Here is a 57,671-nt window from a genome sequence, read left to right as displayed (position 1 = left end):
TTCAAGGGATTTCGGCATCTTTGCACACAACTTTTTCAATCCAACAACCAAGTAGCCGGCAATAAATCCGGAAGCAAGACCGCCAAGGAACCCGGCAGGCGACTTGGCATTCGTTATCACATTGGCAACGTAGGCACCGCCGTACGAGCCACTATAAACGGTGGCCATAAAACCGCCGACAAAACCAGGCATCAGAGCTGGCAAATCACCGATCGATTCGGCAATGTAACCCGACAAGATCGGCACCATGAAGGCAAAAGCCATGTTGCCCGCATTATTCAGAAAAATAAAGGCAGGTGACTTGGGACCACCAGCATAGTTTTCCACAATAAAGGAAATTGCCATCAAAATTCCGCCGCCGATAACAAACGGCAGCATGTGGGAAACACCGTTCATCAAGTTCTTGTAAATAGAATTCCAAACGCCCGTCTTGTCTTCGTTTGCAGAAGTAGCCGCGGAATCTGAATGATAAACACTGGCCTTGCCCGATAAAATTGCATCAACCAACTCATCCGGCTTGTTGATCCCGTCAACGACTGGATGATTGGTCAGCGGCTTGCCATCAAATCTTGGCATATCAACTTTCTTGTCGGAAGCGATGATTACACCCTTGGCACGGCGAATCTCATCGGGTGTCAATTTATCCTTGACCCCTTCGGAACCATTGGTTTCAATTCTGACATCAACCCCGCGCTTTTCACCAGCCTTGATTAAGGCTTCCTGAGCCATGTAGGTGTGGGCAATTCCGTTAATGCAAGCAGTAACCCCGACAATCAGCGGCTTGTCGCTGACTGTGCCTTTTTCGGCTTCTTTCTTGGCGGCAGCAGCCTGATCTTTAGCATCTTTAGCGGCTTCCGCCTGCTCAAACAGATCCAGCACCTCTTGCGGTGTCTGCGCCTTCTTTAATGCAGCAACTAAGTCTGGATCAATCAACAGACCCGATAATTTTGCCAACGCCTCAAGGTGCGTGTTATCGGCACCTTCAGGAGCCGTAATCATAAAGAAGAGGTAAACGGGTTGCTTGTCCAAGGAATCATAGTCAATGCCCTTGGCACTTTTGGCAAACAAGACCCGCGCCTTATTAATCGACTTATTGCGTGCATGCGGCATTGCAATCCCATCGCCAATTCCAGTGGTTGACTCCTTTTCCCGGGCCCAAATTGACTTAATGAATTCATCTTCATTGTTTACAATGCCCGTCTTGACTTCCAGGTCAGCCATCTCCTTGATGGCATCTTCCTTATTGGTCGCCTTGAGATCCATGATCATGGATTCAGGTGCCAAAATATCTTTGATTTTCATCATATTATCCTTTCTATCCTCAAATTACGAAATTTGTTCGACCTTGATTTGCGGTAAGACCGTATCAATCTGGCTCTTAACCGCAATATCTTTGGTAAAAGCGGTCGCGCCGCCGCAAGCCATCCCGACTCTAAAACTTTCCGCCGGATCACCCGTCTTAAAATAAGTACCAACAAAACCGGCAATCATGGAATCACCGGCACCGACCGAATTAACCGCCGTGCCAATTGCACCTTTAGCATAATAAACGTGCTGCGGCGTTAGCAGATAGCCACCGGCACCGGCCATCGAAACCATGACATTCTGTGCACCCTTGCTCAGCAATTTTTGTGCATATTCCAGCATGACATTAGCAGAATCAAACGACACATTGAATAAGTCGGCAAGCTCGTGGTGGTTGGGCTTGATCACAAGCGGTCCGTAAGACAAGGTGTCCATCAAAGCCTGGCCCGTTGTATCAACCACAAATTCCGCACCGGCTGCCTTGACCGTTGGCAACAGCTGCTTATAAAAATCGATCGGCAGCCCCGGTGTCAGCGAGCCGCTCATCACAACAATGTCACCCTTCTTCAAATCATGAAGCCGGTCCTTAAAAGCAGCAACTTCCTGGTTTGTGATTTGGGGCCCAGCTGCATTAATTTCCGTTTCTTTTTCCGCGTGAATTTTCACATTAACCCGCGTACTATCGGAAATCGCAACAAAGTCATTGCTGATCTGGCGCTGGTTCAGCTGGCGCACCAATTCTTTACCGGTAAAACCTCCGACAAAGCCCCACGCGGTGTTGTCAACGTCCAACTGGTTAAGAATTTGGGAAACATTTATTCCCTTGCCGCCAGCCAAAAATGAACAATTATCCGTCCGGTTGACCTGACCACGCGTAATTTTTTTCAACTGCAAAACATAGTCAAGTGCTGGATTAACGGTAACTGTATAAATCATTTATTTTTTCTCCTCAATATTTATTACTTGGTGTAAATTTATTTCTTCAGGCAATGCCTGTTTCTGCTGCTTACTAAGCAGATTGGTAATTATAACCACCTCAGAAAAATCAGCAAAAGTTGCAAAGGTATGCCTGCCAATTTTAGATGAATCGACCAGCACATAAGCTTGATCGGAGCGGGTAAGAACCAATTTTTTGACCGCCGCTTCTTCTACATCGGGTGTTGTCAGTTTGCTGACAGAATCAACGCCGTTTGCACCAAGAAAACTAGCTGTAAAATTCAGTGTCTTAATTTGCGCTTGTGCAAATTGCCCTACCGCAGCATGGGTATCTTCCTTTATTTTGCCCCCGATTAGCAGCGTATTGATGTCTTTCTCTAAACTAGCTAAGGCCGTTTCCGGATCATTGGTCACCAATGTTACACCCGGAATGCGGGCAATAAACGGCACCATTTCAAAAGTAGTCGTACCCGCATCGAGAAAAATCGTGTCATTTTCATGAACATAATTCTCTGCTGCAGAGCGGGCAATCCGAATTTTATCCCGATGATTTAAATTGAAGCGCACACGCTGGGAAATATCACCAGAAAAATCTCTAACCGACTGGACACCGCCACGAACACGTTTAATCATTCCTTGCCGTTCCATCTGGATTAAATCCCGCCTAATCGTTGATATCGATGTTGCGGTCAGATCACACAACTTAGAAACCTGGCAAAACGAATGCTTATTCACATAATTTTCAATTAGCCTTTGACGTTCTTTTGTTATCATTTTTTGTCCTCACTTATTATTGTATTCGCTTACGATGTTAAAAGCAATCAAATTCGTTCATTTTCGTTCAAAACAGTTCAAAATAATTCAAATTCGTTCAAAACCAGTATAAAATTTCTCGTATAAGAAAAGGGACAATTGCATGAACTGTCCCAAATGTTTGGTAAAAATAATTTTAATGTGGCTTTTTCAGTGCTCGTTAATTCTTTTGAGAGCTATCCTTTGAAAATATTTCTTCATTGAAAATGGATCAAAGTGATTAAAAATCTACTCAATTATTGTCAAATCATGTTACAATACATGTGTAGACAAAAAAGAAGCCCCAATACAAAAGGGGACATCTTGAACTACAGCTTCCGCTTAAAGAGCGGTGGCCAATTATAAGATTTACTTAAAAACTACCTTATAACCTGCCAAAGTTATTGATAAGGTAGTTTTTAGTATTATCATTTTCCGTGATGATTGTCGATATAGGTCAACAACATCAACAGAAATGAACCGAAGGCAAACAAAGTTGCCAATATATCGGTAACACTCACTGATCAAATTCCTTTCATTAGATTTTTGTGCCATAGGCGCATCCTCCTTTTCTAGAAAAATGACCACTACCCTTAAAACTTTTAGCTGTGTTTATGATTAATTATAGCAAACTAACCAATATATTTATACATAAATTAAAATCTAAAAATTTAAGTAAATTTATGCCAAAAAGCTACTTTATGGACCAGTCCAATGTAGAGCAAAGCAGTTTCTTCTAACAGAAATCGTATAGCTTAAAGTTTAAATTGTGCTATAATAAACGAGTAATGACAAGGACAGCCTACAGTATTGGCTTCTCTTTAAACATCAACTTTTATCTTTAATGACAGTAGTTAAGTCATTTTTATTTAAGCATTAAGCTATCTTATAATTCGTCAAAATTATGAGAAAGTGAGACAATTTCTTATATATCATCGTTTTCGATGATGGTTATCAATACATATATTCGAACAATATTTGAACAAATGTACCAGCACTGATATTAAAACCAGTATTTTGGCTACACTCATTAATCATTGTTCTTTCCATGAGTTTGTAAGCCATTGGGTACCATTTCCTTTCCAAAAATTACAGCTGCTTTTAAGATTTTTGTTGAATGTTTATAATTACCTAAAAACACCTACTAGCTTATAAAAGTTAGTCAAGGTGTTTTTTTATGTGTAAAATGTATATAAATAATTTTAGTCCCTGCGTTTCCAAATTATTGACCTGTGTATGAGCATAGCCAATATAGATATGCTTATAAAAATAAATATATATTGATTATAAAAAACAACACTGTGTGATTGGAAATATTAAAAATCAGTTATCGCGACTATGTTTAACGCTTTTATTATAAACAAACAGAGCCGCTGCAAACATAGCCATGCCAATTAAAGCCAAAATAACCCATGCAACTCCTATATTAAAATGATCGGAAATGTAACCATTTATGGCTAAAATAACCACATAAACCGCAGCTTCCAGTGCATTGTTAACTGAAATAATTGTTGCCCTGCTTCTTTCTGTATTAATATTCATTTGCAAAAGAGTATCTTGCGCAACTAGTCTTACATCGTAAAATGCAATATGTAACAGGAAAAACAAAATTGAGACGTAGTAAAAGTTAGTCAGCGAAACGGATAATATAATGGCAATTCCTGCCAAAAAAGCAGCTAACACAATTATATTAAGCTGGCCAACTTTTCTTTTACTAAATCTCTTATAAGCGAAGGAGCCCAAAACGCCCACTAAATCTATTGCTACTAAAATAAAACCCGTCTTAATTTTATGACCATGCTGAAAATATAATTGCCATTGAGTAAACGGACTATAGGTTATAAAATCTATTGGTAAAAACAGTAAAATCAGTTTAAAAGTAGTAGATTCTTTTTTGATTACACTCTTAACGTCTTTTACCAAATTAAATTTTTTTAATTCTTCTCTGGCCCTAGCTAGATTATTACTGTCGTACTTGAGCAAAAAAATTAGGGTAATCGCTGTTATTAGTAAAAGCAAAGAGCCAGCAATTAACGGATAAGCTAAATTGATATTTCCTAGCCAGTTTGCACCTATAAAGCCAACGACCATACTTACTGGCGTTGACAATATGTTATAAGTTGCATAAATATCACTTAGCTCAACTGTTTCATTCTCTGCCCTAACCTTGTTTGCAATCCATGAGGCCATTGTCCCAGATTGTAAAGAATCACCTAAAGCTGTTAAAATACCACTTATTATAAGTACAGCAAGATTTGAAAATGGAATAGTAAGTACAAGCAAGCCAATTGCTCTAATTACCGCACTAAACTGAATTGTATGTAAATAGCCAAAATGGTCTGCAATATAGCCTGATGGTATTTCTGCTACAAAAGTTATTATCCAAAACAATGCTAAATATACATTTATTTCACCGTACGAATATCCAACCTTGTGCATAAACAGATAGATAGTTCCGCTCCAAATTGTGACGCCGGAATTGTACATGATACTTATAAGATAATAAATGCTTTTATACTTTTTCATAATCTAACTCACTTTTATTTTTAATACTAAATAATATTAGCATTTATGTTTAATTTTTCAATCATACAAAAAATAGGAGCCCTTAAGAGTTCCCATACTTATTCACAATGAAAATGTTTCCCATTGGCTCGCTTGCCAATCAAAGCCTAATGTATAAACGATAACAGCATCCCTTTTTTACTTGTTACGATTAAAATCAAGCTTAGGCATTTCAACAGCATTTAGATTGTATGCATAGTTTGCATCATCTTGATCGTAGTCGTCATTCGAATCTTCATCGTCTTCGTTGTTAGAGTCTTCGTCCTCATCATCATTATCATCGGAATCTTCGTTCTCGTCATTGTCATCATTATCATCGGAATCTTCGTTCTCGTCATTGTCATCATAATCGTTTGAATCTTCATCATCATTCGAATCTTCATCGTCATTATTATCCGAATTTTTATTAGGATCTAAAGTACCATCAAACATAGCGTCTGTATTAGTATCCTCATTACCCAATTTACTTAGATCATCATTCTTAACTTTGATTTTATCTTCGCTTAAGCAAGAGCAGCCAGCGAACATGTCAGACATGTCTGTTACTTTGCTAGTGTCCCAGCTGCTTAAGTCCAAACTTGTTAACTTAGAGCAACCTTCGAACATGGAAGACATGTCTGTTACTTTGCTGGTGTCCCATCCGCTTAAGTTCAAACTTGTTAACTTAGAACAAAACACGAACATGTCAAGCATGTCTGTTACTTTGCTGGTGTTCCAGCTGCTTAAGTCCAAACTCTTTAAACGCTTATCTGAATCAAACATGTTTCTCATATTCGTCACTTTACTGGTATCTACGTTATCTAATCCAATAAAATTATTTAACTTAGTAAATCTTGAAAATAAACCCCATGAATTTTTAGGAGCTACAATTTTTGAATCAATGCTAATATGAGCTACATGATATTCATAGCCATTGGAGTACGCTGTTCCTGGAGCCAACCCCAAATCCATTTTACCTAATTTATTGCCTTTATTACCAGCAGAAATGTGCAGAGTCTTACTCTTTTTATTAAATTTGACAATACACTGACCATCTATCATAAATTTAGATTTCTTTTTCTTATTATGAATTCTCACTGCTTTAGTTTGAACTTTTCCAGTGGCACGAACAAACTTGCCATGACCTAAATCATAATAATCATCGGCATTACTGTCATGTCTTATGTCATAATACTTAATCTTTTTTGCTTTTTTAGCTGCCTTAACTGTTTGTACTGTTGTCACCGTTTTACTTGTATCATTTATCAAAGTTAAGCAACTTAAAGCACCAATAAATGCTACAAAAATAATCAAAAAATTTCGCTTTAATTGTTTAAAATTCATTTTTTCTTCCTTCATACTTTTTAATAATTACACACATACCAACAATATCTCTTAATTATTATCAAGAGCTTTATCTATAGTAGCAACTTCTGCAGGGCCAGTTTTCCATCAACATAGCAGTGAGAACAAATACTTCATCTTACTTTTTAAAGAAAGCTTGATTAATTTATGTTGACTATTAAATCCCATTAAAAACATTTCTATACATAATTACCGTTAGCAATTTAATACTATTCTTTTTTCCAAAAAAATCAACTGTATTTTTGCATTTTGGTTAAATAACTTTATGAATTCAGACATTTTAGGATGATTGATTGCAACAAATATTATTATTTGCTACTCAAATAATAATTATTCATAAATAAAAAGTTATACAGAATATTTTTGCATAAAAAATAGGCTTAAAGTCCATTATAACAATGTCTATTTTATCTCTATGGGTTTTTCATGCACACAGCCAAAAACTATGTGCCATTTTTGGCTTCAAAAAACTATCATTAACAAAAAACAACCTTGATTCTCTTGGCAAAATACCGATAAATCAAGGCTGATTACTTTGAATTACTATTAAAAATGCTGATTGCCAGAGTCGAACTGGCGACCTTTTCTTTACGAGGGAAACGCTCTACCAACTGAGCTAAATCAGCAACTCGCAACATAAGAATTATACCAAAACTAAAACAGCCATGCAATTGAATACACGGCTGTTTTTTAAAATTATTTTATTTCCAGTCCAAGCACAACTCTTGCTGATGCAGTAATTCAACAATCTCATCACGGTCTATCCGGCGTTTATCCAGCTTCTTGCCCGTAATCTGCTTAGTAAACGAATCAATCCGCTTATTTGAATCACGCAAATCATAGTAAGTCGTCACAATCTGATCGTAATCATGCAGGTCGTTAACCTTAAAGTTTGTCTGGTATTCATTTTCAAAAGTCGTAAATTCCAGTGGCAGCCGCGGTTTTAGCTGTGGTTCCTGGTCCGGAATCCCTACCTGCATCCCCAACACAGCAAACGTCATCTTGGGCAGATTTAGCACCTTAAGCATCTTCAACGGATGATCATTGATTGTCCCAAGCGGCACATAACCAAGACCCAGACTTTCCACCGCGTTGGCCACATTTTGAAACGCCAAGACTGCATCTTCCATCGCCTGCAAAAACAAGTCCGTCATATGCAGCCGGCCATCATCTTTGCCTAGCTGCTGGCGAATCTGCTGGTTGCGGTATAAGTCAGCCACGAAAATAAACAGGTCCCCCTCGGCACCCACATACTTTTGGTTGCACAATTCACGAATCTGCGCCCGCTTTTTCGCATCAGTCATGTGCAGTAGGGAAGCATTCTGCATGAACATGCTGGTCGGCGTACGCCGGAAAACCTCTTCCAAGGTAGCCAGCTGCTCGCTTGTTAAAACCTGATCCTTAAATTTACGAATTGATCTGTGATTGACCTCTGCATCAATCGTTGAATTATGAAGCATTATCTTTCTTCTTTCTTTATTAGTTACTTTTAGTAAGTATAATCCAAACAAACACTATTTTCAATGCATCACACAAACAGCTGAATTTACCCCGGTTTTATGCTAAACTCAACTTACCTAATTAATAAGCAGGGGAGGAAATTATGCGTATTTTAATTATTGGCGGAGCCGGTTATATCGGTTCGCAAGCCGTCAAGAGTTTGATTAATGAAGGTAGCGAAATCGTTGTGCTTGATTCGCTGGTTACAGGCCATAAAAGGGCAATTGATCCCAAGGCTAAGTTTTATCAGGGCGACATTGAAGACACTTTTCTTGTCAGCCAAATCCTGCGCACGGAAAAAATCGACGCGGTAATGCACTTTGCCGCCTATTCACTAGTACCGGAATCGGTGAAAAAGCCGTTGAAGTATTACGACAACAATGTTACCGGCATGATCTCGCTATTAAAGGCAATGAATGACGCCCAGGTCAAGTACCTCGTCTTCTCTTCCAGTGCCGCAACTTACGGCATTCCAAAGAAATTGCCCATTACCGAAGATACGCCGCTAAACCCAATCAACCCGTACGGCGAAACCAAGATGATGATGGAGAAAATCATGCACTGGGCCGACAAAGCCGACGGGATCAAGTCAATCGCCTTGCGTTACTTTAACGTGGCCGGTGCTGCCAGCGACGGCAGCATCGGTGAAGATCATGCACCGGAAACCCATCTTGTCCCTAATATCTTGAACAGCGCTATTTCCGGCGACGGCAAGTTTACCATTTTTGGCAACGACTATGATACCAAAGATGGCACCAATGTGCGCGACTACGTTCAAGTTGAAGATTTAATTGACGCCCATATCCTGGCGCTAAGGCATCTAATTAAAACAAATAAATCCGATGTTTTCAATTTAGGTACGGCTCATGGTTATTCCAACTTGGAAATTTTAGAAGCCGCACGTAAGGTCACGGGCATCGACATTCCATACACAATGGGACCACGACGCGGCGGTGATCCTGACTCTCTTGTCGCCGATTCAAGCAAGGCCCGAACGGTTTTAGGCTGGCAGCCGCAACACGAAAACGTGGAAGAAGTTATTCAAACTGCATGGAACTGGCACAAGAACCATCCAGAAGGTTATGATGACTAATTAAACAGCATTAAGCAAGAAAGAGAGCACTTCGATTTGAAGTGTTCTTTTCGCTTATTTTAGATTTATTATCATTAGTCTATGATAATTTCCCATTCTTAATTGATTTAACAAAATTCTTTAAAGCTTTAGATCTATTATTCTTGAGATAAATCAGCTGCATTGAATATTTCTGATCCTGTTGCTTTGAACGTAAATGACAGTATGTGATCTCATCATCAGGCTGCATGATTAAATTAATCAATCCCCGTGGAATATAAGCAATTCCTTGATTAAGAGCCGTACTAGTCATTAACTGCTCAATTGAAGAAACCCGTTCAATACGGTACTTAATTGAGTTTTTATGCAATGTAGCTGTAAAAGTTTTACGCATAAAATCAGAATTTTCATTACTGTAATAAAATAAAGTTTGTCCTTCTAAATCACTCTCATCAATATACTTTTTCAAACTCAACGGATTTTGCCGGCTAATTCCCAAGACCATTTCATTCGAATAAACCGGTACAAGTTCATATAAGGAATTATGGGGAATGTCATAGGTGCCATAATGATTGATATAGGCACAATCCAGTTTATTCAAGGCTAAATCGGCCAAACTGTGTTCGACACTTTCTTCAGACGTCGAAAAATTAATTCGGGGTAAACCTGTCTTTTGATAATTGATAATTTCTTTTTCCATAATGTAAGCATCAAAAATCGAAAAGTAACCAACATACAGGGTATCTTCTGTTGACTGAGAGATATTCCTCAATTCAGAAACAGTTGCATCAAAATTATTTAAATATTCCTGTGCCCTACCTGCAAAATATTTACCAGCAGGTGTCAAACTAATGCGGTTGTGGGTACGATTGAACAGGCACACGCCAATTTCAGTTTCTAAACGGGAAATTTGTCGTGATACTGCTCTTTGTGTAACATATTTTTGTTCTGCTACCCTTCCAAAACTTCCTTGTTGGACAACGGCTAAGAAAACTTTTAACTGTTCGCTATCCATTATTTTATCCCTTTCCACATGTACATTTATGTCCTAGTAGCGTACAAATTAATCATATCACAAGTGTTGTGAAAGCGGTTATAATTTTTAGTGACAAGATTTAGGAGGTTATTACAAATGCAAACTAAAGAACAATATGATGTTGTAGTTGTCGGCGGTGGGGCAGCTGGATTTACAGCTGCCTACGAAGCCAGCCATCGCGGATTGTCAGTTCTAGTAGTAGAAAAAGGAAAAACCACTGGTGGTAGCGGTGAATACATTGAAGGGGCATTTGCCGTTGATTCTTACTTGCAAAAAAAGCACAACGTGCAACTAACCAAGGAAGACGTACTAAATGAAGAACTGAATTATTCACATTACCGTGCTGATACTCAGGTTTGGAAAGAATACATCGCTGCTTCAGCTGACATGATCAAGTGGCTGCACGATATTGGAGCCGAATATCTTGATGTGGAACCCCTTGGTAGCGGCTACCGCACATGGCACCTGTTCAAAGGCCTGGGCAAAGCTGTTATTCATGACGTGTTAGAGCCGAAATCTAAGAAGCAGGGCACGGATGTCTTAACCGAAACTAGCGTAACCAAGGTCAATTTGGATAAGCAAGGCAAGGTTACCAGCGTCAACATTGAAAATTTGGCAGATCATTCAACTAAAACTGTTACCACTCAAGCCGTTGTTTTGGCCACCGGTGGTTACTTAAATAATAAAGAAATGATCAAGAATGATACCCACTATGACGATGACCAATTAATTCCGGTCAATTCTGAAAAGAACACCGGCGATGGCTTGCAACTGGCATGGGATGCTGGCGCGCAAAAATATGCAATGGGGACAGCAATGCTCTTCGGCGGCTATTTAAAGGATCATACTAAACCAGGTTACGTTTATCGTTATTCTGAATTAAACGGTGCAGCTGACCAGCAATCACTGCTTTGGGTAAACGAAAACGGTGACCGTTTTGTCAATGAAGAAGTCGTCGACAACTTTGCCTTGGCGGGCAATGCACTATTTACTCAAGGAAAAGTATTTACTATTCTTGACCAGAGTACCATTGATCATTTGACTAACGACAAGTTGTACAAGGCAATGGGGACCTGGGATTATCACGATACCAAGCTGCCGCACCTGCAGGAAGAAATTGATAAAGCACTTGCAGACGATGCTCCATATATTACTAAGGCAGACTCGATTGCTGAACTAGCTAACAAAGTTGGTTTAGCCGACTTAGAAGTTACTGTCACTAGATATAACCAATTGTCTCATGATGGTCAAGACCTTGATTTTGGTAAAAAATCCGACTTTATGATTCCAGTTGAAAATGGTCCCGTTTATGCAATAGAATTAGGAATCGGTGCTTTTTGTACAATGGGCGGCCTAAAGACGGACACTAAGCACAACGTTTTAAACAGAAAGGGCCAACCAATTACCGGATTGTATGCAATTGGCAATGATGGCGCCGGCATGCTAATCGGGGACACTTATGGACCTAATATGCCAGGAACGGAAGCAGGATTTGTCTTCTATTCTGGCAAACACGTTGCCGACATCATTTCTGACAAAATTAAAGGTTAATAATTCAAGTGTTTGAAAAAAATTAGCTTTTTAGACAAAAAATAGATCAAGAATCCCTCTTTGGAAACCTGGTCTATTTTTTATGGATTAAAATCAAGTGTTATTTTACTTTATCTAGGGCATTTTTAACAGCCTCTTTTATTCCCCGACTCGAAGCGGAAGCGCCGGAAACAGCATCAACATCATATGTGTTCTCTGCCACCATTTTCTTAGGCAGCTCTTCAATCGCCTTTAGGCCATAATCAGGGGATTCCTCATGCTTTAAAACCTCAACCTGCTTGATCTTTTTCTGCTCATCAACTGTTACCCGGACGATAATTTCATCCCCCATTCCGGCATTCGACTCACCAAGATACTGATTTTTCCCAGTTGAATAAGTTGCTTCTGCAATATCTGAGCCAAGAATATTTTGGACTGGCCCAGTTTTAGCCGTACTACTTGCAGAAAATTGTTTATTGTCTGTTTTCGGTGCAGCAGCATTTTCACCGGCAATTTTACCAAAAATCAGGCAGTCTGAAATATCGCCACCGCCTTGATACTGGCCTCCCCAAATCGAGCCTAATTCACCAGCAGCATACAAATGCGGCACCGGCTGGCCCGCAGTATCAACTACCTCCGCACGGCTATTTCTTCGCGGACCGCCTTGGGTATTGAGCATTGCTTGTTTTAACGCAACCGCATAATACACGCTGCCAGCTAACGGCCGCATTGTTGCAGCTGGACGGTGAAATTCCGCATCATCCTGTTTAGCTGCCTTGTCATTAAAGTCCTTCACGGTTTGTTCCAGCTTATCAGGTACAAGTCCAATCTTGCCAGCTAATTCTGCTAAGCTTAACGCTTTGACTGCCACATCAAGCAGCTGCTGATATCTACCAGTATTGGCAAATTCAGTATACTGGGCTTGATCAAAAATCAAATATGGGTGTGCCTGTGTCTGCGGCTGCCGCCAGAGGCCATGATTATACCAGTAACCGTGACGTGCCGGTTCGGCTTCATTATGATAACGGGTACCATCATCACCCACTTGGATAATCGAACCGACACTCATTTCCGGTCCCGCAACCAGTGGTGCCCTCTGTCCCTGATCGTAATTCAGCAGAGTCATAGAACCGGAAACTGACTGCATATGCCACAAGTCGGCATTGGCTTCAATTGCAAGATCAATCCCCTTGCCGGTATTATAAACAGTCCCAATTGGCCCAATATCTGGTTCACCGATGTAATTTTGCACCTTATCCTGATTATTTTCAAAGCCGCCTAAGGTCAGTACAACCCCATTATTGGCCTTAACGTTAACCAGCCGCTGCCCGCGCTCAATTTGTACACCAATAATTGTTCTGTCATCCTCGGCCTTGATCAAATGTTGCGCAGGGGCATTAAACCAAACATCAATCTGCTTACTGCGGTCAATTACTTCTTGTCGTAGTTTCTTCCATAAGGCCGCATCGCCAAAGCCTCTATGTACTAGCAGAAAATCGAAGGCTTCCGCACCAGACAATTCTGGATATTCCGGCGTCATCGACTTCAACGCACCATATTTACCAGGCTCTTGGTTAATCAATTCACGGACACTGACCGGCTTAACGCCCAAATATTTTTCAACGTAAGCAGGCATCTCAGCCAATTTGGCGGTATAAACATCAACCATTTCCTCATCATAGCTCATTGGCTTGGTTAGATTAATAAAATACTCTTTGATCTTTTGCTGATCAGAACCGGACATAATCAACTGCCCACAATAACGCGTATTGCCGCCTTCGTGTCCTTCGGGAGCTGAATCAACAAGCAAGACCCTTGCGCCTGCATCGGCAGCAAAACGGGCGGCCGTAGCTCCGGCACCACCAAACCCTAAAACAATAACATCATAGGAAACATCCCATTTTGTATTTTTATCATAAATCATAATAAGTTTCCTTTATAAACTGGTAACTAAGCAATTATTTTATTTTTGACAGAGCATCTCTAACCGCATCTTTTAACCCACGGCTGGTATTAGATGCCCCCGAAATGGCATCCACATCATAACTATTCTGCTTCACCATTTCCAGCGGCAACTCCTTAATTGCCTTTAGACCATAATCATCTGACTCTGTTTGTTTGAGTACTTCCACATTTTTAATGTTTTTCTCGTGATCCGCAGTTACTCGGACAATAATTTCATTGCCCATGCCTTTACCAGAACGGCCAATATACTGATTCTTATCAGTCGGATAATCCACGGATGCAATATCAGAACTAAGTGACTTATTATCAGCAATAGTCGGTATATCGGCATCCAAATTGTCCGTTTCTTGACATAAATCGTCCTTAGGATGAGCCGCATTTTGCCCAGCAATTTTGCCAAAAATCAGACAGTTAGCTAGGTTCGAACCACCTTGATACAAGTTAGTAATCACACTCCCAAGTTCGCCTGCGCCGTACAAATGCGGAATTGGCTGTCCATCAATTGCAGAAATAATTTCGCAGCGGCTGTTGCGTTTCGGGCCGCCTTGAGTCCAACCCATTACTTGTACCAGTTTAACAGCATAGTAAGGACCATCTGCCGCAAAAGCAGTTAGTGTCTTGCCATCTCTGTGATAAGCATAATCCTGACCATTTTCCGCAAAGAAGTTAAACTCTGTTACAGTTGCCTGCAGCTTCTCTGGATCCACACCCATCTTTTGCGCCAATTCAGCAATCGTATCTGCCTTGATGACATAGTTCAAGACCCGATCATACGGCGAAGCAGTCATTTGACTGATTTTATTTTTTTGCTTTTCATCAAATACTAAGTAAGGATGAATTGGGTTAACCGGTGTATGGTAGGAGCCACCCATGCGGACGTACCCTTCATGCGGCTGCAATTGTTCATTAAAGTAGCGGCAACCATCATCGCCAACGGTAAAAATACTGCCGGAACACAGTTCAGGTGTGTTGTGGTAAGCTTTGGCCCGCTGCAAATTTGGTTCCCAGACTGCAAAGTTTTGCTGCAACCCACCACCGGAAAACTTGGTCATGTGCCATAATTTAGCGCCAACTTCGGTAGCCAGATCAACCCCTTTTCCCTTATTATAGAGACCCGCGACTGGAATAAGCTGATAATTTCCGATGTAATCTTGAATCATTTGCTGGTTGTTTTCAAAGCCGCCAGTCGCTAAAACTACACCATTTTGGGCATAAACATTAACCAAAACATGATCTCGTTCGACTTGAACGCCGACCACCATTTGCCGCGAATTCTGCAGTAAATGTTTAACAGGAGAAGAATACCAGACATCAATCTTGTCAGAACGGTCCAACACCTTTTGCCGCAGAATATTCCATAAAGCACCGTCAACAATTCCCTTATGTACCATGATCATGTCATAATTCTTGGCACCAGGAAAAGCCGGGTAATCAGCAATAATATCATCATGGCTTTTACCCATGATATCTTCCTTAAAACTATAAACATGCTCAACGTCCAAATATTTTTTAAAATAATCCTTCATCCCCGCGATACCAGAAATAAAGGTCTCTGCCAAATCCTCATCTAAATTAAAATGCTGGGCTAAGCTGTGAAAATATTTACGGTAGGCTTCCTCATCGTTACTGTATCCAACCATTTGTCCAGAATATCTGGTATTGCCGCCTTCATGGCCCTCCGGTGCAGAATCAACAATCAATACTTTAGCACCAGCATCCGCGGCAAAGCGTGCTGCTGTGGCACCGGCACCGCCGAATCCTAAAACAACTACATCATACTTCGTATCAAAAACTGTTTTACTATTAACGATCATTTAACAAACTCCTTACTCTTAATTTATGCCTGATAAGCGGGATCCATTACGATAATTGGCTTAATTGTTTTTCCTGATGCGGAATCAGCAAACGCCTCATTAACTTGGTCCAACGTGTAAAACTTACACAATTTATCAATTGGAAAGTCGTTTTGCACAAATAATTGAATCATTTGCGGAATGAAAATTTGCGGAACCGAGTCCCCCTCGATCACGCCTTGAAGCGTATGCGAAAAGGCCATCAGGTCAAGAGCCGGATTAACTGCAATATTTTCTTGAGCAGCAGCCAACGTTACCAGTGTCCCCTTAATTGCTAATGAGCGCATGGCAATCGTAATTATTTTTGCTACACCAGAAGTATCAATTGCATAATTCAAGCCCATCCCATTGGTAATTTCCTTAATGCGCGCTGCCACATCATCGGTACTTGAGTCAATCACTTCGGTTGCCCCCAATTCCTGGGCAATTTTTAAACGGCTTTGATGAATATCAACCGCAATGATGTGACGACAATGCAACAGCCTAGCTGCCATCAAAGCCGTCAAGCCAACACCACCAACACCAAAAACAGCAATCGTGTCATCAATTTCTGGTTTCAGTGAATGCAAAACGGTCCCAGCCCCAGTCATAAAACCGCAGCCTAATGGTCCCAAATAACGTAAATCAAGCTTCGGGTCGACCTTGACCAAATTTCGCACATTAGTGACGGAATAAGTTGCAAGCGATGATTGACCAAAAGTTGCCGCAATATTTTGCCCATCTTCGGTATGCAAACGGTATGTCCCGTCATACATTGGACCAGAATTCAACTGGCCCCAGCGCAAACATGCTCCCGGCAATCCTGCCCGACAGAACTTACATTTACCACACGAGGCAAACGATACAACTACGTGATCGCCAATCGAAAAATCGTTAACATTAGGACCAACCTTTTCGATAATTCCGGCTCCTTCATGGCCTAATATGGTAGGATAAAGCCCTGGCCGATCATTATTAATTGGACCAGTATCAGAATGACAAATTCCGCTTGCAATAATCTTGACTAAGACCTCATTTTCTTTTGGAGCATCCAGCTCAACATCTGTTACCTGCAACTTTTGGTGAGCACCATTTAAAACTGCTGCTTTAATTTTCATGATATTGCCTCTTTCTTACATTCATAAATTTATAAAGCGCTTCCAAACGACTGTAAAAAAATATAAAATTCTTAGAAGTTGTTCAAAGCTAACATTAGCACAACTTGAAATTATTTCACATTCTTTATCCAAATAAAGATTAACACGGAAAACTACCCACGGCAATAATTTTTAAAATTTATTACAGATGAGAATTTATCATCATCTATCTTAAGTTCAGCCTTATCAACAACAAAATCAAGCAAAAAATAACAAAATTATCTGCACCATTTTAAAAGCTCCGCTGTTGGTCAGCGAAGCTTTTTCCACGAAAAATTATTCTTCTTCATTAATTAGACAATACTCATCAAGGTCGCCATAGCCATAACTATACTTAATTTGGTCGCGCAGCAAGGCTTCATGGATAAAGCCCACTCTTTCGGCAACCGCCCTGCTCTTGAGATTGTTATGATCGGCCAAAAGCACCAGCTTATGTAACTCCATTTTGGTGAAAGCAATTTGAACCAAATGTTTTACCGCTGTCGTCATGATCCCGCATCCCTGATACCTACTGTCCAGCCAATAGCCAATTTCAGCCCGGCGGTCATACTGGTGAATGTTGTGTAAATCAAGCGTGCCGGCCGTTTTGCCGTCAACCAGAATTATTAAAACCAGCATCTTGTAAATGGCATTTTCCGTGCGCGCCATTTCGATAAAGCCCTGCTCACTTGCTTCACTTGCCGGTGTTTCCGCCCAAGTAAACCACTGCTTGAACTGGTCGCAATTGCGGTTGACAATTTCAGCTAGGTCCTTGGCATATTGCTTTTCCGGCAACACTAATTCGACTTCCTGACCGTTAATATTAAAACTATCACAAGTAAACATTTTCCTCATCCCTCCGTGACTTGTTATTGATATATTTAGCTAGTAATTTTACAACTTCTATCCACCTTCAGCAATTAAAAATTGCAATCTGCCTAAATTTTTATCTAAAGCCGCAGCAATTAATGCTAAAATTAAATTATACATAGTTAGAATATTGGAGTTGATTTTATTGAAGGAAAAGAATGCGAATTCGCAATCTGATTCGGGTTATCAGCGCAGCCTAACAAATGCGCATATTCAGCTAATCGCGTTGGGAGGCACGATTGGCACAGGATTATTCTTGGGTGTGGGCAACAGCATTAGGCGCGCGGGCCCCAGTGTACTGCTAATTTATTTAGTTGTCGGTATTTTTTTATTCTTCCTAATGCGGGCATTGGGAGAATTAATTGTTTCTGATCTGTCTAAGCACACCTACATTGATTTTATTGAAAAATATCTGGGCAAAGATGTCGGCTTCATCACCGGCTACCTCTACTGGTTCTGCCTCATCACCCTCGCCATGGCCGAGATGACAGCGTTAGGAATTTATTTTCAATACTGGTTCCCGCACTTGCCAACCTGGGTGCCAGGGCTGATTACCGTTGCTGTGCTGCTCTTTATCAATCTTTTGTCCGCCCGCCTGTTCGGCAACCTTGAATTTGCCTTCGCAATTATCAAAATTGTGACGGTTCTCGCCTTTGTTGTTTTGATTGCTTTCATGCTGTTGCAGGGTAAAAGTACCAGTTACGGACCCGTCTCTTTTGCTAATCTGACCGCACACGGCGGCTTCTTCGCCAAAGGCGGCATTGGCTTTTTATCCGGTTTCCAGATGGTAATCTTTAGTTTTGTCGGCATTGAACTGCTTGGCTTCACCGCTTCCGAGGCACAAAATCCCAAGGTAACGATCAGGAAGGCAATTAACGAGGTACCCGTGAGAATTATTTTGTTCTACGTTCTAGCAATCATTGCCATCCTTGTTGTCATTCCTTGGGACAAGGTTTCAACTAATTCCAGTCCCTTTGTTCAAACGCTGGGTGCAACTGGACTGCACAATGCTGGCTCAATCATCAACTTTGTTGTAATTTCGGCGGCTATTTCTTCGACCAACAGTGTCTTATACAGTGCCGGCAGGCTGTTATTTTCCATCACTTTTAATGAAAAAGGAAAATGGAACCAAACTTTTGGGCATCTAAGACGGCAATTGCCGCAAAACAGTTTGATTCTCTCCGCGTTTATGATCGAATTTGCCCCGCTAATTATTATTATCATCGGCAACGATGCTTTTAATTTTATTTCATCAACAACCACCAGCATGTTTTTAATCATCTGGTGCATCATGCTGTTATCCCACGTTGCATACAGAAAGAAAACACCGGAAGAAGAACTGACTGACTTTAAGATGCCCGGCTTTCCTGTTTTGGATTACCTGACCTTGCTGTTCTTCATCGCCATGATTGTGCTGTTGCTCTTTTTGCCTGAAAATAGGATTGCCATGATTGCTGCGTTAGCAGTCTTTGTTATCTTGGCAATTTTTGCAAGAATCTGGCGCAAAGAAAAAACTGAATAAAATAAAAAATTCTTAGATTTTTTGAGTCTAAGAATTTTCTTTTGCTTATTTTTTAGTAAAGCGTAATTTTAACTTCTGTCCTAAGCCTAACGCTTGGCGCATATGACTTGCCGGCACATACTTTTGAATGCCCCGCAAAGTTTTCTTGTTATCACGAGTAGAAAAGATAAAGGTGCCATTTTTCTTAGTACGTAATTCAAAACGTGGAATATACTTGCCGCGAAAGTGCACGTCGGCCACTACATACGTAACTTCATTCCACGGAATCTGCACGTAATCAGCAATGTTATGTTCATTATAAAATTCAAACGCCTTGTCGCCGATCATGACCTTGCCGTAGGTGGCAACACCGCGAAACCAGGTGGCACCAATCGTCAGATCAACCTTGCTGTTGCTTGACTTAACCATTTTTTAAAGGACGTGAAGCACATGCAGGACAACACCAACGACAAAGATCCCGATAATAATAACAATCGGTGAAACTTTCTTTTTCAGCAGCCACATACAGAAGAAGGTCAGCAGCAAACCTGCTAGTCCTGGAATTAAACTGTCCAGGTTATTTTGCAGTGTCGTTACCTTAAATTTGGTCAGCGACATGCCGTTGCCCTGCTGAATCAGAGCTTGCTGGATGCCCTTGCTGCCTGCAGGAAGCGTGTTCCAGTCAATGTAGCCGCCTTTTTGAACAGGCGTCTGTGAAACAATTGGCGTAAATTTAATGTTTACCCAGCGCTCAATCAGTGAACCCAAGACAAACATTCCCATCATTGATGCACCACGGGTAACTTTTTGCAATAAGCCACCTGACATATCGCTAGTAATAGCAGAGCCGGCCTTATAACCAAATTCCTGGGTGTACCACATAAAGGCTAACCGAATGATATTCCAAATAACGAAGAATAGAATTGGCCCAATTATGTTACCCTGAATAGCCATTGAAGCACCCAAAGCCCCAACAATCGGCCGCACCGTATACCAGAAAACTGGGTCGCCGACACCAGCCAAAGGTCCCATCATTCCAACTTTAACACCTTGAATTGCTTCATCTTCAACTTCGGCACCATTTGCCTTATCTTCCTCAAGAGCTAAGGTTACCCCAATTACGGGTGATGCCAAGTACGGGTGTGTATTGAAGAAGACCAGATGCCGCTCTAAGGCAGCCGACAAATCCTTTTTATCTGGATATAACTTTCTTAATGCCGGAATTAATGAATAGACATAGCCACCATTCTGCATTCTTTCATAGTTCCATGAGGCCTGCAAAAATTGCGAGTGCCATAAAACATTGAAACGATCAGCTTTAGTTAATGTAATTTTCTTTTCAGCCATTATAAAATCCTCCTACTGTCCGACTTTAATAATCATCAATAATGTCGCCCAAAGGATCACCGACATCTTGATTATTCGTACTATAGCCTTTGCCACTGCCTTCTAATGTTAAGTACATAATAGCTAAAGCTAAACCAATTGCACCAAGCGCAATTAAAGTTAGATCCTTAATTGCAGCTAAGGCAAAACCAAGTGCAAAGAACGGCCAAACTTCTTTACTTGCCATCATATTGATAACCATTGCATAACCAACAGCCACAACCATGGCCCCGCCAATTGTCATACCATCTTTTAACCAATTTGGCATTAAACTTAACCAGTACTGCACTTTGGCAGCAGGCACTGCCAATAAAAGTGCGGCCGGAATCGCAATTCTTAATCCTTGCAGGCACACATCAATCCATTGCCACATGTTAATCTTACGCCAATTAGCCTTTTTTGCATCAGCATCCATAATATGCACAATACCTGTGGAAATCGTCCGCACGATCATCGTCAAAAACAGGCCGGCAACGGCTAACGGCATCGCAATTCCTGTAGCCATACCAATTCCGTTAGTGCCCTGGCCACTCTCAACCAGAATAATTGCCGAAGCAACCGAAGCAAGGGCAGCATCAGGTGCAACTGCGGCACCAATGTTAGCCCAGCCAAGAGCGATCATTTGCAGCTGTCCACCTAAAATGACACCCAGGTCAAGATGTCCAGTAACCAAGCCAATAAGTGTACATGCAACTAAAGGCTGATGAAATTCCCATTCATCCAAGATACCTTCCATACCTGCAAGAAAGGCAACGACCACAACCAAAATCATTTGAATAGCGTTCATTTCTTTACTCCTAATCCATTACTTATTCTGCTCATCAAGTAAACTTTGAGCCTTGTTCAAAATAGCATCCATACTGCCGGACTTATCAGTCGGAACCTTGCGGACATCATACTTTACGCCCATCTTTTCTAATTCACGAAAAGTGTCAACATCTTCCTGGTCCATCGACAAAACATTATTGGCATTGACATCGCCATCTTTATAAGACATTGAGCCAACGTTAACTGTTTTAATGTCAACTCCGCCCTTAATTGCCTTAAGCACATCTTCAGGATTCTCAAACAGCAGCATTACCTTGGTATTACCAAACCGCGGGTCCTTAGCAATTTCTTCCATTTTCTTCAATGGAACCGTGTGGGCCTTGACACCTGCCGGTGCTGCCTCACGAATCATGCTTTTACGCAATTCATCTTTTGCCACACCATCGGAAACCACAATTACCCGGTCAGGATGAACCGTTGGAATCCAACCAGTGGCAACTTGACCATGGAGTAAGCGTGAATCAATTCGTGCAAGAACATATTTAATATGTCCATCGCCAATAACCGTTCCTTCAGGAATTGATTTCTTCCTAGTGGCCTTTTTCTCAGGTGCCTGCGGCGCTGTTCCTTCCGGCATTAAGTCGGCTGGCTTAGTTTTAATTCCATCCTTAGCCGGATTAACAATTGCCCGCGCAATTTGCTTGGCAGTTGCGTTAGCATTCGTCATCCTCTGCGTTAACGCTTCGATTACCATCGGCAAATTCATGCCAGCAACAATTGCCCACTTCTCATGCTTTTCTGCGAGACCATTCGCCTGATTAAACGGCGTCCCGCCCCATAAGTCAACAAGAAGCAGGATTTCGTCTTGATTATCAAATGACGCAACCGCATCTTCCATCTTACCCCGAATATCATCTGGACCCTCATCAGGTTTCAAGATGACATGGGCAAAATTATCCAGGCTGCCAAACAGCATTTGTGCAGATTCTGCAATGCCATCAGCAAAGCCGCCATGGCTAGCCAAAATAATCCCTACCATGTTACTCCTCCTATCGTAAATCTCTAACAAATTACTACCGTATTATACTATAAAATAAGCGTTACCAACATATAAAGTTTTGTTTATAAATAACTATACAGAAATACAAATTTAATTAAAATAAGGCAAAAAAAGGAAGACCCTCTCAGGTCTTCCTCTCCTCTTCTCACTTAGCTCCGGCTGTCAGACTCGAACTGACGACATCTTGATTAACAGTCAAGCGCTCTACCAACTGAGCTAAGCCGGATTATTAAAAAAGCACGGCAGCTTCCTACCCTCGCAGGCAGTCTCCCACCAACTACTCTCAGCGTTAAGAAGCTTAACTTCTGTGTTCGACATGGGAACAGGTGTTTCCTTCTTGCTTTTGCCACCGTACTTCTTCTCTGAGCTTTTACACTCAAAACTAAATATAATCCATCTTCTAATATCAACCTTCCAGATCGCTTCGCTTTTGGTCAAGTCCTCGACTGATTAGTACTAGTCCGCTCCAAACCTCACGGCTCTTCCACTCCTAGCCTATCTACCTCTTAGTCTTAGAGGTGTCTTACTACTTTACGTATGGGAAATCTCATCTTGAGGGGGGCTTCGCACTTAGATGCTTTCAGCGCTTATCCCGGCCATACTTAGCTACCCAGCTATGCCTTTGGCAAGACAACTGGTACACCAGCGGTATGTCCATCCCGGTCCTCTCGTACTAAGGACAGCTCCTCGCAAATTTCCTACGCCCACGACGGATAGGGACCGAACTGTCTCACGACGTTCTGAACCCAGCTCGCGTGCCGCTTTAATGGGCGAACAGCCCAACCCTTGGGACCTACTTCAGCCCCAGGATGCGACGAGCCGACATCGAGGTGCCAAACCTCCCCGTCGATGTGAACTCTTGGGGGAGATAAGCCTGTTATCCCCAGGGTAGCTTTTATCCGTTGAGTGATGCCCCTTCCATGCGGTAACACCAGATCACTAAGCCCGACTTTCGTCCCTGCTCGAGTTGTCTCTCTCGCAGTCAAGCTCCCTTATACCTTTACACTCTGTGAATGATTTCCAACCATTCTGAGGGAACCTTTGGGCGCCTCCGTTACATTTTAGGAGGCGACCGCCCCAGTCAAACTGCCCGTCTGACACTGTCCCCGACCGCGCTTAGCGGTCTAGGTTAGAGTAGCCATCAAACAAGGGTAGTATCCCAACATTGCCTCTGCTAAGACTAGCGTCCTAGCTTCTCTGGCTCCTACCTATCCTGTACATGTTTAACAGCTACCCAATATCAAATTGCAGTAAAGCTCCATGGGGTCTTTCCGTCCTGTCGCGGGTAACCCGCATCTTCACGGGTATTATAATTTCACCGAGTCTCTCGTTGAGACAGTGCCCAAATCATTACACCTTTCGTGCAGGTCGGAACTTACCCGACAAGGAATTTCGCTACCTTAGGACCGTTATAGTTACGGCCGCCGTTTACTGGGGCTTCAATTCGAACCTTCGACTTGCGTCTAAGCTCTCCTCTTAACCTTCCAGCACCGGGCAGGTGTCAGCACCTATACGTCGTCTTACGACTTTGCAGATACCTGTGTTTTTGATAAACAGTTGTTTGGGCCTATTCACTGCGGCTGATCTTGCGACCAGCACCCCTTCTCCCGAAGTTACGGGGTCATTTTGCCGAGTTCCTTAACGAGAGTTCTCTCGCTCACCTTAGTGTTCTCCACTCGACTACCTGTGTCGGTTTCTGGTACGGGTACGCTCTCTCTTGCTAGAAGCTTTTCTTGGCAGTGTGACTACAGAACCTTCGCTACTTTAATTTCGCTCCTCATCACAACTTGTGTTGTCTGTTAGCAAGCATTTCACTCACTTACGCACTTGTTGCTTAAACATGGTTTCCAGCACCATGCGTTCCTTGCCTCCTGCGTCCCTCCTTCGCTATTAACGATTAAACGCAGTACAGGAATTTCTACCTGTTATCCATCGGCTACGCCTTTCGGCCTCGTCTTAGGTCCCGACTTACCCTGGGCGGACGAGCCTGCCCCAGGAAACCTTAGTCTTTCGGCGGACAGGATTCTCACCTGTCTTGCGCTACTCATACCGGCATTCTCACTTCTAAACGCTCCAACTATCCTCTCGGTTAGCCTTCGCCGCATTTAGAACGCTCTCCTACCACGTACACTCTCGTGCACATCCACAGTTTCGGTACTATGCTTAGCCCCGGTAAATTTTCGGCGCAGCGTCACTCGACTAGTGAGCTATTACGCACTCTTTTAATGATGGCTGCTTCTAAGCCAACATCCTAGTTGTCTACGCAACTCCACATCCTTTTCCACTTAGCATAGATTTTGGGACCTTAACTGGTGATCTGGGCTGTTTCCCTTTCGACTACGGATCTTATCACTCGCAGTCTGACTCCTGTGTATACATATCTGGAATTCGCAGTTTATCTGAATTCAGTAACCCCTGACGGGCCCTTCGTCCAAACAGAGCTCTACCTCCATTATGCTCTTCCACAAGGCTAGCCCTAAAGCTATTTCGGAGAGAACCAGCTATCTCCAAGTTCGTTTGGAATTTCACCGCTATCCACAACTCATCCCCGCAATTTTTAACTTACGTGGGTTCGGTCCTCCAGTGAGTTTTACCTCACCTTCAACCTGGTCATGGATAGGTCACTTGGTTTCGGGTCTACATCAACTAACTTACTCGCCCTCTTCAGACTCGCTTTCGCTTCGGCTCCATCTTTTCTGACTTAACCTCGCTAATTAACATAACTCGCCGGTTCATTCTACAAAAGGCACGCCATCACCCTTTAATGGGCTCTGACTACTTGTAGGCACACGGTTTCAGGTTCTCTTTCACTCCCCTTCCGGGGTTCTTTTCACCTTTCCCTCACGGTACTGGTTCACTATCGGTCACAAACTAGTATTTAGCCTTACGGAATGGTCTCCGCTAATTCAACCGGAATTCCTCGTGTTCCGGCCTACTCAGGATCCTACTCGGCTTGCTTGCAATTTCGCTTACGGGGCTCTCACCCTCTCTGGCTTAGTTTCCCAACTAATTCTGCTATCACTCACAATACCTCTTTGTAGTCCTACAACCCCAAATGATAAATCATTTGGTTTGGGCTCTTTCCTCTTCGCTCGCCGCTACTAAGGAAATCGATTTTTCTTTCTCTTCCTGCAGCTACTTAGATGTTTCAGTTCACTGCGTCTCGCCTCATTAACCTATTTATTCAGTTAATGATAATACAATCTCTTGTACTGGGTTCCCCCATTCGGACATCTCCGGATCTCTGTTTACTTACAACTCCCCGAAGCATTTCGTCGTTAGTCACGTCCTTCTTCGCCTGCTTGTGCCTAGGCATTCACCGTGCGCCCTTCTTTACTTGACCTTATTACTTTAAGATCTTACTCTCTCGGTCGCTCTACAATCTGTTCTCTATCTTTATGATTGTCTCGGTTTTTATTATCTTTCTTGGATTATATTCAGTTTTCAATGTACTAACACTTTTTGAGGTATTACCCTCAAAACTAAACAATGTCTCGCTCCATGTGCTTCCGTTGACTGCTTCTTTAGTAGTTTGCCTACTCTTCCACTGTCTTCTTCCTTAGAAAGGAGGTGATCCAGCCGCAGGTTCTCCTACGGCTACCTTGTTACGACTTCACCCTAATCATCTGTCCCACCTTAGGCGGCTGACTCCTTTACAGGTTATCTTACCGACTTTGGGTGTTACAGACTCTCATGGTGTGACGGGCGGTGTGTACAAGGCCCGGGAACGTATTCACCGCGGCGTGCTGATCCGCGATTACTAGCGATTCCAGCTTCATGCACTCGAGTTGCAGAGTGCAATCCGAACTGAGACTAGCTTTAAGAGATTCGCTTAACTTCACAGTCTCGCTCCTCGTTGTACTAGCCATTGTAGCACGTGTGTAGCCCAGGTCATAAGGGGCATGATGACTTGACGTCATCCCCACCTTCCTCCGGTTTGTCACCGGCAGTCTCATTAGAGTGCCCAACTTAATGCTGGCAACTAATAATAGGGGTTGCGCTCGTTGCGGGACTTAACCCAACATCTCACGACACGAGCTGACGACAGCCATGCACCACCTGTCTTCCTGTCCCCGAAGGGAACTACATATCTCTATGTATTGCAGGAGATGTCAAGACCTGGTAAGGTTCTTCGCGTTGCTTCGAATTAAACCACATGCTCCACCGCTTGTGCGGGCCCCCGTCAATTCCTTTGAGTTTTAACCTTGCGGTCGTACTCCCCAGGCGGAGTGCTTAATGCGTTAGCTGCAGCACTGAGAGGCGGAAACCTCCCAACACTTAGCACTCATCGTTTACGGCATGGACTACCAGGGTATCTAATCCTGTTCGCTACCCATGCTTTCGAACCTCAGCGTCAGTTACAGACCAGAGAGCCGCCTTCGCCACTGGTGTTCTTCCATATATCTACGCATTTCACCGCTACACATGGAGTTCCACTCTCCTCTTCTGCACTCAAGAAAAACAGTTTCCGATGCAATTCCCCGGTTAAGCCGGGGGCTTTCACATTTGACTTATTCTTCCGCCTGCGTTCGCTTTACGCCCAATAAATCCGGACAACGCTTGCCACCTACGTATTACCGCGGCTGCTGGCACGTAGTTAGCCGTGACTTTCTGGTTGATTACCGTCAAATAAAGATTAGTTACCCTCTCTATCCTTCTTCACCAACAACAGAGCTTTACGATCCGAAAACCTTCTTCACTCACGCGGCGTTGCTCCATCAGACTTGCGTCCATTGTGGAAGATTCCCTACTGCTGCCTCCCGTAGGAGTTTGGGCCGTGTCTCAGTCCCAATGTGGCCGTTCAGTCTCTCAACTCGGCTATGCATCATTGCCTTGGTAAGCCGTTACCTTACCAACTAGCTAATGCACCGCGGGGCCATCCTTTAGCGACAGCTTTAATAGCCGCCTTTTAAACTTGAAGCATGCGCTTCTCGCTCTTATCCGGTATTAGCATCTGTTTCCAAATGGTATCCCAGTCTAGAGGGCAGGTTCCCCACGTGTTACTCACCCATCCGCCGCTCGCTTATTTTTCTTCCTACCCGAAAGTATTCCGTTAAATATGCTCGCTCGACTTGCATGTATTAGGCACGCCGCCAGCGTTCGTCCTGAGCCAGGATCAAACTCTCATTTTTATCTGTTTGTTTGAATGTTTGCTCATTCGTTTCTGAAATTGTTTATCTCAGATTTATTTGCTTGCGAAATTGACTTCGCTCTTTTGTTTGGGTTCTTTCACCCGCACATTTTGCGAAAACATTGTTCAGTTTTCAAGGTACTACCTGCTGCTTCCTCTTTCAAAAGCAACGTTATTAATAATACTCGTTTGCCAACTGTTTGTCAACAATTAAATATTTTTTGTTTTGGTAAGAATGAATTCCTGCCAAACAACATTTAATACTTTACCCTTTCTTCCTTATTTCGTCAAATCTTAAACATTGTTCGTGGATAGATTTACTTTTAAAATTTTTTTACTTCTAAATAAACAATAAATCGCGTTTTTTCCAATGATTTCATAAATAAAATTACTAAAATATTCGGAAAATCCATTTTTGCCGCCAGTATCGGACGAAAATATTTTTTTAAGCAAGCAAAAAAGACCCAATCTAGGATCTTTTTCGTAGTTAAATTAAACTTTCTTCTTTAGTGATTGTCTTCATCCCGTTCATGTACGGCACCAAAACTTCCGGAACGGTAATGCTGCCATCTTCATTCTGGTAATTCTCAAGAATTGCGGCAACCGTTCGACCGACTGCCAGTCCTGAACCATTCAGAGTGTGTGCCAAGTGCAGCTTGCCATTTTCATCGCGGTAACGAATCTGCGACCGCCGTGCCTGGAAGTCTGTACAGTTGGAACAGCTGGAAATTTCACGGTACTTGTCTTGATACGGCATCCAAACTTCAAGGTCGTAGGTTTTGGCACTGGTAAAACTGGCATCCCCCGTTGACAAAGCAACAACGTGGTATGGCAAGTTCAATTTCTGCAGCAAATGCTCAGCATTGTGGGTCAGCTTGTCCAGCTCATTCCATGATTCCTCGGGTTTACATACCTTGACCATTTCCACCTTGCGGAATTCATGCATTCTAATCAAGCCCCGAGTATCACGGCCGGCAGAACCAGCCTCGCTTCTAAAAGCGGGTGACAGTGCTGTCACGTTGATCGGCAATTTTGCCCCATCAATAATGTCATCGCGGAAATAATTAACCAGCGGCACTTCGGCAGTTGGAATCAAGGTCAAATCAAGTGCTTTGTCGGGATCATCGTTATCCACAATCGTGTACACATCTTCATGAAATTTCGGGAATTGCCCCGTTCCCTGCATTGAAGCATCATTAACCAGATACGGCGGGATAATTTCTGTATAACCTTCCTTGGTATTTTCATCTAAAAAGAAGTTAAACACCGCACGCTCAAGAAGCGCACCCGCACCCTTATAAAAAACAAACCGGGCACCGGAAACTTTCGCACCGCGGTCCCAATCAAGAATATCCAGATCGGTTCCCAGATCCCAGTGAGCTTTTGGCTTAAATGCCAGCTTAGTCGGCTCGTGCCACTTGCGCACTTCTTGATTGTAGCTTTCATCTGGCCCAATCGGATCCGAGTCATCCGGAAAGTTCGGCAGCCGCAGCAAAATGTATCTTTGCTTTTCCTTTAATTCGGCAACCTTATCATCTAGTTCCTTGATTTGCTCGCCGACCGTGCGCATTTCCGTTATTGCCTGACTGGCGTCTTCCTTATTGCGCTTTGCCTGGGCAATCTGCTTAGAAACGTCATTGCGTTTTGCCTTCAGCTGCTCGGTTTCACTTAACGCCGCACGCCGCTTTTGGTCAATTTCCACTACTTCATCCAGTTCTTCCGGCTTAACGCCGCGGGTTGCCAGCTTCTTCTTCGCCCAATCAAGATTCTCGCGAATCACTTTGATGTCTAACATTTTTAACCTCCATTACATAAAAAGAGCCGACTCATTCCCTCATATTGGGACGAATCGGCTCTAAAGATAATTTCGCGGTACCACCCAGTTTCAGCCACTTTAAATGACTGCACTTAATTAACCAGCGTTAACGGTGCCTACCGTGCAACTATTAATTGCCCACATCATAAAATCCGGAAACGACTTTATTCACTTCCACCAACCGTGAACTCTCTGAAATAGTCTTAAGATTTCGTGTTTGCCATTATTTTAAGCCAATCTTCACTTTTGAGCAAATAATATTTCTCTTTATAGGAAAAAAGATGATTGATTTTACGATAATCAACGTCATAAACATAAGTAAAGCCTAAATTTTTAAGCAATCTCTGTGAGCGAAAATTATAGTCAAAGGTCCCTGCCCAAATTTCTTTTTGGTGCAGAGTTTGAAAAGCATAATCTAGCAGCAGCCGCAGAGCCTCGGTCATATAGCCCTGACCTTCAAATGCCCGGTCAAGCAAAAAACCAACTTCTTTAGTCATCGTTAAGTCAATTTTTTCATCAAAACCGCGGTCATATAATTCAACTAGGCCAATCATCTGCCCCTTCTGCTTTAGACAAATGGCTCTGCTGAAAGGACGCGCCATGTATTGCTGAACCGCCTGCTGCGCCTCAGCCAAATTTTGGTAGTGAGCAAAACCAGCAAGACGGCGGTAATGCTGGTCCTGCCCCCACTTTAATAAAACTGCCGCATCTTCTGGTCGAAATGACCGCAGAAAAATTCGCTTTGCGATTAACATTTATTTGCCAAAGAGGTGTTCGAGCCACTTAAGTCCATAATCCAGGCCAAAGCTGTAGGCCGCAATTGTCCACGGCTTGCCTAAAATGATAATCCAGAAATAGGTCCAAGGATTCATATTAGTTAGGCCAGCAAGAAGACACAGCACATCGTCGGGTGCCGCGGGAGCAACAATACAAAGGGCAAAAAACCAGTTAAATTTTTTCTGATTTTTGGTCCATTTCATATATTTATCAAGTGTTTTTTCGGAGACAATATGCAAAATAAAGGGACGACCGTAATAGCGAGCAAGGAAAAAATTAATAATCGAGCCAATACAGATGCCAACATAGTTATAAATAAAGCCGGCAATCGGGCCAAAAAAGATTACGCCGCCAAGAAGCGAAACCCCACCGGGAATTATTGGAATAACGACCTGCACAATTTGAATCAGTGTAAAAACCACCGGCCCAATAATTTTTTTATCAGCAAGATACGCCTTCATCTTTGCCTGGCTAGTAAAAATTCCTAGGCGATACCAATAAATAACTAACAAGATAATGATAATACCGCAAACAACGGTCAGAATATTAATCAACTTGCGACTATTCTTAGCTGATAAGTGCATTATTTTACCTCCAACATTAGTAGCTCAATTTTAACAAAAAAAGGCCTTATTAGGTAATTTTTTAATTAAATAGGCAAATACTTAAGAAAATTTCTTTAAAATTTAATCAATGAATTAGTCATCGTTATCAAGAACAAAGCCAAGAATAAGTAATATAATTAAGTCATTGCAGTGACAAACTGAAGTTCTAGTTTTAAGATATACTAGGAAAGTAAAAAGAGAGGTAATTTTAATGACGACAATCAAAAACGACGTTGTGTATGATAAAGAACATAATTTAACAACAGATATCTATTTGCCAAATGATCCTTCGACAAAGAAAGTGCTGATATTTTGGCACGGCGGCGGCTGGATTCGCGGTGACAAGGCTGATGTTAAAGATTTAGGAAAGAAATTTGCCGACGCCGGATATACTGCGTTCATTCCTAATTACCGCTTGGCGCCAAAGGACACCTTCCCGGCAGCACATGAAGACACGGTGACATTTGTCAAGTGGCTGCTTGATTCAGAATACGCTGACAGCGAAGGCAAAAACGTTGTCCAAATCGGTGCAAGTTCCGGCGGCGTGATGGCCCTCTATATTGCCGGCAAGTATGGCTTCCCGACGGTTACTTGGTCAGCTCCTGTCAACTATTCGGAGTGGATGAAAGAACACGAAAATACCACAGCATCAGTTGACGCCAAAAATGAATTGGGCTTAACCGACGCCAAGGCAATCAATGAATCTTTCTACAAGTACTTTGGCTTAGCCTATGCCGGTCAAAATGATCCGGCCGTTCTTAAGCAGCTAGATGCAAGTTCCTACAATTACGATAATTTAGGCAGCCTGTGGCTGATCAATTCCGCAGATGAATTGTCCCCACTTAAGTATGTCCTGGACTTCATTCAAGACTTGGCTAAGCAAAACCGCGGCTCAGAATTAACCGTTATTCCGGGCACACAGCACGCAATGGCTTATGCCAATGAATACTTGGCAGCTTCACTCGCTTACCTAAAGACAATGAGTAAAAATTAAATTTTCATAGTTGCAAAAGATGAGCCGGTTTTGCTCATCTTTTTTGATCCGCAAAATTAAATTTTAGTTAATGCACGCATTTTTCTGCTTTTTTCACATGAAGCGCTTTATAATAGAAAGAGACTTGATAAAGTTAATTTTTAAAATGAGAGGTAAAAACATGTCAAAATACCAATCAATCAACCCATACACTAACGAAGAATTTGCTGACTACGACAATTCAACGCCGCAGCAAATCGACGAAGCAATCAATCTTGCACATGCCTTGTACAAAAAGTGGCGTCATGAAAGTCCGGAAAGCCGGGCAGCAATTTTGGCAAAAGTTGCTGATGGCTTACGCGCAAATGAAAAAGAGCTAGCCAAGATGATGACTTTGGAAATGGGCAAACGGATTGCCGAATCGCGGGAAGAAGTTGAAATCTGTGCCTCCATCTGTGATTACTATGCGCAAAACGGTCCTAAATTATTGGAGAAGCAGCCGTTAAAAACCAGCCTAGGCACCGCCTACTATTTGAAGCAGGCAACCGGCGTCATCATTGCCTGCGAGCCGTGGAACTTCCCCGTTTACCAGGTAATTCGCGTGTTTGCTCCTAACTTTGTTGTCGGCAACCCGGTTTTGCTGAAGCACGCCCACAACGTTCCCGGATGTGCCGCTTTAACCGCCAAAATTGTCAAGCAGGCGGGCGCACCCGAAGGAAGTTTGCTCAACCTCTTCCCAAGCTACGACCAGTTGGCCGATATCATTGCCGATCCACGTATTCAGGGTGTGGCTCTGACCGGTTCCGAGCGGGGCGGCACTTCCGTTGCCCAAGCAGCTGGGAAAAATCTCAAGAAATCAACAATGGAACTGGGCGGCAACGATGCCTTTATCGTTTTGGACGATGCCGATCCCGAAGTACTGAAAAAAGCACTGAGCGATGCCAGAACTTACAATGACGGCCAAGTTTGCACCTCATCCAAACGGATCATCGTTGTTCAGTCCCGGTATGAAGAGGTTTTGCACGAACTGAAAAATATTTTTGAGAACTTAAAGGCTGGCGACCCGTTAGATGAAGACGTTACCCTGCCGCCAATGAACTCGCAGCGGGCAAAGGATAAGTTAACCGGCCAGGTTAAAGAAGCAGTTGCTGCAGGTGCCAAAGTATTTTACCAGTATCCGGAAATAGATTCTGCTGGTGCCTTCTTCAGACCAACGATTTTAACCGGGATTAGCGAGAAGAATCCGCTGTTTGACCAAGAAATGTTTGGCCCCGTTGCCGAAGTCTTCAAGGTTGCGGACGAAGACGAGGCCATTGCCTTAGCCAACAATTCGAGTTACGGCCTTGGTTCATCAGTCATCGGCAAGGACATCAAACACGCCGAAGAAGTTGCTGCCCAGATTGAAACGGGCATGACCGTGATCAACGGCCGTTGGATCACTTCCGGTGACCTGCCATTTGGCGGTGTGAAAAAGTCCGGCTACGGCCGTGAATTAAGCGAGCTCGGCCTGATGGCCTTTGTCAACGAGCATTTAGTCATTGACGTCACACCGAAATAAACGCTGAAATAGTTAGTAAAAAATACTGGACATTGTCCAGTATTTTTTACTTATCACTATTTTCTTCTGCCGTTTTTCTAAACAAATTATAGGCCGCTAACCCGGTCGTCATTACACTTGCCAAAATCAAAAAGTAGGTCGACGTTCCAATCGAAACCGCATAGGTCAGCAACTGGCTTGTCAGTTTGCGCAGCATCCCCGTATTTGCCCGCGTCACGCTGGAAAGCCTGAACACGATATAAAACAGAAAAAGTGTTTCGACTAATGACAGAATAAACGCGGTCAATTTGCTATTCTTGGTATTTTTAAAAGCATTATAAATGATAATAATCGGAAATAAAATCAGCAGCAGCCAGATAGCATAAATCAAAAATGCGGTAACGGAAGTCTCGCCGGAAGCCAACATCCTGCCTGCGAGGCTGAGCAGCACCTTAGAAATCGACATCGGTTCCGTATAAGAAAGATTGGCAACCGAAGCCCCCGAGCCGGTAAAGAGCACCAGCAGGCTGATAAAGGAGGTTAAAACCACCGAAAGCTGTGAATAATTAAAATGGTGACTGGTTCTTGCCTTATTCTTGTTGAAGTGCGGATTGTTCGCCAGCTTCTCGTTGACCTTTTGTCCATGATCCTCAACCTTATTGAAGGCGTTAGAGCCAACCTGGTTAATCTTTTCGGTCAGCCGTTCGTCAACTGTGTATTGCTCAATCTCATCATTGCGGTCGCAAACAAAGAACAGCCAAGCCAGCAGCAGTAAAAAGCAGATCCAGCCGATTGCCCGGGAAAAGCTCATCACAATCAGCAAAAAGACCCCCAGCAAAAACACTATGGTGGCATTTACCCGAATCCAGGTAATCATCTTTCTAACCGTCGAGTTTTGTTTCTTGGGTTGAAATTCCTGGCGGTATTCTTCCCTTTTGGTAATTTTGCTTGTTTCGGTTGTCTTTTTGCCATCATCCTGGGTTGACCGCTCAACAAAAAACGTTTCCTGATACTTGGCAATATTAAAATTACAATTGGGACAAACCGGCTGGTCCGGCTTAACGGATTGGCCGCAGTGTGGGCAAGTAGTCATAATTCAAGCTCCTTTGATTATTACTGTTACCATTTATCATAAAACAAAATTGTAAATTTACAAAAACAATTATGCTTTCATTGCCAATAAAAAAGATTTGCCCTTGACAGACAAATCTTTTTCGATCTAATTTTACTTAGTTAGTTTCTTTCTTTTTGGCAGGTGAATGCCCTCATAAGTGAGCTTGACACCCGCAGACAAGGTAATCGGCATGATCAAAACTAGGATCAAGAGACCAACAATCACGGCCATTGCCACCTCAATCAGCGTTGGCACACCAGACGGAATCAAGGCCGCAAAGGTGCCGGCAAGAATAATTGCCGCCGAAACGACCACTACGCCGATGATTCCACAGGCTTTTAGAATTCGCCTGCTGGCACTCGCATCTGACAGTTCGCGGTAACGTGTCATCAGGAAAATGCTATAGTCGACACCCAAGGCCACAAGCATGATAAAACTAAAGAACGGCGTATTCCAAGTTAGCATATGCCGCCCAAGCAATGCCTTAACCAGCCACTGGTTGATTGTCAGCGAACAGAAGTAGGCAATTAACAGCGTTCCCAGAATATACAGCGGTTGGAGCAGCGATTGGGTAACGAAGATGAGGGCAATGCCAATGCCAATCAGCATAATTGCTGCTGTCCTGACAAAATCTCTGCTTGCAGTATTTTTGGTGTCCTCAATAATTGAACTCTGACCGCCCATTGCTACGCTGGCTTTAGCCAATTTGGTGCCCGCCAATGATTTTTGCGCCATCAGGCTGAGGTCTTGTGACTTCTTAGTTGCCACATCACCGCTTGGATTGGTTTTGAAAACAACAATGATCATGGCTGACTTTTTATCTGGACTAACATACGCAGTCAGTGCCTGCTTAAACACATCCGAATTAATGTATTCCTTAGGAATGTAAAAAGTATCGGCGGCAGCAGAATCGGCCAGGCCGGTCAGATAAGTCTGCCCTTGGCCCAAACCATTATTAACATCATCCAAGCCCGTCGTTATTTTCGGTGTGCCGGTTGCAAGTTTTCCTGCACCAGAGCTTAATTTGCCGGTGCTTGAATTCAGTTGGCCCAATCCGGAACTTAGTTGTCCGGATGCGGTTGTAAGTTGACCCACAGCCGCCTGCAGCTGATTTAGTTGCACGGCTAAATTATTGTTGGCAGTCATCTGCGCCATTGATTGCTCAAGGGCACCGCCTGCAGCTTTAAGAACCGCAGCTTTTTGTCTGGCACTAAGGCCCGGAATCTTATTAACATTTTTAAGCAGATTCTTTTGATAACTTTGTTTCACCTGCGTCAAACTGCTTGACTGCAGGGATTGAATTCCGCTAATTTGCCCTGCAAGCTGTGAGTTCAAAGTATTAAGGCCAGAATTTACCTGCTGGCTGCCAGACTGCAACTGATCGGCACCCGACTGCAGCCTGCTGGTGCCGGACTGCAGCTCGCTCGCGCCGCTGGAGAGTTTATCCGCACCCGTTGCTAATTTTTTGCTGGCCTTGCCTAATTTATTTAGACCCGTGCGGGCATCATCAACACCGCTGTTAACCGTATTCAACTGGTTTTTAACATAAAACTGGCTGATTGCTTCCCCATACGGCTGAGTAACGGATGATACCATGGCCACGTCCTTATCGGCCTGCAATTTTTGCGTTACCTGGTCAATTAATTTCAGGTCGCCCTCATTATCAAGGCGGTGCTTACTCTTAATATACAGATAGGACGGCTCCGCCATCCCCTTAGAAAAGTGTTTCTGGACAACTAGCAGCCCGGCTTTAGCCGGAACATTATCAGCAATTTCATCTGTATCGTCATAATTCAGATGGCTGGAGTACATCAAGGTAAACGGCAAAACAACTACTGTCAAGACAAGCAGATAAATGATTGGGTGGCTAAGGGTCGCTTTCGACAATCCGTGCCAGAGTTTATCCTTCGTTTCGCCCGTAAATTTTTTAACAGGCCAAAACATCTTTTCACCCAGCACCACCATAAAGAAGGGATTGAGGGTTAACAAGACCACTAGCAAAGTTGCCACCCCGACAGCAACGCCGACGGCCGACTGGTAAATTGAAAACTTAGCCAAGGCCAGAGCAGAAAAACCAATCAGAATTGAAGAACCGGAAAACAGGATGGTTTTGCCAGCGACCTTCAGGGCGTTTTTCATTGCCCCGTATCTGTCCATCCCCTTGCCCAGATTTTCCTTGAACTTGTCATAGAGCAGGATATTATAATCGGTTCCAATGCCGAAGAGCACAATCACCATGAAGACTTGGGTAAAATTGGAAAACGGGAAATTAGCCCGTTCAACTAAATTAGCCACAATTGAAAAAGAAGTAATAAAGGAAACACCGACCGTTAACAGTGAAATCAACGGAACAATCGGTGATCTAAAGACAATCACCAAAACGATGAAGATAAAGATGACTGTGATGATCTCGGTTTTCTTAATTCCCTCTTGAACGGAATTGGAAAAAGCATTTTGTAAAACATCGGATCCGGTAACGTAGGTCCTAATGCCATCGGTCTTTGCAACCCGGGCGAGTTCGCGCTCCACCTGATCAATCGGCGCGTGCTTTTTAGCAACACTGAGCTGCATGATCCAGGTCGTACCGTCCTTTGACTGCAGCCGCTTTTGGGTGGCTAGGTTGTCATTAGGCGCAAGAATCTCCTTGATGCCATACTTACTTTTATGCTGCTTAATATAACTAACAGTATCATTAATGACGCTGCCGTCATCAGCAGTAATCTTGCCCGTTTTTTTATTAAAAACAACCGCCACATCATACGTATTCTTCTTATCAGGCCAGTCATTTTGAATTGTTTTAGCAACCTCACTCTGGACATTACGCGGCAGCGAAACATTCGCATGCTGCTGCGTCAGCTGAGAAACATTTGGCAGGAAAACTAGGGCAAGTACCACAATCACCAACCAAGCAATCATTGACAAAACATGATTTTTAAAAAATTTTTGCACGATTTATTTTCCTTTCTACTATTAAGCCGCTGGCTGAACCAGCCGTAAAATCATCTCGTGATAATTTCGATTATCTTTTTCATCATCTTCATCTTTGAAAAATGTTGCCTTGTCCAAAAAAACATAGCCCAGTACCGAACCAAGCAAGGCATGGAGTGAAACCATGCTAGTATTTTTTAGGTTTAACTTTTCAGCTAAAGCGATAATATTAATAATTTCCAGCGTAATGGCATCCTCTCCCGAATATTCATTCAAATGGTAAAGAATGCTGAACAGGGCCGGATCATGTAAAATAAACGACCGGACAACATCTGCAAACTTCAGCAGTGCATTGCTACCGGCAAAGCCGATCAATTGGTCAACCAATTCACGATGCAGAAGCTTAATCCGGCTTGCCCCGACAAGCGACAGCAGCTGCTTTCTGCCCGACACATAATGGTAAAGCGATTGTGACCGAACCCCAAGAGCTTTCGCCAGATTGGGCAGCGTTGTCTTTGTCAGACCCTGCTCACAGATCAGCTTAGTTGCCTCCTGAATTATTTTATCCAAGTCAAGATTACGCTTATGAACCATTCTCATCCCTCCGTAACTAAATTTTGCTTCCCCAATAATAGCACTACACAATGAAGAATACAATTTACAAATTGTAAATAATTTGCTGCTGCTTTTGCTGGTTCAGGAATGCTTAATGGCAGTTAATCCGTCAATATTTGCTGTTAAGCAGAAAAGTAGCCAAAGGCAGTGTAAATGCGCTAAAATTAGTAAATAGATAGTTAACGCTTTCAAAAATTAATAGATTACTTACAAGCGTTAAAGGGGATAGCCGATTTGACTATCCTTTTACTTTGCCAAACTAAAAAGTGTCTGGGAAAAAACTCTAATTTTTATAGATATGCCTTAAACACATCTACAAAAATCGAATGCTTCTGGAATTATTTTTAACTTAGATAAGTTTTTTGCAGCATAATCCGATTAATTATTTATATCCAAAAAGGAACGTTAATATTAAAAACTAACGTTCCTTTTCGTATCTAGTTTTTTCCCAGACACTTCTTTGCTAAAAGCCGCGACGCTCGTTTATATGAATCACCTTATCTGGATCTTCCATAGCGAGCAGTCTTGTTCTTTCTTCCAAAATTTTAAACAATCTTGCTTCAGAAAATGATTGTGGTTCTAATTTTTTACTATTAACGTCGTTGCCTTGATCTTTTTTGACCATTGTTAAACCCTCAATTGTAATGAATGAGTAATAATTAGTTGTCTCTTATTTTATTATAACATTTTATTTACGGATGAGCCCAAATTTTTAAAATTATTATCATGTTCACACCAAACTGCCACGCAGTAGACACGCCTAGCAGATTGCACAAGGGCCACGGCGGAATTACCGTCACCAAGCGCACACACATTGGCAGGCAGATTCTTGGTCAATTGAATCTTAAACTTAGTAGATCTGATAAGCGACAGAGCCAAATCAGAATATTGCCTATTCAAAACTTTTCCGTGATAAAGCCCGACCATCACTTTGTTTAAGTCCACAGCCGTCGTCGTTGCCCGCAACTGTTTGCTTCGTACAAAAACCGTCGTGTCCGTTGCCCCCAGTTTATGTAAGAAGGCGGTTATTTTTTTCGGGCCGATTTTCCTAACAAAGGCATTGGCAGCCGTGCGATTGCCTCGCATCATTGCCTGCCGCAGATAGGTGACGCCGTACATCATGCCTTTCTGCAGGAACTTTTCCCCTTTGACACGATCGGCTTTGGTTATTTTGATCACCGTATGCGGATTAAACCTGCCCGTTTGTTCCTGGTAATAAATCGCTGCCAGTAAAAACAGCTTGGCTGTTCCAGTAACTTGGTGGGTTTTAGTCGTATTAGCAACCCGTGCAAATTTATCCGAACGCAGATCTTGAACCGCAACCTGGTAACTGTCATCTAGACCCATCGCCGACTTAATTGCCCCTGCCAATTCACGATTACTGCCCTTGGCAATTTTAATATGGTTGCTGTATTCAACCGTGCCCAGCTGGGGTTCTTGCCTTTTTTGGGCTTTTTTATTTTTAATGATTTTACTTGAAGAAGGGGTAATTACTTTGATTGAAGCATTATTTATGCGTCGCAAATTGGCCGAATAAAGAATGAAAGCGACAAGTGTGGCTGCAAGAGACCCGATAAGTACTTTATTTTTCATGATCTGCTCCTGTTAAAAGAAATGGTGCCGCTTCATCAAGACAATCAGCCAGACCATCAGCAAAATTGAAAACACAATAATTACCAGCCAGTCAAACGAACTGTGGCCAACGGGCAGCGACACATTCATCCCGTAAAAGCCGGTTAAAATCGTCGGCACGGTTAAAACCAGCGACCAAACGGTCAAGAATTTCATGGTGTCATTCAGATTATTGTTCATCATATTATTGGAGGTGGCCGACAGTGTTTGCGTAACCTGCTGGGAAATTTTGACCATTTCCGATGACTGGTTAGATTCTATCAGAACATCATCCAAAACTTCCCGGGCTTCCTTAGTAAACTGCAGCTCGGAATCACGCAGGCTGCGCAGCATCATCAAGTTTGTCTGAATCGAACTGGACAAATAAACCAGACTTTTTTCAATGTTCGACAGCTGCACCAAATCTTTATTGTCAATATTGTCGGACAACTTTTGGTCCAAATTATTCCGCTCATCATCCAGCTGGGTAACGGCGCGTTGGAAATACTGCGAGGAAAAGAGCAAAAACTTCATTAGCAGTTCCGTCACATCCCTAGCCTCGGAAAGTTCCTGGCGCATCGGTGTATCGTTAAACTGGTCAAAAATATAGCTCGTCGCTTCCGTATGAAACGTGAAAATATTTTTCCCTAATACCAAAAAAGTAATCGGGTGCGAAGTAAAATGTTTGATCACCGTTGTCGGCCAAATCGGCACATCGTAAACAAGCAGGTGGGTATGGGTATGAATATCATAGTCATAGTGGGGACGCTCGTGCCGGTCCGAAATATAAGAAATTATGTCCGGCGTAAAGTTGTAATCATCCTGCAGCTTGATGCTGTCATTTTCGCTCAAATTGCTGATGTCATACCATTTATAATTTGTTTCCACGGGAAAATTCTGCTGTCTAATCATTGCTCTCACCCCTAATTTTCTACCTAATAATCGTAACATTAATTTGGGGTATTACCCAGTTAAAGAAATACCAGGTTAAAAAAATACCGTTTATCGAATTGGCGATAGACGGCATTTTTAATCTATATTATACGAGCTGGCATTTTTGAATAGCCGCATAATCTTTGGCGTTATTCAATTTTGCATTTCGCAAATCAATATCATTTTGTAAATTTAGGAAGTAGCGATCTGATACATTGAAATATTTACCCAATCTAACAGATGTATCAACAGTTATTTCTCTGCGATCATGTAAAATATCTTGAATTCTTGAAGTAGGCATATGAATATCTTTTGCTAGGCGATAAGCAGATAAGTTCAGTGGCTCCATAAAATCTTCTTTTAAAAACTCACTAATTTTAGGAGTTGGAATTATTTTGTCAGTCATCTTATTCATCTCCTTTGCAGAATAACTGTAATGATGAGAAATTAGCAAAAAAAGCGGTCAATTACGACCACCAGTACCTTACAAATAGTCAACTTGCACTGCATATTTTTATACTGAATAACGTGTTATCCTTTTCTTTCCATATCGTAGCTTATTTCTTAATTTTTGTGAATACGACAAGTAACCAAATTCAATTCTAAAATGAAGATAGTTATTAAGACGACGAAGAAAGGAAAGAAGACAAGCAAAAAGGCTTATTGCATTTGTACAATAAACCTTTTTTGTTTAACTTAATGACATTGGGCCTAAGCCTGTTTTTTTCATATCATAATTAAAATTTATTGCTTCCATGAAGCATCAAACTTAGTCTTGCCAGACTTAATCGCATTATCAATATTCTGCTTCTTCTGTGCTGCTGCCAAAATGTTTTGCATAATTGGGTTCAGCAAACCATAAGTAGCACCGGCATCCTTAACAACCGGAACACTGTACAAATCAGTCATTGCATTTTCTAATTGTGCCGGCAATTTTAGATCCTTGTTATCCTTGTACTCGCTTGACTCAGCGGCAGCACTGTTAACCGGAATATACCCTGTGGCCTTAGCCCATGTTAGTTGACTTTCCTTAGAAACCAGGAACCTCATATATTTGAAAGCAGCAGCTTTTTGCATTGCACTTGCTTGTTTGAACATATAAATGTCCGTTCCTTGCCCCATCGTGTACTTACCAGGACGTGCAGCGACATCATAAGTAAACTTATTTTTCAGGCTGCCCTTGACCCAGGTTTCGGTCGAAGAACTGGTGATGATCATTGCAACCTTTTTGTTAGTAAACGGAATGTACAGGTACTTGTCGGAACCGGGCATTCTGAAGTAACCATCTTTAATACCATCGGCATAGTAATTTAAAACTTTCTTAGAAGTTGAGCCAGCAAAGTCAATATTCTTAGAGAAGTCGACGCCTTCATCCTTCATGCCCAAAACATAGTAGTTGGAAAGCGAATCAAAACCGGCACCGACAACCTGATGGTTGCTCTTCTTATAGATGGTTTGCGCATCCTGCTTTAATTCAGCCATCGTTGTTGGGACTTGCTTAATGCCATACTTCTTAAACATATCCTTGTTATAAATCATAATTTCAGTTGATTTATTGAACGGAATACCATATTGCTTGCCGTTAATCGTGGCCCCGCTGAGCAAATCGCTTCTGATTCCTGAAGCCTTAACACTGCCCCAGCCAACATCTTTATTATTAATGTAAGGTGTTAGGTCAACCAGCATCTTGTTTTTAGCGGCGGCCGTCAGCCAGTCAGGATAGGCCTGCGTAATTGTTGGCAGATTCTTTGGTGATTGCAAGGTCGAATTAATTTTGGCCTGCAGGTCATTTTGTGACTCGCTGTAACTGCCCTGTCCCTCAAGCTTAACGTTGATATTCGGGTTCTTCTTCTCAAATTCTGCGGTCAATTTCTTCAGGGTTGTTGCTTGATCGCCCTGCATTCCGTGCCAGAAGACAACAGTTGTCTTCTTGTCAATCTTGCTGGGAATGCCTGAACTTGACGAATTGCTCTTGCCATTCGAACAAGCGGCTGTGCCCATTAAGGCCAAAGCAGCAACAGCTGCCACTGCCCACTTTTTATTTAACTTCATTTGGTAAATCCTCCAAAAATTATTTTTTAAATCCCAAATTTTGTTTCTAGCTTAGAAATAATAATTACCAATTGATAATTTCCTCAATAATTTTAGAATAAAATTCGTGAAATTTCAAACAATTTTGCAAATAAAATTCGCTTTTTGCCAAGAATATTACTTTTAGAATTAAAAATAATTCGGATTTATTAAAGAATAAATTAAATTTCAAGTGATCGTATTCCAATTAGTTGAAAAACTCTCCGGTATGCGAAAAAACAACAAAAATTCAAGCGGGTGCTCTTTCTATTCTTAAAATTAGGCTACCACTGCTTCCAAGAATCAGCACTACCTGTTCTTAAATTGGTATTACTCTCTAATAATACAATATTTTTTGTAATTTTTTTGCTCCAAGCAACGAATTATGCAGCGCAGATTTGAACGATTATCATGAACAATCGCTTCAAAAAATCACTATTTTGCTTCAGTTTCGTTCAACTTCGTTCATCAAAAGTAAAATATCAATAGAAATTTTGATAAGGACAAAGTTATCATTTACAGCAGATTTTTTAATCATAAAAAATACACGAGAACTTCCACGTTCCCGTGCATCTTTAGTAAGTAATCATAAACTCTAAAAATTTCTAAACCAGAACTTGCACTCTATAATCCAAACATGTGTGCAAACACTGGAACCAACAAATTATCAACCAAGCCAATTACAACTACGGCTACAGCTGCCATGGCTCCTTGAACTGAACCCAGCTCAAGTGCGAATGCAGAACCAACCGTGTGGCCGGCAGTTCCCAAACCAAGACCGGCACCAACCGGATCCTGATTCAGTCTAAACCATTTGATGAGCGGTTTACCCAAAGCATAAATAATTACAGCATTCAGGATACATGCCATAGCTGTAACCGAAGCATTGCCGTGGATGGCCGTTGTCAGCGGCAATGCAATCGCTGTTGTTGCCGATTGACTGAGCATGGATTCGATTCCGACTTTGTCCAAACCAATCAGTTTTGATACCAAAGTAATTGCAAACAGCGAAATGATCGTCCCAATAACTAGGCTCAAAAGGATGATCCCCCAGTTCTTCTTGACCACGTCGTTACGCTTATACAGCGGAACGGCAAAGGCAATTGTGGCCGGGGTCAAGAACCAGAAGATGAGATCGCCACCAGGTTTATACGCCTGAGTATAAACCTGCGTTGTACTCATTCCTAACATTTTGCCTAAAACTACCAAGATTGCAATTCCTAGAACCATTGCAACAAACAGCGGTTGGAAAAGGAAAAATCCTTTTGACTTTTTAAACAGCCACTGGCCGATTAAAAAGACGAACAGTGATAAAAATACACCAAACAAGGGATTAGTCAGATACTTAATCATTATTTATTGCCTCCCACATTAGCATGAGATTGATGGGTACCGCCCATCTTGAAGTGCGCCATTATCTTCTTCTTGCACCATTCCAGCACTCTTGCCGTATAAGCGGTGACAACCAGCAGAATGATTGTTGCCAGTAAAATAACAATTACCAGCTGCACACCCTGTGACTGCATAATTTTTAAATTGGCTGCCAAAGAAATTCCTGACGGAACAAACAAGAAACCAATCAACGCGATCAAGGCACTGCCGAACGAGTCAACCCACTCAACTTTCACAATATGACACGTCAGCAATACGTAGAGCAAAACCAAGCCAATTACCGGTGTTGGTACCGGAAACTGCTTCGGCATCATACTTGAAATCATCTGTGACACAAATAAAATTGCGGCGTAAATCAGCATCTGAAACAAGATCGGCGCTGATTTTTTCTCGTCTTTTTTATCTTCTTTCATAACATATTTCCTTTCTTCTATCGTAATTATTCTTGATCATAAGATAACTTAAATAGAAATATTTGGAAGCGATTAACCGGTTAAATGCAAAAATTCGGCGCCGAATTGCACTAAGACTAATTTCAAACTTCATTTTTTCCCACTAAAAAAGTGCCCCGACTTGTTAACTGCTTTGCTAACAAACTTGGACACTCTGATTACATCCCGAGGCGTTTATTGAGTTCCTTGCGATAGGCCCGCCCCACCTGGACCTTTTCTCCGTTGCTCATGATGAGCAGCAGGGTATGGTTGAACCAGGGCTGGACCTCCTTGATGCTTTCGACATTGATAATCGCGTTGCGGTGAACCTGCATGAACCTGCAGTCGGTCAGTTTTTCCTTAATCCAGGCCAGCGTGTGCTTGGTTTCGTACTTGGCGTTATGCGTTGTGATTGTCAAAATACCGTCACTGACGGTTGCCGTGATTAGATCCGCCTTCTTAATCACCACACTGCGATCAGCCAGCTCGATGCTAAGCATTTCACTGACTGCATCCGCTGGCGGCTTCGCCTGAGTGTTGCTGCTATTTTTATTCAAAGCCAAAACCCGCATGGCTTTTTCCAGTGCAGTAGCAATCCGTTTCTGCTCAAAAGGCTTTAGAACATAGTCGACAGCACCGACGTTAAAGGCCCGAACAGCATATTCATCGTAGGCAGTAGCAAAAATAATCATCGGCTGGTAGGTCAATTCTTTTAATTCATCGGCCAGCTCAAAACCATTTTCCTCATTTAACGAAATATCCAAAAACATCAAATCAATGTGGTTTTTCAGTAAAGCGGCCTGCGCTTCCTTAATGTCTTCTGCCTGATAAGTTGTTACGCTCACCCCCTTGAGACTGGGACTTTTTTTGATTAAGTACTCCAATTCATCCCGTGCCAAAGGCTCATCGTCAACAATTAAGATTTTCATAGCTGCTCATACTCCTTCTAAAATTGCTGCTACTACGACAGTTTTCATTCCAGCAAGAAATTTTTTCAAAAATATGTCTAGTCTAACACCAATAAACTAACTGTTTCTTTCCTGCGCGCTCCTGAGCGGCAGTTTTGTCCGAAAAGTCGTGCCTGTCTTCCCCGTTTCAATCCGCAGCTGACTGCTGGTCCCGTACAAACCTTTCAGCCTTCTATTCAAATTATACAGCGCCGTGCCGCTGCCTTTTGATTCCGTGATTGGTTTCTTGCCCAATTTTTGTAAAATTGCGGGTACAATCCCTGAACCATTGTCGGTAACCGCAATTTCAAAGTGGTGAGCACTAACCATTTCGGCCTTGACTATCACCACATTACCTGTTTTGCGGCCCTTAAAGGCATGCCGGATCGCATTTTCAATAAAAATCTGCAGGCAAAATGACGGTAGCAGGGTATCATCCGGCACATTAATCTGGTAATTAATTTTAAATTTATTGGGAAAACGCAGTGTCTCGATTGCCAAATAGGCGTCAACATGTTCTTTTTCCTGCTTAAATGTGACTTCTTTTTCCTGACCGTTGCGCAGACTGGAGCGGAAAAACGCCGAAAGCTGCAGGAGGGCCTGGCGGGCCTTTTCAACGTCAAAGCGCATCAGGGCGGCAATAGTATTAATGGCATTAAAGAAAAAGTGCGGGTTAATCTGTACCTGCAGTGCCCGAATCTCCGCCTCGTTGCGCAGACTGGTCTGCTCCTCGGCAATGCCGATGGCCAGCTGACCCGAAAAGATCATGGCGAGTCCGCGCACCAAATTTTCTTCCACCACCGTCAGCTTGCTCGGCTCACAAAAATACAGTTTCAACGCCCCAATTGTTTCATCATTAACCTGCAAGGGGCAGACAATCGCCGCGGCTAACGGACAATTCTTATGGGGACAGCCGATATCTTCTTTAGAATAAGCAATTTTTTCTTTGCCCGAGGTGATAACGCTCTTTGATAAATCCGTCAGCACCGGCTCCCCCGCAATGTGGTGGTCTTCACCGGCACCCACATGGGCCAGGACGTTGACCCGGTCGGTTAAACCCACGGCATCAAAGTTGGTATATTTTTTGATAATGCAGCAAACGTGTTCGGCCGAAGCAAAGTCAAGGCCGCTGCGAAAATATGGCAGAGTCTTGTCGGTCAGCTCCAAGACATCCTTAGTCTGCACCGCCTTCAGCTGCCGTTCATTAGAGAGGTAGGTTTTTAAAATCTCAATAAAGAGGCTGGCTCCAACCGTATTTAGGAGAACCATTGGGAAGAAAATCAGCCTAACTAACCCGATACCGTTAAAAACAAAAATGAAGGTCATCTGAATCAACTCAGCAAAAAAAGCCAAAACAGCTACCCAAAAGGTTGAAGGGTACAATTTGTCGCCTTTCACCTTATCACCCGAAACGCCGACTAAATAGCCGATCAAAATTGAACTGGCGATGTAAAAATAATCGGAAAAATTGCCAAAAACTACCCGGTGAATCCCGCCAATCAGGCCGACAATCGCCCCAACGTAAGGTCCACCAGTCAAACTGGCCGCGGTGATAACCAGGACTCGGGTATTGGCAATCGAATCCGACTGTGGCAGGCCCGTGATAATTGGCGGCATGATGACCTCACTGGAATTGGTAATCTCCACTCCAGTCAGATTGGCAATCACAACAAACAAAGAAAAAATAATTGTCAACCAAATTTGCGACTTAAGTGTTCTTTTTTCAATTAAATTTCTGAAGAAGCGCATATTAACCAGCAAAAAGGCCAGAACCATGATGATCCCAAGACGCTCTGCCAGCAGGATAAACAAGTTAAACATATAATTACTCCTCCAATAATATCGCCTTATCCCTTATTATTATGACATATAATCCACGATTATGAATTTTTGAAAGAGGTTAATTGCAAAATGTAATCGCTTAACTGCACAAAACGCTAGTTAAAAAAAGGCAACATTATAAAAGTATATTTTTATACGTATATATTTTTGTGCTTTTAATAAAATTGCATATAGTTAACGTAAAACACAAAATATTAATTACTATAAATTATTTTTAATACTTAAAAAATATTGTAAAATGAGTCCTGTAATGAATTAAAAGGCCGGTCAAGCTACTAGTCTTTTTTCAGTATCTGATTATTTGTAAATAAACTACTATATATAAACTTGTAGACTTCATGATCACAGAAGGGAATACTGCTTTGAAAAAATTGCGTACATTACCAGTTAACGATAATTACTACCCAGTTTCAGACTGGGTACATCACAAAGAAACAATTATGATGTGGCCTGAGAGAGCTGACAATTGGCGCGAAGGTGCCAAACCAGCACAACGCATATTTTGTAAAATTGCAACCATACTTAGTAAATATGAACAAGTCACTATGCTGGTTTCACAAAAGCAGTATCAAAATGCACGTCAATTATTACCCAGCTCAATTCGCGTTATAGAAATGAGCTACAATGATATTTGGATAAGAGATATCGGTCCAACTTTTCTTAAAAATGAGCATAACAATCTTCGAGCGGTTGATTGGAACTTTAATGCTTGGGGTGGATTAATTGACGGGCTTTATTTTCCTTGGGATTTTGATAATTTAGTTACACAAAAATTATGTGATATTTATAATATTAATTACTATAAATCAAAATTAGTTTTAGAGGGATGCGGTTATCAAACAGATGGTAAAGGAACGATTTTAGCTGTGGAAGAATCAGTATTATCAGAGGGCAGAAATGGCCGTGTGTCTAAACAATATGTAGAAAAATTTTTTCAAAATTATTTAAATGCGCATAAAATAATTTGGCTCAAACGTGGATTTTATATGGATGAAACCAATGGTGACATTGATAATATTGCTATTTTTGTCAATCCTAAAGAAATTGCACTTGCATGGACAGAAAATCATCAGGATCCAATGTATGGAATTTGTCATGAAGCACTAAAAATCTTACAAACCTCAACTAATGCTGACGGTCAACATTTTACTATCCATAAAATTCCTTTACCGCGACCCCTTTACGCCACACAAAAAGAAAGTGAAGGCGTAGACAAGGTCAACGGTTTATTGCCACGATATACCAGCGATAGGTTAACTAGCAGTTATATCAATATTTATATGGCTAATTCGGCTATTTTAGTACCGATTTTTGATGATCCACAAGATCAAAGGGCATTATCAATTTATCAGAAGTTATTTCCAGAACGAACTATTATTCCAATCAATTCACGTGAATTACTATTAGGCGGAGGAAATTTACATTCTATTATATTGGGAATCCCAGATTAGGAGTAATCCATGGACTTTTTTGAAGTAATCAAATCACATGTTGATAAATTAAATGATAACGAATATAAAATACTGAATTACGTGATTCAAAACATGGATAGCATAAGTGATAAGGGAATCCGTGAAGTATCATCATTATGTTTTGTATCGACTACTACTTTTTTGCGTTTTGTTAGGAAGTTGGGGTTTTCCGGTTATAGCGAATTTATTACGGTTTTAAAATTTACAAAGCTTTCCCAAAAAAATGATATTCAACAAATACGAACATCAATTCCCAATCACACTCATAAATACAGTGAGTCATATCTAAAAAATATTGAAGAAACCATCAGGGTGATTAACACAGACAAATTTGATCAAATAGAAGCAGGATTAAAAAGAAAGCCAAAACTATTTTTCTTTGCCAAAGCACTCAGTAAATTTGCTGCTAAATATATTAACTATTTATATACGATAAATGACTTTATTGTAATTTTCCCAGAAAACTACGAAGAACGACTTACCGCATACAAAATGATCGAAAAGGATGATTTGATTTTTATTTTTGATTACTCAGGTGAAGACGCTGAATTAATTAAAACAATTTATACTATCAAACGCGAAAGTCAAGGTAACTCTCTTATTTCAATAACTACAGCTGATAATAATACTATCCAAAATATGAGTGATATTAATTTATATTATTTTAGCGACGAAATAAAAATAAATAATGTTAGTATGACTTCTCAAGTATCTTTAATTATTATCATGGAATTGCTGCTTTATCAATATTTAGAAAGTTAGACAAAAAAAGTTCGTTAGAAAATTTCTAGCGAACTTTTTAGTAATATATTTTTTACGGAATAATAACTGTGCCTTTTTCACCTTTAATTATTCCAGAAACATCATCTAAACTACCAATTATTGCAGTTTTATTGGTGTTTTTAACAAAATTAATTGCAGCCTGAACTTTTGGCAACATACTCCCTGCAGCAAAATATCCTTTGTCAATACCTGCTTCAAGTTCAGCAACATTAACCTTTTTAATTTCTTTTTGATCAGATTGACCAAAATTATAAAAAACATTGCTTACAGAAGTTAAAATAATTAATTCATCGGCTTTAACTAATTCAGCAACTTTGGCAGCACTAAAATCTTTATCAATTACTGCTTCTTTGCCTAATAATTTATTGCCATCCTTAACGACAGGAATGCCACCACCACCAGATACTATAGGAATAACATTATTTTCAATTAAAATTTTTATAACATTAGCTTCTTTAATTTCTTGTGGCTTAGGCGATGGAACAACCCGGCGATATCCACGCTGAGCATCTTCCATTAAAGTCCAGCCAGGATATTTTTTGTGAATTTTGACTAATTCTTCCTCTTCATAAAATGGTCCAATTGGCTTAGAAAATTTGTTGAATGCGGGATCATTTTGGGCAACGACTGTTTGCGTAACGATAGTCACAACGTCTCGATGCAAATCATTATCCAAAAGCTCTTTTTGCAAAGCGTTCTGAATCCAATACCCAATACTTCCCTCAGTCATTGCGCCAACAGTATCCAGTGGCATGGCTGGATTTTGCGGACTATTAGAATTTAATTGCTGTAAAAGCAAGTTCCCAACTTGTGGTCCGTTTCCATGTGTAATAATTAGTCGATCTCCATTGTTAACAAATTTAACTAAAGATTTGCTTGCTTTTTTTACTGCCTTGCGTTGACCCTCTTCTGAAGGATCATCCGTAAGTATTGCATTACCACCCAGCGCTACTACGATAGACTTATGTGTCATTAATCTTTCTTCCTAATCTAAAAAGTTAATTTTGTGGTATTTGCTGTGTAATACAATGAATATTACCGCCACCTAATAGAATTTCACGTGCTGAAACGCCAACAATTTTTCTATCAGGATATAATTCAGCTAACGTTTTTTCAGCCTCTTTATCCATCGGATCATTAAAGGTAGGAAATACAATTCCACCATTAGCGGTGTAATAGTTCACATAACTTGCTGCCAACCGATCGCCTTCTTGACGTGGCAAAGTGCCTTCGACAGCGTCAACACCCTTACTCTCTTCCTCTGTAATCAAAACTGGACTTGGAACATGAAGCTTAACTACCTTGAGTTTACGTCCTTTGGCATCAGTTGCATTCTCCAAAATATCCAAATTTTCTTTTGATATCTCGTATTGCGGATCCGATTTATCATCCGTCCAAGCTAAAACAACTTCACCAGGTTTAACAAAATTGGCAATATTATCAACGTGACCATTTGTTTCATCGTTATAAATGCCTCTCTTAAGCCAGATAACTTTGTCTAAATTCAAATATTCTTTCAAAATTTCTTCAATTTGCTCTTTTGAAAGTTGTGCATTCCTGCCTTTAGAAAGTAGACACTCTTCAGTAGCAATTAATGTGCCTTCACCATCAACATGAATTGAACCGCCTTCTAAGATAAAATCATTTAAGCGATAGCGGTCGACATGTTCCAACTCAGCCATTTTATGGGCAACACGATCATCTTTATCCCAAGGAAAATATAGACCATCAACTAAGCCGCCCCAAGCATTAAAAGTCCAATCAACTGCTCTCAGGGTTCCCTTATCATTCTTTACAAATGTTGCACCGCAATCTCTTATCCAAGAATCATTATTAGATATTTCAACAACTTCAACGTTACTTGGAAGCATTTGACAAGCGTTATCATATTGATCATCATTAACGCCAACAGTAACATGCTCAAACTGTGAAATTGCCTTAGCAACCTCAACAAAAGTTTTTTGTGCTGGCTTACCGCCATTACGCCAGTTATCTGGGCGTTGTGGCCATAAAATATAAACTCCCTTGTGAGCTTCAAACTCACCTGGCATTCTAAATCCATCTTTCTTTGGAGTACTATTTAAAGTTTTCATAATTATATATCCTTTCTGTTTTGCGTAACTTGAACAATAACTTCACCAATTAAAATAGTAATTATTGTTCCAATTAAAATCGGCATTTTGCCAGAAATTTCTGTTTTGCTTCCATTTAAAGGAACGATTGTTAAAATTATAGTTATAATCAGCAGAATTTCTGGAATCCATGTCATTAAACTAACTACTAACTTATTACCAGGAACCTTGAACGGTCTGGCAATATCAGGTTCTGTTTTTCTTAATTTTATAAAGGCTGGAAACATCATTGAATACGACAATAGCAAAGCAACAACATTCAATGAGAAGAAAGCCCAAAAAATATCTTGATTGGGAATAAACGGAGATATAACAACTAGAATACTTGCCACAATTCCATTTAAATACCCAGCACCTACTGGCATATGATTTTTATCTTCACGACCAAAAATTTTTGGCAATGCCCCATCTTTAGCGGCATATTCGGCAACAACATTTACACCTAAAGCCCAAGAAACCATTTCAGAAGCCAAAGTGTAAAGGAAGAAGATACCAATTAAAATAACGAACCAATTCATGTGACCAATCATTAAGATAAAACTATCCAAAAGACCACTAGACGGTGACAACTTATCAGCGGGAATTGCTACACCTACGCCAAATGCAGATAACAAATACAGTAATGCTATTAAAATTCCCCCGTAAACTATGGCTTGCGGTATTTGTTTTTTAGGATTATCCATATCGCCTGACATTGTAGCGACAACTTCAAAGCCTAAGAAATTAAAAATAATTACTGACAAATTGCTTAAACTTGATACATTTGCTTTAGGTAATAAGTTACCAAACGACAGATCGTTGGCGATGCCTTTAGTTGCAGCAATATAAATACCTAATACTGAAAGAGCAACGATAATAAAAATTTTGGCAAATGCTGCTAAATTCAATATCCATTTACTTTCAGAAATTGGCTTGTTGCCTAGAATTACAACAGTCCAGACAAAGGCTAGTTGAATAATCATTGAAACCCAAATATTCATATTAGTATGAAGAAGGGTGCCAATTACTTGCGAAAAAAGAACTGCTAGACTTGACATCCAAATTGGATAATTTATCCAATACAGCCATGCCAGTCTGCCTCCCCAACGAACGCCAAAAGCTTCTTTAACCCAATCATAAAGTCCACCATCTCCTGTATAAGCTGTGCCTAGTTCAGAAGAAATCAAACCATACGGTAAGAAGAAAAATATTAGTAAAAATATCCACCAGAAAAATTGTGATGGTCCAATAGCTGCTGCTGGTGCAACGGATTCGACAACCATGATCACAACTACTGACATTAAAACAGCGTCAAATAAATGAAATCCCTTTTTTTTCATTATTCATCATCCTTTATGAATTTATAGCTTAAGGCCATTGCTTGTGATGCTAAGGATCATATTCTTCAATCTTGGATCGTTTAATTCATTAAGCTCTTTTTCAGAATAGTTAATAGATGGCGCAAGCAAATATACTAATAAAGATCTCATTGCTGTTAAACGGTTTTCAGCTTCATCCCAAGCAATCGAGTTAGGAGAGTCAATAACACTATCCGTAACTTCTTCACCACGATTTGCTGGAAGACAATGCATAAACTTCGCATGCGATGAAGCCTGAGACATTAATTTATCGTTAACTTGATATTTAGGATAGAAAACTTTCATTCTCTCATCATATGATAGAGGATTTTCGTATAGACCATACCAAACATCTGTATAAATAAAATCTGCGTCTTTTAATGCTTCATCTGGTTGATCCGTAATTTTAACGCTGCCACCAGAAATTTTGGCATTTGCACGACCAATTGCCAATTTCTCTTCAGGAATTTGATAGTCCTTAGGGCCAAATTGAACAAATTCCATTCCCATCTTTGAAGCCATAAACATTGTTGAAACACATACCTGTGTTGCATCACCGACGAAAACAATCTTACAGTCTTTTAATTTTTTACCAGATGGTAAATGCTCAGAAATTGTTATAATATCGCCTATTTCTTGCGTTGGATGATTGTAATCGCTCATCCCGTTTAAAACTGGTACAGTCGCTGCTTCAGCCAGCTGGACTACAGTTGAATGCTTAGCAACCCTTGCCATCAAAACATCTACTAACCTTGACAAAACTATCGCAGTATCACTTAAAGTTTCGCCTTCTGAACTGCCCAAATGAATTTGTCCAGGTGCTAAATACTCTGCGTGACCACCTAATTGAGTCATAGCTGTTTCAAACGAAACACGGGTTCTTGTGGATGATTCTTCAAAAATCATGCCTAAAGTTTTATTTTTCAGCAACTGGGGATAATTACCATTTTTAATATCATTTTTAATCTGAATTCCTAAATCAATTAAGAACTGAATTTCATCTTTAGAGTATGTATTAGTATCAATAAAATCTCTTTTCACTGTCAACATCCTTTCATTTTGTGTTTTTAATTCATTTTGCTTATTTAATTCTTTATTTGTGTTCGAACACAGATTTAATATTATACTCAAACCTGCAAATTAGAAATGATTTTTCAACTGATTAAATTAAAGCACTACAAAAGATTTTTTTTACTTTTCGTGAAACAGGTTACATTTAAAAAATGCAATCATCATTTATCTAAATCCAATAAAAATATGCAAGCAAAAAAAGCGCTAGAGATGTCTAACGCTTTTTTATACATAATATTTACACTAAGACTTTAGGCAAAAACAAATGATTTCACAAATTGTTTGCCAAGCTTATTACACTCTTTTATCTTGGGCTAATTTCGCTGTAAGTCATATCTTTGAAGTGATGATTGCCATACTTCTTAGCCAGTTTTTCTGATTTAAAGAATTGGTTAATCACCTTGCCGTTATCCGGGTTAGCTTCAAAAATCACCCGGTGCTTCTTGCCGTTAAGTTTTTCAAGCTTTGAGGTCAGCGCGTGCGTGTCGGCATTATTCCTAGCACCAGCTGGGGTCAAAATGAGCCAATCATCACCGTGCATCTTCTTCGGTGTCACGACCATTGTTTTAGCAGTTTTTGGGACAACGCCCATCACCGTTTTTACGTTTTCACCTGTCCACGGTGATTTTAAGCCTGTCTTGTATATTTCCATTGGGCTAGGTGTTAAGTAATAAGTGCTATACCACTTCGTGCGCCATGTTTTAGCAAAAGTGAAGGATTTATCCTTAACACTTTTCTTGTTACTTGCCGCCTGTGCCGGTGTCGGTTGCTTTATTGCAGCCCCGACCACAGCAGCACTCAATGAAATAGCTGCAGCTCCAAGCAATGTAATCAGTTTTTTACGCTTCATTATTGTTTGTTCTCCTATAAAAATTATTATCTTTTTTCCAAATGTTATTATAACCGAAGCAGCTATTTACTCCTAACGATTTCTATCGACTGTCGCAAAAAACTTATTTCTCTGGTTTGTTTTGCGTGATCTGTGTGCCCACAAAGGCTTTGGAGTAGGTCATGTCAGCAAAATTTTCACTGCCGTATTTTTCAGCAAGCTCTTTAGTTGTGAAATATTGTGCGAAAACTTTGCCAGAATAATTTGCTTCAAACAAAACCTGAAGCTTTTGTCCATCAATTGTTTCAGCATGTCTAGTATAGGCCATGCCCATGTTATGCGCATTGTCATCCACCGGACCAATCACCATCCATTTGAAACCATTCATCATGCGTGGCTTTTCTGCCCGCATCGCGTGTGTATAATGCTTGTCCAATTTGCCAGTCATTTGCCACGGATACTTGCCAGTGCCTGGTACCTTGCCAACAACATAAACGTGTGCATATTTAACCTTACTGCGCGTTGAAGTTACCGTACTTGTACTAATTTTCATTGGTGAGAGTGCAGCATTCTGATTGTACCAGGTGCCACGAATGCTTTTTGGTAAAACATAGCGCTTGATTAGCCCATATTTGCCAGCAGCGGTCTTCGTTTCGGCTGCTGCCTGAACTGGTTGTATTTGCAATGCTACCACACCGGCAATCCCGCTTAAGGAAAGCGCAGCTGCTGCAATTAATGATAAAATATTTTTCTGCTTCATGTTATTATCCTCCTCATATATAAAAAGTTTACTTAACTTGAATATTACACCGATTTCCCAGAAAGACAATCGTTTTAAGGAAAAATAAACATATAAGCAAATAAATCAGATATCCTAATTACCAATCCTGCAAACTGTGCTGCAATTATGATTTTTACAATTGCTTAATTTGCTCTTCTACGCTTAAGATTTCCAAAATATCGGTTGCACACTCAGCGCCTTTATTGCCGGATTTGCCACCGGCACGATCCGTTGCTTGGGCCACCGTTTCGGTCGTCAGCACGCCAAACATTACTGGAACTTTGCCTTGGGCTGAAGCGGCAGCAAGTTCTCTTGTTGTGCCTTGACAGACATAAGTAAAGTGTGATGTTTCGCCGCGAATAACTGCACCTAAAGCAATCAAGCCGTCAAACTTCCCCGTTTCGGCCATCCGGTTAATTGTCCGGGCAATTTCCAAGGCGCCAGGAACATGAGCAACCGTGATATCATCTTCAGCAACTCCAGATTTTTTTAGCTGCGTAACCGCACCGTTTAACAGCTTACTGGTAACTACATCGTTAAATTCCGCAACCACAATGCCAATTTTTTTGCCCTGACCATTAATAATTCCATTAATTTCTTTCATCGTTAATTCACCTCAGTTAAAATATGATTCATTTCGTGCTTTTTGGTTGTCAAATAGTTCTTATTTTCTTTTGTTAGGCCAACCTCTAATGGAATCCGCTCGCTCACCTTAATGCCATAACTTTCCAGTTGCTTAACTTTATCAGGATTGTTGGTCATCAAGCGCACCGTGGTAACACCTTTCTGCCGCAAGATTTCTGCTGCAATATTGTACTTGCGCGCGTCAACCGGTAAACCTAAATGCTGGTTAGCTTCAACCGTATTCATGCCTTCATCTTGCAATTTATATGCCCGCAATTTATTTTCTAGACCAATACCGCGTCCTTCTTGGCGCAGGTACAAAACCGCACCGGAACCTTCCGCTTCAATTTTTTGCAAAGCACTTGCAAGCTGGGCACCACAATCACAGCGCTTTGAACCAAAAGTATCACCGGTCAAACATTCACTGTGCAGCCGTAGCAATAACGGGGCATCCTTTTTAATTTCACCTCTGCTAATCAACAAAGTTGGTTGCTTGTCCGAATGCTTGCGATCAACAAAGCCTTCTAACTGAAAATGACCATATTTAGTTGGAAAATCAACTTGCGGAATTGCTTCAAGTTGCAAATCTTTATTTTCTTGCCGCTTGCGGTACTCAATCAATTCTTCAATCGTCAAATACGGAATCTCCATCCCTTCGGCTAAAGCTTTCAAGTCCTTGCGCCGGGCCATCGTGCCATCTTTTTTGATGCATTCGCAAATAAAGCCAACGGGGGCAACGCCAGCTAAGCGCGCTAGATCCAAAGCAGCTTCGGTATGACCTGTCCGTTCCAACACGCCGCCCTCTTTAGCAACCAGCGGGAAAACATGGCCGGGGTGATAAAAGTCATCCCACTGACTGTTGGGGTCGGCCAATTTCTTAATTGTTTTGGCCCGATCAAAAGCCGAAATCCCCGTTGTCGTAGTTGTAACATCGACACTCAAAGTAAAGGCCGTGCCAAAGGTATCATTTGAACCCGTGCGGATTGGCTTTAACTGCAACCGGTCCGCATATTCTTTACTCATCGGCACACACAAAAGGCCCCGAGCTTTGGAGATCATTGTGTTAACCGCTTCTGGGGTAACTTTTTCAGCTAAGCCGATCATGTCGCCCTCCGATTCACGCTGCGGTGAATCAGCCACAATTACCAGCCCGCCTTGTCTCATGTGCTCTAAAATTGCTTGCATTTTTTCGTTTAATTGGTCTTCCATTTTGTATTTTTCCTCTAAAACTACTTTACGGCCAAGTTCCAAGCTTGACACTGTTTAACTACATATTTGCCAATCATATCGGTTTCGATATTAGCATGGTCGCCAATTTGGTA

47 protein-coding genes, 2 tRNA genes and 3 rRNA genes (2 of these 52 running past the window's edge) are annotated in these 57,671 nt (G+C 41.5%); 7 read left to right on the top strand and 45 right to left on the bottom strand.

The annotated features are described in order from the left end of the window. The 8 genes from PT285_RS02230 to PT285_RS02200 form a co-directional block, all read right to left on the bottom strand. Positions 1-1,302, bottom strand: the 5' portion of a protein-coding gene (locus tag PT285_RS02230) for a fructose-specific PTS transporter subunit EIIC (RefSeq protein ID WP_277150578.1). Its footprint begins 651 nt before the window's first position; only the first 1,302 of its 1,953 coding nucleotides appear in the window; it begins with the start codon at positions 1,300-1,302; its stop codon lies beyond the left edge, outside the window. Positions 1,303-1,326: 24 nt separating this feature from the next. Continuing rightward, complete coding sequence (pfkB, locus tag PT285_RS02225) at positions 1,327-2,241, bottom strand: 1-phosphofructokinase (protein ID WP_277147568.1); 915 nt, start codon at positions 2,239-2,241, stop codon at positions 1,327-1,329. Then, on the bottom strand, positions 2,242-3,015 hold the full coding sequence (locus PT285_RS02220; RefSeq protein ID WP_277147566.1) for a DeoR/GlpR family DNA-binding transcription regulator: 774 nt from the start codon (positions 3,013-3,015) through the stop codon (positions 2,242-2,244). Between the two features lie 446 nt (positions 3,016-3,461). Further along, the gene (locus PT285_RS11410) at positions 3,462-3,554 is read right to left on the bottom strand and encodes a putative holin-like toxin (RefSeq protein WP_374211455.1); all 93 of its coding nucleotides are present in this window, start codon (positions 3,552-3,554) and stop codon (positions 3,462-3,464) included. A gap of 802 nt (positions 3,555-4,356) precedes the next feature. Further along, a complete protein-coding gene (locus tag PT285_RS02215) occupies positions 4,357-5,559 on the bottom strand; it encodes an MFS transporter (RefSeq protein ID WP_277147564.1) in 1,203 nt (400 codons plus the stop codon). Between the two features lie 177 nt (positions 5,560-5,736). Continuing rightward, positions 5,737-6,921 carry a BspA family leucine-rich repeat surface protein gene (locus tag PT285_RS02210; RefSeq protein ID WP_277147562.1) on the bottom strand — a complete coding sequence of 395 codons (1,185 nt, stop codon included), beginning with the start codon at positions 6,919-6,921 and terminating at the stop codon, positions 5,737-5,739. A gap of 574 nt (positions 6,922-7,495) precedes the next feature. Next, positions 7,496-7,568, bottom strand: a tRNA-Thr gene (locus PT285_RS02205). A gap of 75 nt (positions 7,569-7,643) precedes the next feature. Beyond that, the gene (locus PT285_RS02200; RefSeq protein WP_277147560.1) at positions 7,644-8,402 is read right to left on the bottom strand and encodes an NADPH-dependent oxidoreductase; all 759 of its coding nucleotides are present in this window, start codon (positions 8,400-8,402) and stop codon (positions 7,644-7,646) included. 143 nt (positions 8,403-8,545) lie between these two features. On the opposite strand from PT285_RS02200, the gene galE reads away from it, so the two are divergent. Continuing rightward, positions 8,546-9,535, top strand: coding sequence for a UDP-glucose 4-epimerase GalE (gene galE, locus PT285_RS02195; RefSeq protein WP_277147558.1), 990 nt, complete (start codon positions 8,546-8,548; stop codon positions 9,533-9,535). A gap of 79 nt (positions 9,536-9,614) precedes the next feature. On the opposite strand, the gene PT285_RS02190 is transcribed toward galE, so the two are convergent. Next, the gene (locus tag PT285_RS02190) at positions 9,615-10,529 is read right to left on the bottom strand and encodes a LysR family transcriptional regulator (protein ID WP_277147556.1); all 915 of its coding nucleotides are present in this window, start codon (positions 10,527-10,529) and stop codon (positions 9,615-9,617) included. Between the two features lie 117 nt (positions 10,530-10,646). Here PT285_RS02190 and PT285_RS02185 point away from each other — a divergent pair, with 117 nt between their 5' ends. After that, entirely contained in the window at positions 10,647-12,101 is a 1,455-nt protein-coding gene (locus PT285_RS02185) for an FAD-dependent oxidoreductase (protein WP_277147554.1), read from the top strand. Between the two features lie 100 nt (positions 12,102-12,201). Here the strand turns inward: PT285_RS02185 and PT285_RS02180 are convergent, their stop codons facing one another. The 4 genes from PT285_RS02180 to PT285_RS02165 form a co-directional block, all read right to left on the bottom strand. Beyond that, complete coding sequence (locus tag PT285_RS02180; RefSeq protein ID WP_277147552.1) at positions 12,202-14,004, bottom strand: FAD-binding protein; 1,803 nt, start codon at positions 14,002-14,004, stop codon at positions 12,202-12,204. A 34-nt stretch (positions 14,005-14,038) separates the two neighbouring features. After that, on the bottom strand, positions 14,039-15,859 hold the full coding sequence (locus PT285_RS02175; RefSeq protein WP_277147550.1) for an FAD-binding protein: 1,821 nt from the start codon (positions 15,857-15,859) through the stop codon (positions 14,039-14,041). A gap of 23 nt (positions 15,860-15,882) precedes the next feature. Further along, on the bottom strand, positions 15,883-16,995 hold the full coding sequence (locus tag PT285_RS02170) for an NAD(P)-dependent alcohol dehydrogenase (RefSeq protein ID WP_277147548.1): 1,113 nt from the start codon (positions 16,993-16,995) through the stop codon (positions 15,883-15,885). A 315-nt stretch (positions 16,996-17,310) separates the two neighbouring features. Continuing rightward, positions 17,311-17,859, bottom strand: a complete 549-nt coding sequence (locus PT285_RS02165; protein WP_277147546.1) for a GNAT family N-acetyltransferase — start codon at positions 17,857-17,859, stop codon at positions 17,311-17,313. A gap of 169 nt (positions 17,860-18,028) precedes the next feature. Between PT285_RS02165 and PT285_RS02160 the strand changes: the two genes are divergently transcribed. Continuing rightward, positions 18,029-19,405, top strand: a complete 1,377-nt coding sequence (locus PT285_RS02160; protein ID WP_277147544.1) for an amino acid permease — start codon at positions 18,029-18,031, stop codon at positions 19,403-19,405. A 45-nt stretch (positions 19,406-19,450) separates the two neighbouring features. On the opposite strand, the gene PT285_RS02155 is transcribed toward PT285_RS02160, so the two are convergent. The 11 genes from PT285_RS02155 to PT285_RS02105 all read right to left on the bottom strand — a co-directional run bounded on the left by PT285_RS02155 (position 19,451) and on the right by PT285_RS02105 (position 30,906). Next, positions 19,451-19,813: a DUF956 family protein gene (locus PT285_RS02155; protein ID WP_277147542.1), complete on the bottom strand. Its 363-nt coding sequence runs from the start codon at positions 19,811-19,813 to the stop codon at positions 19,451-19,453. 3 nt (positions 19,814-19,816) lie between these two features. Further along, on the bottom strand, positions 19,817-20,731 hold the full coding sequence (locus PT285_RS02150; protein WP_277147539.1) for a PTS system mannose/fructose/sorbose family transporter subunit IID: 915 nt from the start codon (positions 20,729-20,731) through the stop codon (positions 19,817-19,819). 25 nt (positions 20,732-20,756) lie between these two features. Continuing rightward, on the bottom strand, positions 20,757-21,557 hold the full coding sequence (locus tag PT285_RS02145) for a PTS mannose/fructose/sorbose transporter subunit IIC (protein WP_277147537.1): 801 nt from the start codon (positions 21,555-21,557) through the stop codon (positions 20,757-20,759). 18 nt (positions 21,558-21,575) lie between these two features. Next, a complete protein-coding gene (locus tag PT285_RS02140; RefSeq protein WP_277147535.1) occupies positions 21,576-22,577 on the bottom strand; it encodes a PTS sugar transporter subunit IIB in 1,002 nt (333 codons plus the stop codon). 174 nt (positions 22,578-22,751) lie between these two features. Beyond that, positions 22,752-22,824 (bottom strand) — tRNA-Asn (locus PT285_RS02135). Positions 22,825-22,835: 11 nt separating this feature from the next. Then, positions 22,836-22,952 (bottom strand): 5S ribosomal RNA (rrf, locus tag PT285_RS02130). Positions 22,953-23,028: 76 nt separating this feature from the next. Next, a 23S ribosomal RNA gene (locus tag PT285_RS02125) occupies positions 23,029-25,941 on the bottom strand. Between the two features lie 220 nt (positions 25,942-26,161). Then, a 16S ribosomal RNA gene (locus PT285_RS02120) occupies positions 26,162-27,730 on the bottom strand. Together the 16S, 23S and 5S rRNA genes with 1 tRNA gene alongside form the textbook arrangement of a ribosomal RNA operon. A gap of 486 nt (positions 27,731-28,216) precedes the next feature. Next, positions 28,217-29,524, bottom strand: coding sequence for a serine--tRNA ligase (serS, locus tag PT285_RS02115; RefSeq protein ID WP_277147533.1), 1,308 nt, complete (start codon positions 29,522-29,524; stop codon positions 28,217-28,219). Between the two features lie 224 nt (positions 29,525-29,748). After that, positions 29,749-30,300, bottom strand: a complete 552-nt coding sequence (locus PT285_RS02110; protein WP_277147531.1) for a GNAT family N-acetyltransferase — start codon at positions 30,298-30,300, stop codon at positions 29,749-29,751. Then, on the bottom strand, positions 30,301-30,906 hold the full coding sequence (locus PT285_RS02105) for a TVP38/TMEM64 family protein (protein WP_277147529.1): 606 nt from the start codon (positions 30,904-30,906) through the stop codon (positions 30,301-30,303). It lies immediately after the preceding gene. A 232-nt stretch (positions 30,907-31,138) separates the two neighbouring features. Between PT285_RS02105 and PT285_RS02100 the strand changes: the two genes are divergently transcribed. Continuing rightward, complete coding sequence (locus tag PT285_RS02100; RefSeq protein ID WP_277147528.1) at positions 31,139-31,921, top strand: alpha/beta hydrolase; 783 nt, start codon at positions 31,139-31,141, stop codon at positions 31,919-31,921. Between the two features lie 160 nt (positions 31,922-32,081). Beyond that, the gene (locus tag PT285_RS02095) at positions 32,082-33,458 is read left to right on the top strand and encodes an NAD-dependent succinate-semialdehyde dehydrogenase (protein ID WP_277147526.1); all 1,377 of its coding nucleotides are present in this window, start codon (positions 32,082-32,084) and stop codon (positions 33,456-33,458) included. Between the two features lie 46 nt (positions 33,459-33,504). Here the strand turns inward: PT285_RS02095 and PT285_RS02090 are convergent, their stop codons facing one another. From PT285_RS02090 to PT285_RS02035, 12 genes are all read right to left on the bottom strand, one after another. After that, complete coding sequence (locus PT285_RS02090) at positions 33,505-34,530, bottom strand: zinc ribbon domain-containing protein (RefSeq protein ID WP_277147524.1); 1,026 nt, start codon at positions 34,528-34,530, stop codon at positions 33,505-33,507. Between the two features lie 132 nt (positions 34,531-34,662). Then, entirely contained in the window at positions 34,663-37,500 is a 2,838-nt protein-coding gene (locus PT285_RS02085; protein ID WP_277147522.1) for an MMPL family transporter, read from the bottom strand. A 21-nt stretch (positions 37,501-37,521) separates the two neighbouring features. Next, the gene (locus PT285_RS02080) at positions 37,522-38,073 is read right to left on the bottom strand and encodes a TetR/AcrR family transcriptional regulator (RefSeq protein WP_277147520.1); all 552 of its coding nucleotides are present in this window, start codon (positions 38,071-38,073) and stop codon (positions 37,522-37,524) included. A 484-nt stretch (positions 38,074-38,557) separates the two neighbouring features. Next, complete coding sequence (locus PT285_RS02075; protein WP_277147518.1) at positions 38,558-38,719, bottom strand: hypothetical protein; 162 nt, start codon at positions 38,717-38,719, stop codon at positions 38,558-38,560. Between the two features lie 53 nt (positions 38,720-38,772). Beyond that, positions 38,773-39,687 carry a serine hydrolase gene (locus PT285_RS02070; protein WP_277147516.1) on the bottom strand — a complete coding sequence of 305 codons (915 nt, stop codon included), beginning with the start codon at positions 39,685-39,687 and terminating at the stop codon, positions 38,773-38,775. A gap of 12 nt (positions 39,688-39,699) precedes the next feature. Further along, complete coding sequence (locus tag PT285_RS02065; RefSeq protein WP_277147514.1) at positions 39,700-40,617, bottom strand: magnesium transporter CorA family protein; 918 nt, start codon at positions 40,615-40,617, stop codon at positions 39,700-39,702. 127 nt (positions 40,618-40,744) lie between these two features. Next, positions 40,745-41,044: a HigA family addiction module antitoxin gene (locus PT285_RS02060; RefSeq protein WP_374211454.1), complete on the bottom strand. Its 300-nt coding sequence runs from the start codon at positions 41,042-41,044 to the stop codon at positions 40,745-40,747. A gap of 338 nt (positions 41,045-41,382) precedes the next feature. After that, positions 41,383-42,690, bottom strand: coding sequence for an extracellular solute-binding protein (locus PT285_RS02055; RefSeq protein WP_277147510.1), 1,308 nt, complete (start codon positions 42,688-42,690; stop codon positions 41,383-41,385). A gap of 642 nt (positions 42,691-43,332) precedes the next feature. After that, the gene (lrgB, locus tag PT285_RS02050) at positions 43,333-44,058 is read right to left on the bottom strand and encodes an antiholin-like protein LrgB (protein WP_277150576.1); all 726 of its coding nucleotides are present in this window, start codon (positions 44,056-44,058) and stop codon (positions 43,333-43,335) included. Positions 44,059-44,060: 2 nt separating this feature from the next. Continuing rightward, positions 44,061-44,513: a CidA/LrgA family protein gene (locus PT285_RS02045; protein ID WP_277147508.1), complete on the bottom strand. Its 453-nt coding sequence runs from the start codon at positions 44,511-44,513 to the stop codon at positions 44,061-44,063. A gap of 197 nt (positions 44,514-44,710) precedes the next feature. Beyond that, positions 44,711-45,460, bottom strand: coding sequence for a LytTR family transcriptional regulator DNA-binding domain-containing protein (locus PT285_RS02040; protein WP_277147506.1), 750 nt, complete (start codon positions 45,458-45,460; stop codon positions 44,711-44,713). A gap of 96 nt (positions 45,461-45,556) precedes the next feature. Further along, positions 45,557-47,299, bottom strand: coding sequence for a LytS/YhcK type 5TM receptor domain-containing protein (locus tag PT285_RS02035; RefSeq protein WP_277147504.1), 1,743 nt, complete (start codon positions 47,297-47,299; stop codon positions 45,557-45,559). Between the two features lie 383 nt (positions 47,300-47,682). Between PT285_RS02035 and aguA (PT285_RS02030) the strand changes: the two genes are divergently transcribed. Together aguA (PT285_RS02030) and PT285_RS02025 are read left to right on the top strand one after the other, a co-directional pair. Continuing rightward, positions 47,683-48,771, top strand: a complete 1,089-nt coding sequence (aguA, locus tag PT285_RS02030; protein WP_277147501.1) for an agmatine deiminase — start codon at positions 47,683-47,685, stop codon at positions 48,769-48,771. Between the two features lie 9 nt (positions 48,772-48,780). Continuing rightward, entirely contained in the window at positions 48,781-49,554 is a 774-nt protein-coding gene (locus PT285_RS02025; protein ID WP_277147500.1) for a MurR/RpiR family transcriptional regulator, read from the top strand. Positions 49,555-49,606: 52 nt separating this feature from the next. Here PT285_RS02025 and arcC read toward each other — a convergent pair whose 3' ends face one another. The 9 genes from arcC to PT285_RS01980 all read right to left on the bottom strand — a co-directional run. Then, the gene (gene arcC, locus PT285_RS02020; protein WP_277147498.1) at positions 49,607-50,548 is read right to left on the bottom strand and encodes a carbamate kinase; all 942 of its coding nucleotides are present in this window, start codon (positions 50,546-50,548) and stop codon (positions 49,607-49,609) included. Positions 50,549-50,573: 25 nt separating this feature from the next. Further along, entirely contained in the window at positions 50,574-51,668 is a 1,095-nt protein-coding gene (aguA, locus tag PT285_RS02015) for an agmatine deiminase (protein WP_277147496.1), read from the bottom strand. Positions 51,669-51,670: 2 nt separating this feature from the next. Beyond that, positions 51,671-53,029: an APC family permease gene (locus PT285_RS02010; RefSeq protein ID WP_277150573.1), complete on the bottom strand. Its 1,359-nt coding sequence runs from the start codon at positions 53,027-53,029 to the stop codon at positions 51,671-51,673. A gap of 18 nt (positions 53,030-53,047) precedes the next feature. Next, positions 53,048-54,085 carry a putrescine carbamoyltransferase gene (gene ptcA / locus PT285_RS02005; RefSeq protein ID WP_277147494.1) on the bottom strand — a complete coding sequence of 346 codons (1,038 nt, stop codon included), beginning with the start codon at positions 54,083-54,085 and terminating at the stop codon, positions 53,048-53,050. Between the two features lie 334 nt (positions 54,086-54,419). Next, complete coding sequence (locus PT285_RS02000; RefSeq protein WP_277147492.1) at positions 54,420-54,965, bottom strand: hypothetical protein; 546 nt, start codon at positions 54,963-54,965, stop codon at positions 54,420-54,422. 103 nt (positions 54,966-55,068) lie between these two features. Beyond that, on the bottom strand, positions 55,069-55,704 hold the full coding sequence (locus PT285_RS01995; protein WP_277147491.1) for a hypothetical protein: 636 nt from the start codon (positions 55,702-55,704) through the stop codon (positions 55,069-55,071). A gap of 154 nt (positions 55,705-55,858) precedes the next feature. Beyond that, the gene (gene ribH, locus PT285_RS01990; protein WP_277147489.1) at positions 55,859-56,329 is read right to left on the bottom strand and encodes a 6,7-dimethyl-8-ribityllumazine synthase; all 471 of its coding nucleotides are present in this window, start codon (positions 56,327-56,329) and stop codon (positions 55,859-55,861) included. 2 nt (positions 56,330-56,331) lie between these two features. After that, positions 56,332-57,558, bottom strand: a complete 1,227-nt coding sequence (gene ribA / locus PT285_RS01985) for a GTP cyclohydrolase II (protein ID WP_277147487.1) — start codon at positions 57,556-57,558, stop codon at positions 56,332-56,334. Positions 57,559-57,578: 20 nt separating this feature from the next. After that, on the bottom strand, positions 57,579-57,671 hold the 3' portion of the coding sequence (locus PT285_RS01980; protein ID WP_277147485.1) for a riboflavin synthase. The gene runs 516 nt beyond the window's last position; the window shows 93 of its 609 coding nt (coding positions 517-609); the start codon falls outside the window, past its right edge; the stop codon is at positions 57,579-57,581.

It is taken from the genome of Lactobacillus sp. ESL0791 (assembly GCF_029433255.1).
GTDB lineage: Bacteria > Bacillota > Bacilli > Lactobacillales > Lactobacillaceae > Lactobacillus.
The sequence above is the reverse complement of the archived record's forward strand: the minus strand, read 5'-3'. Positions and strand labels throughout refer to the sequence as shown.

What these genes read in the sequence shown, in the direction of transcription:
- PT285_RS02155 (WP_277147542.1), bottom strand. Translation starts at nt 19,813, where the DNA reads ATGGTTAAGTCAAGCAACAGCAAGGTTGATCTGACGATTGGTGCCACC.
- PT285_RS02025 (WP_277147500.1), top strand. Translation starts at nt 48,781, where the DNA reads ATGGACTTTTTTGAAGTAATCAAATCACATGTTGATAAATTAAATGAT.
- PT285_RS02110 (WP_277147531.1), bottom strand. Translation starts at nt 30,300, where the DNA reads ATGTTAATCGCAAAGCGAATTTTTCTGCGGTCATTTCGACCAGAAGAT.
- ribA (WP_277147487.1), bottom strand. Translation starts at nt 57,558, where the DNA reads ATGGAAGACCAATTAAACGAAAAAATGCAAGCAATTTTAGAGCACATG.
- PT285_RS02190 (WP_277147556.1), bottom strand. Translation starts at nt 10,529, where the DNA reads ATGGATAGCGAACAGTTAAAAGTTTTCTTAGCCGTTGTCCAACAAGGA.
- PT285_RS02145 (WP_277147537.1), bottom strand. Translation starts at nt 21,557, where the DNA reads ATGAACGCTATTCAAATGATTTTGGTTGTGGTCGTTGCCTTTCTTGCA.
- PT285_RS02095 (WP_277147526.1), top strand. Translation starts at nt 32,082, where the DNA reads ATGTCAAAATACCAATCAATCAACCCATACACTAACGAAGAATTTGCT.
- PT285_RS02220 (WP_277147566.1), bottom strand. Translation starts at nt 3,015, where the DNA reads ATGATAACAAAAGAACGTCAAAGGCTAATTGAAAATTATGTGAATAAG.
- PT285_RS02065 (WP_277147514.1), bottom strand. Translation starts at nt 40,617, where the DNA reads ATGATTAGACAGCAGAATTTTCCCGTGGAAACAAATTATAAATGGTAT.
- aguA (WP_277147496.1), bottom strand. Translation starts at nt 51,668, where the DNA reads ATGAAAACTTTAAATAGTACTCCAAAGAAAGATGGATTTAGAATGCCA.
- PT285_RS02080 (WP_277147520.1), bottom strand. Translation starts at nt 38,073, where the DNA reads ATGGTTCATAAGCGTAATCTTGACTTGGATAAAATAATTCAGGAGGCA.
- PT285_RS02200 (WP_277147560.1), bottom strand. Translation starts at nt 8,402, where the DNA reads ATGCTTCATAATTCAACGATTGATGCAGAGGTCAATCACAGATCAATT.
- PT285_RS02180 (WP_277147552.1), bottom strand. Translation starts at nt 14,004, where the DNA reads ATGATTTATGATAAAAATACAAAATGGGATGTTTCCTATGATGTTATT.
- PT285_RS02070 (WP_277147516.1), bottom strand. Translation starts at nt 39,687, where the DNA reads ATGAAAAATAAAGTACTTATCGGGTCTCTTGCAGCCACACTTGTCGCT.
- PT285_RS01995 (WP_277147491.1), bottom strand. Translation starts at nt 55,704, where the DNA reads ATGAAGCAGAAAAATATTTTATCATTAATTGCAGCAGCTGCGCTTTCC.
- PT285_RS02090 (WP_277147524.1), bottom strand. Translation starts at nt 34,530, where the DNA reads ATGACTACTTGCCCACACTGCGGCCAATCCGTTAAGCCGGACCAGCCG.
- PT285_RS02165 (WP_277147546.1), bottom strand. Translation starts at nt 17,859, where the DNA reads ATGTTTACTTGTGATAGTTTTAATATTAACGGTCAGGAAGTCGAATTA.
- PT285_RS02210 (WP_277147562.1), bottom strand. Translation starts at nt 6,921, where the DNA reads ATGAATTTTAAACAATTAAAGCGAAATTTTTTGATTATTTTTGTAGCA.
- PT285_RS02000 (WP_277147492.1), bottom strand. Translation starts at nt 54,965, where the DNA reads ATGAAGCGTAAAAAACTGATTACATTGCTTGGAGCTGCAGCTATTTCA.
- PT285_RS02175 (WP_277147550.1), bottom strand. Translation starts at nt 15,859, where the DNA reads ATGATCGTTAATAGTAAAACAGTTTTTGATACGAAGTATGATGTAGTT.
- galE (WP_277147558.1), top strand. Translation starts at nt 8,546, where the DNA reads ATGCGTATTTTAATTATTGGCGGAGCCGGTTATATCGGTTCGCAAGCC.
- PT285_RS02150 (WP_277147539.1), bottom strand. Translation starts at nt 20,731, where the DNA reads ATGGCTGAAAAGAAAATTACATTAACTAAAGCTGATCGTTTCAATGTT.
- arcC (WP_277147498.1), bottom strand. Translation starts at nt 50,548, where the DNA reads ATGACACATAAGTCTATCGTAGTAGCGCTGGGTGGTAATGCAATACTT.
- PT285_RS02075 (WP_277147518.1), bottom strand. Translation starts at nt 38,719, where the DNA reads ATGGTCAAAAAAGATCAAGGCAACGACGTTAATAGTAAAAAATTAGAA.
- PT285_RS02100 (WP_277147528.1), top strand. Translation starts at nt 31,139, where the DNA reads ATGACGACAATCAAAAACGACGTTGTGTATGATAAAGAACATAATTTA.
- serS (WP_277147533.1), bottom strand. Translation starts at nt 29,524, where the DNA reads ATGTTAGACATCAAAGTGATTCGCGAGAATCTTGATTGGGCGAAGAAG.
- PT285_RS02105 (WP_277147529.1), bottom strand. Translation starts at nt 30,906, where the DNA reads ATGCACTTATCAGCTAAGAATAGTCGCAAGTTGATTAATATTCTGACC.
- pfkB (WP_277147568.1), bottom strand. Translation starts at nt 2,241, where the DNA reads ATGATTTATACAGTTACCGTTAATCCAGCACTTGACTATGTTTTGCAG.
- PT285_RS02035 (WP_277147504.1), bottom strand. Translation starts at nt 47,299, where the DNA reads ATGTTTAACTTGTTTATCCTGCTGGCAGAGCGTCTTGGGATCATCATG.
- PT285_RS02140 (WP_277147535.1), bottom strand. Translation starts at nt 22,577, where the DNA reads ATGGTAGGGATTATTTTGGCTAGCCATGGCGGCTTTGCTGATGGCATT.
- PT285_RS02045 (WP_277147508.1), bottom strand. Translation starts at nt 44,513, where the DNA reads ATGAAAGAAGATAAAAAAGACGAGAAAAAATCAGCGCCGATCTTGTTT.
- PT285_RS02060 (WP_374211454.1), bottom strand. Translation starts at nt 41,044, where the DNA reads ATGACTGACAAAATAATTCCAACTCCTAAAATTAGTGAGTTTTTAAAA.
- PT285_RS02055 (WP_277147510.1), bottom strand. Translation starts at nt 42,690, where the DNA reads ATGAAGTTAAATAAAAAGTGGGCAGTGGCAGCTGTTGCTGCTTTGGCC.
- ribH (WP_277147489.1), bottom strand. Translation starts at nt 56,329, where the DNA reads ATGAAAGAAATTAATGGAATTATTAATGGTCAGGGCAAAAAAATTGGC.
- PT285_RS02185 (WP_277147554.1), top strand. Translation starts at nt 10,647, where the DNA reads ATGCAAACTAAAGAACAATATGATGTTGTAGTTGTCGGCGGTGGGGCA.
- PT285_RS02170 (WP_277147548.1), bottom strand. Translation starts at nt 16,995, where the DNA reads ATGAAAATTAAAGCAGCAGTTTTAAATGGTGCTCACCAAAAGTTGCAG.
- PT285_RS02215 (WP_277147564.1), bottom strand. Translation starts at nt 5,559, where the DNA reads ATGAAAAAGTATAAAAGCATTTATTATCTTATAAGTATCATGTACAAT.
- PT285_RS02040 (WP_277147506.1), bottom strand. Translation starts at nt 45,460, where the DNA reads ATGAAAATCTTAATTGTTGACGATGAGCCTTTGGCACGGGATGAATTG.